Origin of the sequence: Rhodopirellula europaea 6C, from assembly GCF_000338295.1 — a bacterium.
Classification (GTDB): domain Bacteria; phylum Planctomycetota; class Planctomycetia; order Pirellulales; family Pirellulaceae; genus Rhodopirellula; species Rhodopirellula europaea.
In genome coordinates, this window is sequence record NZ_ANMO01000120.1 from 115343 (window position 1) to 173013 (window position 57671).

The window sequence follows — 57671 nt, forward strand, 5'->3', positions numbered from 1 at the left end:
GTGACGCGTCGCAATCCCCGACTCCAGGCGTTTCTTTTTGGCGACTGCCTTGACATGCTTACTCTGTTGGTTGGGGTGGTTTGTGACCCGTCTTGGCTTCGTAAGTCGCTGCAAACTTGTCGAAACGTTTGGGGCTGCAAATGAAACACTGCGACTCGGGGCGGTCGTGTTCATCACACCAGTCGCCATCCTCTTTGAACTTCGACACCAGCGTTTTGTCACACAGGGCACAATCGCCTTCGGGAACACCATGCTCGACGCACCACCAACCGCCGTGGCTGTGATCCACATTGGTTGCCGCGACCGGTTCGGAACTACCGGGTTCAGTGACGACATCGCTCTTGCTGCAACCGGCAAACACCACGGCGGCAGCGGCCAATCCGGCCAGCGATAGCCCACGAAAGTCTTTCATCCAATTCATTTTCACAATCAATCTCCTTCGGCTTGGCCGAATCAAGGGTTAGACCGTCAGCCGTTCGGGCAACTTCTCTGATTCAAGAACTTCGTTTGAATCCGATGACTGCTCCGACTCTGGGTCGGTCGGGTCGTTGGGTTCGAGTTGATGACCATCATCATCTCCACCATCTCCGTCAAACTTTTCAACCGGCAGGTTGAAGACCACATAGAGCACTCGCAAAACGAGCAAGCTCATAATCATTGCGCTACACACGCCGCCGATCACAACCGTTGCCAACGGTCGCTGCACCTCGGCACCCATGCCGGTACTGAACGCCATCGGCACGAAACCAAGGCTGGCGACGAGCGTCGTCATTAGGATCGGACGTAATCGCGTCATCGCGGCTTCTTCGACAGCTTCATCGAGCGAACGACCACGCCGTCGCAGTTGCCGGATCGTTGAAACCAGCAACATGTCGTCCAGCACCGCAACGCCTGACAAAGCGATGAATCCAACGGCAGCCGAAATGGAAAACGGCATGTCGCGAACCCATAGTGCCAGCACTCCCCCGATCCAAGCGAACGGAACGCCGGTGAACACTCGTAACGAGTCCACCCAGTTGCGATAGGTCGCGTAGAGCAACGACAGGATCATCAACAACGCGATGGGAACGACGATCATCAACCGCAGTTGGGCACGTTGCAGGTTTTCAAATTGGCCACCCCATTCGACACGGTAGCGTCCCGGTGGCAGTTGGACCTTTTCGTCAATTGTGCGTTGGGCTTCAGCGACAAAACTACCCAGATCGCGTCCACGGACATTCGCTTCGATCGTGATTCGCCGTTGATACCAATCACGCTTGATTGTGTTCGGCCCCTCGACCTTCTCGATCGTGGCTAAGCGAGACAAAGGGATGCGTTCACCCGAAGGCGTCGCCACCAAGATTTGACGAATCGCGTCGGGATTGGCTCTCGCCTTTTCCGGCAAGCGAATGATCAGCGGGAAACGCAATTGCCCTTCGTACACTTCGCCGACGTGATGGCTGCCTAACGAACGCACAAGATTCATGATCGTGCTGGCCGACACCCCGTAGCGTGCGATCTCGTCTTGTTTGACACGAATCTGCAAAACGGGTTGGCCAGACACCTGTTCGACCTTGACGTCTTCGCTGCCGGGAATGGCATTGAGCGCCCGTTCGATCTCGCTCGCCTTCTCGACCATCAGATCGAGGTCATCGCCATAGAGGATTGCCGCGACATCCGACCGAACGCCCGAAATCATTTCATTCATTCGCATCTCAATCGGCTGTGACATCGCCAATCGAGGGCCGGGCAAGTCTCGAAGTTCTTCCTGAACCTTGATGACCAATTCTTCCTGCGTCTCCGCCCTCGTCCATTGTTCGCGTGGATGCAGCGTCAGAAACAAGTCGGTCAGTTCAGTTCCCATCGGATCGGTCGCGACTTCCGCCGTACCGATGCGGCTCCAGACCTGCGATACCTCATCAGGAAACTTATCCAGCAGAACCTGCTCCATTTGCGTGTTGTATCGCATGGATTCTTCCAGCGTTGTCCCCGCCAGACGCACGACGTTGATCGTGATCGCACCTTCGGAAAGTCGCGGTACGAACTCGCTGCCAAGGTTCGGTGCAACCAAACCAAACACGCTGACCAACAACAATAGTGCTGCACCAATCACAAAGGTCTTATGGTGCATCGTGAACCGAAGGACCGGTGCATAGAGTCGCTTGAGCACACGGATCAACAGCGGCTCTTTCTCTTGAACGTTCTTGGGCAAGAACAGACTGGCCAAGACCGGCATCAGGGTGAGTGATAGGACCATCGAACCGGCCAGCGCCATGATGACAGTGATCGCCATCGGTCGAAACAGTTTGCCTTCGATCCCTTCGAGCGTCAAAATCGGCAGATAGACGATCATGATGATTAATTCGCCAAACATCGTCGGCTTGCGAACCTCGATGGCCGCCTCGCGAATGATCTCCAGTCGACTTTTGCCGTCCCGGTTGTGTGCCAAATGCCGCACGCAGTTCTCGATCATCACGACGCTGCTATCGACGACCAACCCAAAGTCGATCGCACCCAGGCTCAGCAGACTGGCGGCGATGCCGAACTTCAGCATCCCCGAAAATGCAAACAGCATCGACAACGGAATCGCTGCCGCGACGATCAAACCCGCTCGCAGATTCCCCAGGAAAATGAACAGCACTGCGATTACCAGCAGGCCACCTTCAAAGAGATTCTTTTGAACGGTGTGAATCACGTGGTCGATCAATTCGGTGCGGTCGTAAACCGTTTGAATCCGAACGCCTGCTGGCAACGTTTCTTGAATGCTGGCGATCTTTTCCTTGATGGACCAAGTCACGTCGTGACTGTTCTCGCCCATCAGCATGAACCCCAGCCCCAAGACCGCCTCCCCTCGTCCGTTCGCCGTGACCGCCCCGCGTCGGATTTCGTGTCCGATTTCCACCTCCGCTACGTCACGAATGCGAACTGGAACGCCCTCTTTGGCGGTGATGACAACATCCTTGATCTCTTCCAGATTGACCGTTCGACCAACGCCGTGGACCAACAACATTTCGCTGCCGTCGGTAACCGTTCCGCCGCCGACGTTCTCGTTGTTCGCTTCGATGGCTTCACTAACTTGCTCGAACGTCAGTCCATACTTCACCAACAAATCCGGTTGCAGTCGAACCTGATATTGCTTCTCGTACCCACCCCAACTGTTCACTTCGGCCACACCTCGAACCGATCGCAATTGTGGCTTGACCACCCAGTCGTGAATCGTTCGCAACTCGGTCATGCGTTTGACACGCTCGGCCTGAGAGGCTTCCGAGAAGTCAACACCGTCGTAAACCAGAACGTAGTGAAAAACTTCGCCCAAACCGGTCGAGACCGGACCCATCTGCGGTCGGCTGATACCGTCGGGTAGCTCGACTGTGGATAACCGTTCGTTAATCAACTGACGAGCAAAATAGATGTCGATGCCATCATCAAAAATGACCACGACCTGTGACAGACCGAACTTGGAGATCGAACGTAGTTCGTGGAGTCCCGGCAATCCGCTGATTGCCTGCTCGACGGGAAAGGTGATCTGCCGTTCGATTTCCTCAGACGCCAATGACGGGGCGACCGTGTTGATCTGAATTTGAACCGGAGTGGTGTCCGGGAATGCGTCGATATCGAGCCGCTGGAGCGAGAGTACTCCAACGCCAGCGAACAACAACGCGGCCAAGATGACCAAGGCGCGGTGCTTGAGCGAGAAATCAATGAGGTAGTTAAGCATCCGTGCAATCCTTTATTCGGCGACGCAGTCGCAGCCTGCACCAAGGTTGTTCTTGAGAAGTTGTGCCCGCAGCACGTCGCTGCCGTCGGTCGCGATCACTTCGCCCGGTAACACACCCGAAATGATTTCTGTCACATCGCCATTGACCGCTCCCAATCGAACCGAGCGGACATGGAAAACCTTGTAGCTGTCGGGGCTGGCGAAGTAGTCCTTGTCGCGGACGAAGACGACTTGGCAACAACCTTCCCAGTGAGAGGAGCCGGTTGGGATCACGATCGCTTCGGACTCTTGTCGCAGGATCACTTCGCCCATCCCAAAGGTTTCGTTGCGAAGACGTCCGTCCGAGTTATCCAACACGGCTCGAACCTGCAACATCCGCGTCGTGTTGTCTGCCGAAGTGCTAATCCAATCCAAGGTTCCGCTGACGACTTCGCGGCTCCCGTCGGCGCGAAACTCGACAGGCTGACCGATCGCCAACTGCTCGGAGCTTTCCAGCGGAATGTTCAACGTCAACCACATTTGTCGAACGTCGGCGACCTGAAAAAGAATCCGCGTCGGATCAACGACCTCGCCCGCGGAAACACTCCGCTGAACCACGACACCTTGGATCGGCGATCGAATCGGCAGCAGGTTTGACGTGACGGTTCGACTGTTCAACTGCGCCCGAAGTTCGTCCGGAATCCCCAGCAATCGCAAGCGATCGAGCACCTGTTGTTCCGACAGGCCCTGCAACTCACCGACTTCTGCGGGCAGTCCCAAATTCCGCAGCGATTGCTCCGCCGCCAAGACGTCCGCCTGAGCTTTCGCCAACGCCGCGTTCGCATCCAAGATTCGGGAACCGGCAATCGCGGCGCGAGCGCTGCTCAATCGCGAAACGTTTTGCTGTTGAAGTTTTTGTTCCGCCAACGCCCGCAGTAAGTCCGTTTTGATGTCACCAACTCCCGCCGCGTCAATCACCGCCAGAACTTCACCAACCTCCACCGGATCGCCCACATTCTTGGTGACCTTCCAAACGCTTCCCGGCACCCGCGACGCCATGCTCGCCTGTCGCGTTGGATCGTAGATAATTTCTCCGTTACCAACGATCGACTCGGTGATCGGGGCACGCTCGACCAGTTCAACATCGACGCCAGCCTGTTGAACCGACTCGATCGAAGCGAACTGAATTCGTGACTGGTAGACCTCGCAAGCACTGTTGTTTTCTTTGCGAGGCGCAATCGCCAACGCACGAGCGGCACGTTCCAAATCTTCGACCGGAACCGTTGGCGTTTCCTTGAGCTGAGCAACATCGGGATGGTCGAGCGTGCAATTGTGAACACCATGAACGCTGCACCAACCGTAGTCAGGCCCCTTGGCCATCAACGTCGGATCACACTCGACGCAAATGGACTCCGGAACCGCATGTTCTTCACACCAATCATCGACAACCGGCTCGACATCACCGGTCAACGCGGCGAACTTAGGAATCCGCCAATCGTTGTGATGCCCATACCAAAACACGGCAGCGAACCCAGCCAATACGAGTGTCGGCCCGATACTTCCTAGCACCAACGAGATGCCGCGGCGAATGGGACCACGAGGTTTTGATTCGGCGTCCTGAGTAATTTTAGTTTCGGCGGCGGGAACCTTGTGTCCGTTGACGGACGGCTTCACGGGTTCTTGCCGAGGACTTTTTCTCGGCGCATCGGCAATCGGATGACTCATTGGAAAACCTTGCTGGCTAGAGACGGTGCAAGCAGCGCACGCAACCACTGCGAACGCATACCAAGATCAAAATCGCAGCCGACCAGAAGGGAGAAACCAAGCGTGCACATCCGTAGCCGGAGTTACAAACCGAGTTCGCCAGTCAGCAAACGAAGAGACCTAGTCGCGGCTTAGAGCAGCCAAGAAGAGTGCGCAACGCGCACCGAGCGACCCGTCAAGAGATCCAGTGGACGCGGCTGATGCTCGAATCGAGAAACCAAGACCTCTGAGAGATTAAGTGTTTCCAAACTCAGCGGAGCTAGCTCCACGGCGAGCTGAAAATCAACAATCGTCCGATGGTTCAGCTCAGGCGTGACCTGACACTCGCATCCCGTTTCGCAGGGGCAAGGTGAATCGGCCGGTGGAACGCCATCGTCATCGCAAGGCGAGTTCTGTTCACCAGAACAGCCGCAAGAATGACGCACAACTGCCACATCGCTTGCAAAACGATCGTCAAACGCACCCAGGCAAAACACCGGGCACGCGACAACTCGCAATGCGATAAACGATAATAAAAGCAGCCGAAACATTGTGTCAGTTGGTTTTTCTTAATCTGGAAGAAATCAAATATATTGTAGGCTAGAGTTAGCCTGACGACCAGTCCAGTTTATCGACATATGCTTAACGCATTGTCCTGTCATTCTTGCATAGCCAGCCGCAAAACAGGCAATTAGCATACCAACACGCCCACGACTTGACGATCCGCTCGTCAAACGAGTGTGAAAGTCGGCTGCTAGATCAGCAGCGTGCAGAGAGTCGCCAATCGCTCGCCAGTCGTCGTCGGCCACTGACTAACATCGAGCCGAGCAGACGCCCGGTGCAAAGAGGCAAGCGTCAGAAGCCGGCGTTATGCATTCCGTAGCTCTCGACGTTGAGGTTGCCGTAAGTATCAAACGGTTAATTGCGTAGGCCCCCTGCGACAGTCACTTTCAAGCTGCCATCAAAGGGTACTTACGCTTGGCTTTCAATTCCTCCTTGGCACAACTCGCATTGGGCCGACGACGTAGTTCGGATTTTGATGCTTTGCGATTTGGGCAGCTTGAATGTTGTTGCGAGCCGGAACGACGACACTCAGTGTCATGCCGTAGACGCCCGGCGGTGGCTCCATGGTGACTTCCCAGAGATCGAACACGCCCGCGTCGTAGGCTTGCAGGTTGAGTTGCAACTGCTGTATTTGCCCTGCTCGCATTTGTTGGCGTTGATAGGCTTCGGCCTGGGCGTGCGCGAGGAATGATTCCTGCTCTTTCGCTTCATAGTCCTCTTTGGCCGCCAGCCAACGCTCCCAGCCTGGCTTGAGCACGCTGACGACCTTATCAGTGAACAGGAAGAACGGCGCGCAATACAAATCGCCATCCTCTAGCTCAATCATCACTCCGGCACATTCAAACGTGCGAGGCTCGCCTTTGAGTTTCTTCGCCCATTGCTCAAGCTCTTTCTCACCAGCGATTTCTTCGCCTGTGAAGTGCTCCACTATCTTGGGGATAATGGCTCGGTAAACACCAGGCATCTTGTCGAACCGGCGGTTGTTGACGTAGACGCGCCCGAGTCGTCGTTGGATCACGACCGGATGCTTGTCAAAGCCAACGATTCGGCCCGGCATTTTCAAGCCAGACTTCAGCGTCCAAACTTGCGTGCTTCCGGTCGATTGGCCTAGCTTTGATGCTTCCGTATCAACGTATTCCTGGTCCTGCTTTGACAGCTTTTCCAAGGGCACGGCCACCAGATCGCTGTTGGCCTTCTTAAGCACCACAGTCGAGTCACTAAAAGCGATCATTTCACCGGTGATGCTGTAATGTCCGGTCGAGTCGGACCAATCTTTTGCGGCGGCATTGGTTGCAGACGCGACAACCATTGTCAGCCAAAGTAGATAAGTTTTCATCGTTGTGTATCTCCTGTGTGTGACGTGAATTGCTGCAAGACAACGACGCTGCGTGGATTGACGCGGTAGGCGTGCTGGTTGAGGACCGGGCTGGATTCTTCGCACTGGATATCGAGTGGACTGGGCAGCGAAGTGTCGATCACCCTTTGCCAATCGCGATCTCGTGGATGCACAACAAAGTGACGTGAATCTTTCGAGCCGTTGACCATCACGTAAAGATCGCAGCCCGAGTTCCGTGAATCTCGCAAGTGATATGCCAACCCATGCGACTGAGCCGACATGTCGATGTTCGGATCTTCGGCACCAAACCATCGGATATCTTCTCGCCAAAACGTCGATCGTCCGATGGACGGATGCTTTTTCCGGAAGGCGATCATCTGCTTGAAGAAGCGAAACACTTCTTGGTTGGATTCGAGTCGATGCCAGTCAAGCCAACTCGTTTCGTTGTCTTGGTTGTAGGGATTGTTGTTGCCGCCCTGCGTTTGCATGAATTCGTCGCCCATGCGGAACATCGGCGTCCCAGCCGAAAGCATTAACAGACAACAGAAGTTCTTGACTTGACGTTTGCGTAAGTCTCGCACGGATTGGGGAGCGTCAGCGTCGCCTTCCCAGCCGTTGTTGGAGCTGTATTCATTCGGACCATCGTGGTTGTTTTGGCCATTGGCTTCGTTGTGCTTGTCGTTGTAGGCGACGACGTCATAAAGCGTGAAGCCATCGTGCGATGTGACGTAGTTGATGCTCTGGAATGGCCGGAATGACTGTGAAGGGTGATCAGGAAATAAGTCACTGCTTCCATACAACCTGGTCATCAGGTCCGGCACCATGCCATCATCGCCTCGAACGAAGCGTTGCAACGTGTCACAATAGCGACCGTTCCACTGCATCCAAGTCTGACCGGGGAACGAGCTGCCCAATTGGTACAGCCCGGCGGCATCCCAGGGTTCAGCAATCAGGCGGACGTTGGCCAAATCGGGATCACTCGCAATCTGATCGAAAAGTGGTGGCTGTTGCAGATTGATGTTGCCTTCCGAGTCCCTTGAAAAGACCGACGCGAGATCGAAACGAAATCCGTCGACATGCATTTCCTTTGCCCAGTATCGCAGGCTATCGACGATGAGCGACCGGACGGTGGGATGCGACGTGTCGAGGGTGTTGCCGGTGCCGCTGAAATTTGCATAGGGCGAGGCGGGATCACTTGAGGCTACGTAATAGACGTCGTTGTCGATTCCACGGTAACTGTAGGTCGGCCCGCGATGATCGCCTTCGCATGTGTGGTTGTAGACGACGTCCAAGATGACTTCGATTTTGGCCGCGTGCAGCTCACGAACCATCTCGCGAAACTGGCTGTGTTGCTCGCAAGACGAGTGGTGAGACGAGTAGGCGTGATGGGGCGAGAAGAAGTTGAGCGGCATGTAGCCCCAATAGTTGTTGTCTTCCGGATCGAATTGAAAGACCGGCATCAGTTCAACCGCGGTGACGCCAAGCTCCTTGAGGTACGGAATTTTTTCCACGACGCCAGCGAACGTGCCGCGGTTGCTCGGATCAACATCTGAAGAGGGATCGCGTGTGAATCCACGCACGTGCATCTCGTAGATCACCAAATCCGAACCATGCCGAATCCTCGGCTCATCACCCCAGTCAAACGGACAACGGCACACATCCAGCCGCCCCAGCGGAGAACGCCCCGCATTGGAACCGGGCGAGCGAGCTGCTTCGCGGTTGAAGCAATCCGGGAAGAAAATGCTGCGTGAGTACGGGTCGAGCAAAACCTTTTCAGGGTCAAAGGCGTGCCAGGGCAGAGCGGAATCCTCGACGGGGCCATCGACTTGGTAAGCGTAGTATTCCGCATCGCCCGCTTCAGAGATGGGGACACGGCAGTGCCAAATCGGCCCCGACTTGTTCTTCAGCGGATCAAGTTCGACGGAGTGCCATGGAACGCGCAATTCGTCTTTGAGGTACATCAACAGCGTGACGCTGCGAGCATTGCCTGCATGGATGGCGAAGTTGTACGCTTGTTCCGGCTCCAGCCATGCAACGCCTAGCGGCCGTGGCTTGCCATCGTCCTGCTCCCAACTTGGTCCCTGCAATGGGCGTCCGCGCGGTATTGACCTCACATCCGTACCACAGTGACGGCAATGCGACTGGATTGTCTTCTGTATCATTGGATTGCCAGTTTCTAGTGTCCCGACCGTGTGCGTTCAAACTCGACCTGCAAGCTCAGCAATTCAGATCGCAATCGGTCGATCTGCCATTGCAAGTGCTGCATCGGATCGGCTGTGATTTCGGGCTGTTCAGCCCTTTCCAACGCCAGTCTCGCGAACTGGGCGTTGAGTTCCAACCGCTTCAGTTCGTCTTCACGAAGATAGCCCGTTACCTTCTTTGCCCAAGCGAGTTGTTGCTCGGCGAGGACAACGTCATTTTTGACTGATTGCAAATGACTCTTGTGCAGGTCGTGATCCGTCTGCTTTCCCGCCTGCTGAAGCAACTTCGTCGCGTAGGCCACCTGGTTCTCAAGCCTTAGCATCGACAGCTTTGAGTTCATATTGGGGATACGGCGGTTGGCTTTCAGCGCCGTATCCAGATCGTGTTTCGCCAGCTCCAGCTTCTTTTGAAAGTACCGCACATCAACGTCATCGGTTGCGGCATTCGGTTCCTGGGTCATCGCTATGGAGGTCAGTGGCAAACCAATGAGAACCGCGATCACGACGCGGACGAGTCGGTTTCGTTGGTAGTTCATCGTATTCTCGATCGTAAATGTGGTGAGACTTGATCAGGCGACTTCGCAAACGCGATTCATGGTTCCAAAGTCATTGGGTACACATTGCGGGCATTCTCCGCTCGCATGGCAGTTGGCTTCGCAGCACCAATCGCCATCGACGACAAACTTGAATTCGTAGTGTCCCGGCTCCAGTTTGAGCTTGGCCGTCCATTTCCCGTTGTTGGTCTTGTCCATCGGTGTCGCCTCGGGATTCCACTCATTGAAGGAACCAGCCAAAAAGACCTTTTGAGCCTCGGGGGCATGGCATTCAAATTCTGTCGCCCGCTCCGTGTCCGCTTTGGGTGGAGTCTTTTGTTCAGACATTGGTTTTTCCGGGAGTTTGAGATTGGTTGTTGAACTACGAATTGGATGCTAAATCACGTCCAGGTATTCAGCCGGTTTGGAATGTTTTGCGAATAAACCAGGTAAACACTGCGTTCACTATGGATGGAGATTTGGTTCTTACTCCCCATGCCATTCCACGGGGACCGCAAGGATCGGGCATGATGCTTTCTGCACGACTTGGTCTGACGTGCTACCGCGAAGGGCATCGAGAAAGCCGTGGTGACCTTGTGTCGATAACGCAATCAAATCGGCCCCGCGTTCATCGGCCGTTTTAAGAATCTGAGTTGCCGGATCGCCGTCTTCCTTGATAAGCTCCCATGTCCAACCGTCGATGTCTGGAATCGTCACGTTCCTAAGCGCGTTCTCGTTCTCGCCGACATGAACAAGAGTTGCCGAGACGGACTTGCATTCAAGCGAATTGGCTAGCGCCCAAGACTGGGCAATGGCTTCGGCAGCGTCGGGCGTCGATGCGACTGGAACAACGATGTTTCGCAGTTCGACGTGGGCGTCATGACCGTTAACGAAACCGTCGGCACCGTGTGGGACGAACAGACAACTCGTATGGGATGAGCGTGCGATCTTTTTTGACATGTCTTGGTGCAGCCATCGGTCAATTCCCTCACGATGATGCGTTGCGATGACAATCAAGTCTGGGCGATGAACATTCAAATGCTTCAGTATTTCGCTGACGGGATCATTGCCAGCCAACAACACCTTGTGAACGCCAATCCCCAAGCGGCCAACGTCTTCAGGTAGTGCCCAATCGGGCAACAGGCCCCACTGCGAAAGTGTTTCGCGCACTCGGGGAAAATCGTCCCATGTCACCTGTTCCGGATGCCGATCCACATGCAGCACTTCGAGCAAAGCGTTGGCATTGACTGCCAGCTTCAACGCATGAACAAAAGCCGACTCTCCGCCGCAAGAAAAATCGGTTGGGTGAAAGATGCGTTGCATGATAAGTCTCCTTGGATGATTTTCTTCATGGTCGCTCGCGATCCTTACGACTTGTAATAAGCCTTCAGCACATACTGTTGGACCATCCGCTGAGTGTTGAAATGTGAGCCGTTCAACGCGATCGCGTGCGACATGATTCGCACCCATCCATCGCGGTTGCGGTAATACATCGGGGCAACAACTTCGTCGAGCTTTCCGTACAGGGCGGCAGCGTCATCGTGAAATCGCTGGGCATCGCCCGGTTTGGCTGGCGATGCATCGCCAAACGACCAACCAGTTACGCCATCGACGCACCCTTCGATCCACCAGCCATCCAGGATGCTCAGGCTGGGAACGCCGTTGATCGCCGCCTTCATTCCGCTCGTCCCAGACGCTTCCAGTGGAGGCTGGGGCGTGTTGAGCCAAACATCGACGCCAGCAACCAGCAGGCGAGCCAGCTCCCAGTCGTAGTTTTCGAGATAGACGATTTTGATTTCTGGAGTGAGGGTGTCTTTCATGCGTACGATTTGCTGTATCAATCGCTTGCCCTCTTCGTCGCGGGGATGCGCCTTGCCCGCAAAGACCAATTGCAGCGGTCCGTGTTCCTCCGCGATTTGGCGAAGCCTGCCGGGATCGCTCACCATTAAATTCGCCCGCTTGTACGCCGTTGCACGACGGGCAAACCCAATCGTTAGCGTTTCTGGATCAAACGCGATTGATTGGCGTGAGTTGATCTCGTCAATCAAATCAAGCTTGGCCGCCTGGTGGGCCTGCCATACTTCGTTCTCGGGAATGGCAACCGCTCCGCGAAGGCTTGCACTGTCCTCACGCCAACCCGGTAGCCACTGGTCAAACAGATTGGCAAACGATCGAGCTGCCCAAGTTCGCGCGTGAACTCCATTGGTGATGTGGTCGATCTGATAGTGATGATCAGCGTCCTTCGGCGTCAGCATTTGCCGCGAGACTTCGCCATGCTTTTTTGCAACACCGTTGACGTAGTGGCTGAGGTTGAGTGCGAGGTACGTCATGTTTAGCTCACCGCTGCAGCAAAACACTTCATGCATGTCGAATAGGTCGGTTCGACCGAGAACTCGCCCCACGAGATTCAGGTCGAATCGGTCGTGACCGGCGGGCACAGGTGTATGAGTTGTGAAGACGCATTGGCGACGCACCGCCTTCACATCGTCGCTCGTGAAAACGTCCCTTTCAAAACTCTTGGCTCGCTCGTCCAACAGTTCAAGGCCAAGCAGCGCGGCGTGACCCTCGTTCATGTGATACTGGACAACCTGGTGATAGCCCAACGCACGCAGCATACGAATACCACCGATACCGAGCACAACTTCCTGGCACAGCCGATGACTCTCGTCGCCTCCGTAAAGACGGTGCGTAAGGGTTCGATCTTCCGCCGAGTTTTCGTCTAGGTCGGTATCTAGCAACAGGACTGGAATGACGTGCCCACCGCCGTCATGGACATCGTATTGCCATGCCCGCACATGGACGGTGCGGTCCTCGATCGCAACCTGAACACGCTCGGAATGTTCTGTGCAAAACTCCGTAGGCACCCACTCCACAGACGATTCGTGCTGCCAACCGTCACCGTCGATGGATTGTGACAAATACCCGTGGCGATGCAGCAGCGAGACGGCGACCATCGGGACGCTCAGGTCCGCAGCGGCTCGCAACGTGTCACCCGCCAACACACCCAGTCCGCCGCTGTACGTCGGCATTGCCGGATCAATCGCGATTTCCATCGAGAAATAGGCAACGGTCGCCGATGTCGCCATTGATCCGTCGACTTCAATCTTCTCGCTTGTCATGCTCATTCATACTTGTGTTGCAAAGGGGCGATACTTCTAGTTCGTTGACGATGTGCTTGACTCCATCAACGCAACGGGCCAATTCCTGAGCCATTTGCTTGTGGTAAAAGCTGGTCACTGTGCCGCGAATCAATAGGACGCCGTCCTCGCAGCGACACTCCACCCGCTTCAGAGCCGTGTAGCCGCTGGATGACCAACGGCTGCGAACCGCAGCGGCGATACAGCAGTTGCAGGGCTGCTCTGCCGATATGTCGGGTTTGAGAAGATCGACTTCACGGGGCAGTCCTGAATCGTCGGCCGTCTCGTGTGGCGACTCTTCGTTAGGAGCTTGGATCGCGCCGTGCTTTTGCGATCCTCGTCGTTTGCGCGAGCCTCGTCGAGTCGCGGTGATTGTGCCCGTGTTCATTGGATGCTCCCCCGAACAAAAGGAACTGGAATACGACGATCGCCAGCAGTCTATCGACGACGCTGGCGATCTCTTCAGGTCACCCGATCACGCTCAATTGTCGTTTTCGACGACCGCTGAACTTCCGCAGCAACTTCGTTTGATAGTGCAGCAGTAAGCTCGTTTTGCACAGCAAGTGTTGCCAGCCAATTCGGTCGAGGAATCAACCGCTTCGACCTGTGACACCGCCGCCGGAGTCGCCGTTGGCGAGACATCCGCTGCCGGCAAACCAAGTGCGGCTGCACCAAAGAGACCAAGCGACAAAACACCAGCAGCTACCGATTTCAATAACATGACTTCCACCTCTAGTCGTCAGGGATTGGGGAAACAAACGGCTCAGGCAGACTTAACCGCCTTTGCTCGCTTTACTGGTAGTTGGATGCAACGAGTCGCTTGCTTCTTCACGGATTTTTCTCAGGCTTGTTCTCATTGCGATTGTTTTCTTGTTCACCGTTTTCCCGTGAAGAAGTGGCGGACGAACGGCATCAAAAACCATGGACCGACACTTGATCGGTCGAATTCGATTCTCCGATGGAGCAATCAGATGGATTGCCAACAAGTGGAGCAATTGCTCTCGCACTATTTCGATCATGAGTTACGACGCGACGAGCGGGCTGAAGTCGAATCCCACTTAGAAAACTGTCCGCCATGTTCGGACCAATTGGCCGACATTCGCATGCTTTCGGACGCGGCTCGAAGCCTCTCTTCTGATCGTCCGCCTCACGACCTTTGGGATCGGATTGCGGCTCAATTGAAAGAGCCAAGGTTGCCTGAATCAGCCAACAATCACGAAACCGTCGACCTAGAATCGAATTCTAGGTTTGATCAGAGACGATTATGGAGCGTGTTTGCGGTGGCGGCCGTGTTGCTGATTGGCGTCGGAATGGCCTGGATGTTCCAACCGTCCAGCCATCCGCATGATCCGCTGGTGAGTTACGCTCAACTGTTAGATTCAAGCCCACTGGTGGCGCAGGAGCTTCTTGTCTCCCAATACTCGGGCCAGACCGTTTCGGTGGATGAAGCGGTACAACTTGTCGGATATCGACCTCGCAATGTTGATCCGCCTCCCAGTGGATACTCGTGCGACAAGCTGGTGGTGTTGGACATGCCGTGTTGCAAATGTGTCCAGGCGGTTTGGCAGCGTGATGATCAAACGCAAGTCGCGATTTTTGAACACAAGTCCAAGATGGATGATTGGTTCGAGGGCGAGCCGAGCGTCAGCATCAAGTGCCAAGAAAAAGTCTGCCGGGTCACGCAACTCGACGGTCAACTCGCCGCAACCTGGCAAGTCGGCTCTCGGCTGGTCACCGCGATCGGAGTGAGGGATACCGATGAATTAGCGACGTTCGTAGCCGCGCTCTGATGACTGACGCAGGCTCCCGAGTTCGCAGAGGAGATTGATCAAATCTGCAAAAGAGGAAGTGCACCCCGAATTGCGTTGGTGCGCCGAGAACACCTCCATTAAATACTACCGGACGACTCTTTTGACGAGCAACAAACGACGAAGCCGTATCGCGTCGTCGGCGTAAAGGAGGGCTTGCGGCACAAATGAGAACTGCCCACATTGGATTTCTAGGTCGGAAATACTGCCTGCCCAACTCTTGCTATTTCGCTCTTAGTCCCGTAACGATTTGGCAACAATCCGTTTGCTCTTGATCCCGACATTGAGACAGCGCCAACTTCAAAACCTTGCGAACATGCCGCAAATCTTTGAGTCGGTCCTCAACATCAGTCAATCGAGCTTCGATCAGTACTCGAACGTTGCCGCATGTTGGTGCGTTTCCTTCGCCATCGGCAAGCAGTGACTTGACGTCTTCGAGTGTGAAACCAATGGCTTGCGCGGCTCGAATGAACTTCAGTTTCTTGAGCGATTGATCGCTGTAGAGTCGGTAGTTCCCGCAACTGCGATCTTCCGGTTCAACGAGACGGATTCGCTCGTAGTAGCGCAGAGTCGTTACTGGGATGCCAGCGGCTTTCGCCAATTCGCTGATTGTCAGTCGCTTGCTCATTTCTATTCTCCACGGGCCGGTTCCGAACCGGCGAAACGCTGGCTTTCGCGAGGGAAGAGCAAGAAATCGCAAATCCCGCTTGACCTTGCACCTAGGTGCAACCCCGATAATACAGGAAGACCACCCATGCGACAAACGCGATTGAGAACCAACACGGAGCAACGATGTGATGAGCAAGCAGAGAGAGACAACGAAAAGGGTTCAGTGTCCGTCCTGTGGATACAAGGCCAAACGAGTGAGCGCATCAACTATCGGCGCTTTGCTCGATGACGACTTGGCCGAACAGTTCACAGCAGACAGTCGATCCTGTTGTGCTACGGAAGGCGAAGGCTGCGCATCCATCAAAGAAGACACCGGCTGGCGGTTTTGCCCATCGCAGGATTGCGACGTCGTGTACTTCACCGAGCAAGGAGACACCCGGTTCACAAAGTCACAACTGAAAGTTCCGGTCGGTGTGAAGGAATCCAGCGGGGAGCGCCCACTGTGCTACTGCTTCGGCCATTCGGTTGGCAGCATCAAAGAAGAACTTGGCACGAAGGGGCGCTCCGACGCTCTGGAAGACATTCGGACAAAGATGAAAGACCCCGGCTGTCACTGTGAGACCTCCAATCCGAGCGGTTCATGCTGTCTGGGGAGTGTGACGAACGGTATCCAAATCGCTCAAGAGGAAATGCAGATGAATGACTCGACGGTGACGCTTGCATCAACGGCGAAGTCCTCGACAGGCCGAGGTGAGACGATCGCAAAGATTGGCACACTCGTTTCCGCAATCATGGCCTCGGCGTGCTGCTGGCTGCCGCTGCTTCTGCTGGCAGTTGGTGTTTCAGGGGCCGGGATTGCCACCATGCTGGAAACGTATCGCCCGCTGTTCATGGTTGTCACGTTTGGATTTCTCGGAGCAGCTTTCTACTTCACCTACCGCCCGAAGAAGGCGGCTGCCAACGTGGGATACGACTGTTGTCCCACAGGAAGCGCGAAGGCGAAAGATTGCTGTGCTCCGGCGGGCATACACCGCTTTAGCGTGATGGCCTTGAACAAAGTCATGCTATGGGGTGTGACGGTGCTGGCGGTCGCCTTTCTCTTCTTCCCAAGCTATGTCGGCTTGTTTCTGGGAACGGCAGCCGATGCAACTCTGTCCGGGAATATGAATCAAGCCGTATTCAAAATCGAAGGCATGACGTGTGAAGGATGTGCCTCCATCCTCGCCGAATCGATCAAAACGGCTCCAAGAGTACTGGCCGTCCACGTCGACTATGAAGCTGGGGAAGCCGTGGTTGGGACTGAAATCTGCTGTCCTGTGCCTGAAGAAGAAGTCCTCCTAGCCATTGAGCAGGCTGGCTTCAAAGGTAAGCAGCTTTCTTCTGGATCGTCGAGCAACCAATAGCTTTCCTGGGTGCGAGCGATAGCAGGTTTACGCGCTCTCACAGATTTTGAGTCAGCAAGCCAATTATACTTCGCTCTCGCGATCCGAAAGCATTAAACGGATGCTCGCCAGGAACTGTTGGTAGTCTGATGATTCCGTTTCGGCGTAGTTCAGGTTGCGGAAAGCATTAGTGATCCGAACAAAGAAATCGCGGGCCTCTTCTTTGTCGTCGAACAGAAATTCTCGTTCGGTGATGTCTCGAATCAACCGCAGCATCGACTGCTGTCGCTCCAAAGGTGTCGCGACATCCACCGGATCGAAGGCATCCTGCTGCAAGTAGACCGTGTCGAGAAACTGTGCTTTTTGGTAAATGACGAAGTCGGCCAGCGAAATCCCTTCCTCGCCCGTCACTTGCATCATCTGATAGATTGCATCAGCTTGCCGAAGTAGATCGAGCAATGATTCGACGGTTGCGGTCCAGCCGGGAGCCAATCGGCGATCGAAATGCTCCTGCAGTTGCTCGCGATAGCGTGACCACGAAAGCAGCGGGTCGATGGCTGGGTAGAATCGCTTGTAGGCGCGGTCATACGAAAGGCCGAGGAAGGTCTTTACTGTACTGAGCGTAGACTGTGTGACCGGCTCTTCAAAATTCCCGCCTGCAGGTGATACGGTTCCGATCATCGTCAGACTGCCCGAGGAACCGTCGCAAGTCGCGAGCACTCCCGCTCGTTCGTAGACGCCTCTGATCGCCGAATCAAGGTACGCCGGGAAGGCTTCTTCGCCAGGAATTTCCTCCAGTCGGCCCGAGGTTTCTCGCATCGCTTGAGCCCATCGCGATGTGGAGTCGGCCAACAGCAAAACATCAAGTCCCATCTGCCGGTAATATTCGCCCAGCGTAATGCCCATATAGATCGACGCTTCTCGGGCGGCGACCGGCATCGACGATGTATTGCAGATAATGACGGTTCGATCCATCAGCGAGCCGCCGCCTCGTGGGTCTTGTGCCTGTGAGAACTCGTTGATGGTATCGACGACTTCACCCGCTCGCTCGCCACAGGCCACCACAATCACGACATCGACGGCAGAGTGGCGTGCAATCAAGGTCTGCAACACGGTCTTGCCCGCACCGAATGGGCCAGGGATGCACGCCGTTCCCCCACGAGCAATTGGAAAGAAGGTATCAATGGTCCGAATGGTGGTGACCAACGGTTCAGACGGATACTTTCGTTCGACCAAGTGTTGTTGCAGGAGGTCTGCTGGCAATGGAACTCGGACGGGCCATTCCTGTCGCATCGTCAACGGACGCTCACCTTGACCATCACGAATGCGGGCGATCGGCTCGTCAATCATAAAGCTACCTCCCTGAATCCACGTCAGCTCAGCTTGGCCACTCAGGTCAAAGGGAACCATGATTTTGTGTTCGACGCCGCGTTCCTGAACCGTGCCCAGAACGTCGCCTGCACGAAGTCGCTCGCCAGTACGTCGTAGCGGCACGAACGACCATTTTTGCGTGCGGTCGAGCGAGTCGGCATAGTGCCCACGCTTGAGAAAGAACCCGTCGCGATTGGCGAGTGTTTCCAAAGGGTTTTGTAAGCCGTCGAACACGGTTCCCAGCAGGCCGGGACCAAGTGACGCGGATAGCATCTGATGCGTCAACTCAACACCATCACCAACCTTCACGCCTTCCGTGTCCTCAAACACCTGCAAATCCGCTTCCGTCCCATAGATTCGCAGCACTTCGGACTTCAACCGCTTGTCACCGAGACAGACATACGCGACTTCGTTCTTGACGATCTGTCCCTCGGGGACTTCAATCGAAACGATATTGCCGTTGACAGCCGTGACTTGAGCGCCGGTTGCTACCTGCGTGTTCATACGACGTTCTCCTCAAGGTTCAACGTTTGCGTCAAGAGTTCATCGAACTTCTTCCGCCCCGCCGTTTCATCGAGCCGTGTCCAGCGATCCACGATCTCCCAACGAGCGAGATATAGCAGTACCGTCTCGAACGAGAAGTAGAACCGGTCAGCAAGTTGCACCCAACGATTCCAAGTGGCACTCAAGAGTTGCCGTTCAACCTGCAAAGGTTCGCCTGAGTCCAATGCCTCGCGGACATGTGGAATCCAAGGATGCTCTCGAACCAATCGGAAATCGGGATGTTGCCAGTTCTTGCGAATGTGGTCTGTGTGCTGGCCGACGGCGGTTGGCGGCTCAAGTCCAAGACGACGTCTCCGTAACGCGCAAGTTATCGTACGAATGTCCATCCGATGATTGATGATGTCGCGAACGAGCGAGTTAGAAATCGACTTCATCAAGCGATCGTATTCCATTTCAACTTCGTCATCTGTGCGTTCTGGCAGTTGCCGATCCCACAGCAAAAAACTCTGCACTTGCTCAACAATGTTCTTGTCGCGATCGCCGAGCAACTTGAGCCGCTGCTGAAGTTGAATTCGTGAGATCGGTACTCGTTCAATTTCAAACGAGCGGGGCATATGCGGCAGGCTTGCGACGAGGGAGTAGTAATTGGTGGTAGCGGTCACTGGATGATTCCTTCCATAATGGCTCGAAATCGCGGTACCAAATGTCGTAGCAACAGCTCCGCAATGGCTTCGTCGGTTAATTCAATCTCGATATCCTCTTCGAGCAGTTGGATGCGGATGCCTGCCGAGGCGTCGTTTCGTGTTCCAATCTCCAGTCCGTCTCGCAGCATTTCCTTCGTGATTGAAGCAACGAAGTGGCTAAGATTGCCTTCTTTAACTTCCTCGGGGTGCTGCGCAGGTGCTCCAAGCCGACGGCATTCTCAGGCAGCAGAAGCTTGGCGGATTGAGCGGGAGAGGGAGCTGACCGGCCACCGACTTCAAGAATCAACTGCTTGAGGAAGTCGCCGTCATCCAATTCACGCCTTACCAGCCGTCGAACTCGGTCGGCGAACTGTTCCACCAAATTGGATTTGAGTCTCAGCATCGCATCACGCACCGCTAATTGCACAGCTTCTTCACCTGCCCGCTTGGTTTGCTCGGCCTCCTCGCGTGCATTCCGCAGTAACGCATCGGCTTCCTGTCTCGCATCGTCAAGACGTTGCTCGGCTTTCCGTCGTGTTTGCTCCATGAGGGCATCCGCCTGCGCTCTGCCTTCCTCGACGCCCTGCTCGCGCAAGCGACCAATCAGTTCTTCAACGCCGGACGATTCCTTCGAGTTTTTCATAATGCCAATTTCCTTAGCCTGCCGTGCTGCCGGGAATGTTACCACCGACGATCATCGCGAAGATGAAAGCGAAGACTGCGAAACCCTCCACGATGGCTGCTGGTGCAATCGCCAGTCCAAAAACTTCGGGTTTGGACTTTGTTGTATTGATTGCCGATGCACAGCAAGAGCCTTGCACCATCGCACTGAACAGCAACGCCAGTCCGACCAACAGGCCGATGGAAAACAATCCCGGTGCGGAGTCTAACGAAACGGTTCGATTGAACTGCATGGTCACCACGATTCCGTAGATGGTTTGTGAGGAGGGCAACGCTGAGACGCCAACCAATCGTCCGTATCCACTGTCAACGTCCAACAACGCTCCCGATGCTGCTTGCCCCGCGCGTCCGCAGCCGATGATACTGCCGATGGCTCCGAGTGCGGTGGGTAGGAAAACTCCTGCCCAGCCCAATAGAAGTATGTAACTATCCATTTCTAGGTTGCCTTCTTGTTGAATGGTTCAAATGCGTATCCTTCGTCTGGAAGACTCCAGCTAAAGAACTCGATGCAATTCAGCCGCAATCCATGCACGACACCGCTCATGATTGCCAAGATGAAATTCAGGCCATGTCCGAAAACCACGGCCACTACCGCCAGCAGACTGCCAATCCCCACGCAGCAGCTAGCTTTGTAAGTCAGGTCGTTGAACGTCCCCGCCAGTTGAGCACTAGCAAGGCCGAGTGCGAACAGTCGCAAGTAACTCAACACGTCCCCAAATGCACGAGAGACGCCAGTTAGCGAAACGACCCCGTCGATCAATCGCTTGCCGTGTTCTTTGAAGCTGAAAGTCGTCAGTGGTCGTTCGCTACTGAAAAGCAAAACAGAGGCAATCCCGATTCCGAGCATCCAGCTTCCGAATTGAATCAGCGGTTGCTCCGGCTGCGTCCCGCTTTTGCCGAACCCCAGGGCCAAGCCACCAAATAGTGCCGCGACCCAACCGAAAGACGCCAGCATCATGGGCGACCAACGACGACTCCAAGCCAAAGCTAGATTCGCAATCGCAAGATGCACCACGCCGATCGCAATAGAAATCTGCATCATCAGCGTCGTATTGGTCGCGTCGATGACGTGCATTCTGGCTAGCACTGAACCGGCTGGCGGTGAAAATCCAAAGTAGCTGCCAACCGCGATGCCATAGGCAACGGACGCGACGGCAATGGCGACGAACAATGTTCGCATTCGCCGTATATTTTCGGACCTTCCAAAACGTCGCCAGAACAGCAACAGGAAAAACGCCAGCAACATCGCGTAACCCGCATCCGCCATGATCATGGCAAAGAAAACGCTGAACGAAAAAAACACGATGCCTGACGGGTCATACGCTCGATAGGCGGGTGTCGTATAGAACGTGACAGCGTTTTCCCCACCTGCGGCCAGCCCGCGATTGGACAGCAAAGTCGGCGGCGAATCCTCCGCAGTCGGAATTTCGATGGTCAGTCCTAAATCGTGGCTTCTCGCGAAGGAAGCGATTTGTTCACGTTGCGATTGAGGTGCCCAACCTCGAACAGCGAACATGCGCGGATCATCGAAGGTTCGTCCTGCTGCTCGCTCGCGTGCAACTAGGTCTTCTGCAAGTCCAAGCATTCGAGACAGTGGGTCGATCCAGCGAGTCAATCGGACTCGCTGCCAATGCAACTCCTCCAACTCGGTTTCGACAGTTTCAAGCCGATCCTGCAATTCGCTCAGAGGACGCTCGTCCAATTGCGTTTGCGGAACAGGCATGTCCATCGGTTTGGTATCACTGATCACGACAACGTAAGCGAAGCGGTGTTCTCTGGCGACGACTTGCCAATCGTCCGTCAACGATTCCAGCGAGCTCAATTTGTAGTGAGGGACAGCGTAGAACCAGAAACGTAAGCCACCAAGTTCGTCTTTCGATGGAAGCTGGAAATCACCCCAAGGAAAGAGCGTTGCAATCGCTTGCTTCAATTCGTCCAATTCGGCCTGCAATTGCTGTCGTTGCTGCTGGATGGACAACACTTGGCCAACTACGTCATCCGATTGAAACTCGGAATTGTCCTTGACGGCGCGGCGGTGAATCGGACAAGCTCGCAGGTACTTCAGTGCTTGTGCGGCATCGGGTGAGCACGGGCTGCTTTGCGATTGGTGGTCACGACTGTCGTTCAAGTCGAGAAGATGCAGGCAGCCCAGTTCCTGTAGGCCATCGAGCACGACGTGTTTCTGGTCGGCCGTACCATAGAGAGTCACTTTGGCGACGGGAACGATTGCCATTACACCGTCCTCATTGTCAGTTCACCGCGATTTTGCTTTGCTTTGGCGATCTTGGAACGCACAACGGCGGCCCGTTCCGTGTCAGCCAAATGAATTTTGATACGGTGGATATCTTTTTCCGCTTGCGGAATCAGCACCTTGTCAAAAAGGTTGACTCGCTGCGTGATCCGGCGCACCGCATCATTCAGGCGACTCACTCGCGTCCGCTCATTCTGTAAGCGTAGCTGCAACAAGGCCATCTTCTGCAACAGCTCGACCAAGAAATCGACCCAGAACGGCTTGGCCAGCATCGAGTATTCCTTGACCCGAAAACGAACTTCGCCCAGCAGAGGTAACCGCACCCCAAGTACGTTTTCCTCGGTGACCGTCCGTTCCTCGATGGTTACTAAATCGCTCAAGTCCTGCTCGCTCGCACCCAGGAGCGAAAACAGTCCTCGCTGGGAATCCAGTAGCGTTTCAATCTCGTTCTCTGTTTCAGACTGGATGCGTTTGGATCGTTGCAAGTCGGCGATCAACTGTTGCCGTTTCAAGTCCAGCGATGGCAGGAATCGCTCAAACATCGCAAGTTGATCGCGGCGTTGCTTCAGTGACGTTTTGTTGAGTGCCAATGCCATTGCTCAACTCTCCGCTTGCTTGAAGTATTTCTCAACCAAAGCCTGTTTCATCAGCAATTCTTCCGCCTGGAAACACTCGGCCAGAGTCTGCCAACTCAGATCGAGCGCGTCGTTCAAAGGCATCGCAATCCGAATGTCCATGAAACGTTTCGCAAACAGATCACCAAACTTCAACAGCTTCTGGTCAAACGGCGAAAGATCGAACGCCATCGCTTGCTTTTTTTCGGCTTCCTTGGCTCCCGCGTAAAATCGAATCATCGTGTTCATGATCTGCGAATGGTCTTCCCGAGTGACCTTGCCGATGACTTGCTGCTTGAGCCGCGAAAGTGAACCGAACGGGTCAATAACGCCATTGTGTAAATACAATTGCCCTTCAGTGATGTAGCCCGTGTTGTCAGGAACCGGATGCGTTACATCATCACCTGGCATCGTCGTCACGGTCAGGATGGTGACGGAACCAGCGCCTTTGTAGTCGCAAGCTCGTTCGTAGCGTTGTGCAAGCTGCGTGTAGAGATCACCCATGTAGCCGCGATTCGATGGAACTCGCTCCATCGCGATGCCGATCTCTTTCAGGGCATCTGCATAGGCCGTCATATCGGTCAAGAGCACAAGCACCCGTTTGCCTTCCTCGACCGCAAATCGCTCCGCGACCTTCAACGCCATGTCGGGAACCAGCAGTCGCTCCACGATCGGGTCCGACGCTTGATTCACGAACATCACCGTGCGACCAAGAATTCCTTCGCTTTCAAACGTCGAGCGGAAGAAGTGGTAGTCGTCAAAGATCAGCCCCAGCCCGCCGAAAATGATGATGTCCGCATCGGCTTGAATCCCGATGCGAGCAAGCAACTGGTTGTACGGCTCACCTGCGACCGAAAAGATGGGAATCTTTTGGCTCTCGACCAAGCAATTGAACACGTCAATCATCGGAACTTTGGTGTGAATCATGTTCTTGGGCACGATTCGCATCTTAGGATTGACTGATGGCCCGCCGATTGGAATCGAAGGTTCGTTGGACAAATCAGGCCCGCCATCCAAAGGAATCCCCGATCCACGAAAGACGCGCCCCAAAATGTTTGGCGAGTAGGTGACCTGTGTTGGATGCCCCAGAAACCGGACCTTCGCTTGCGTGGAAAGTCCTTTGCCACCGGAAAACACCTGCAATGAGACCACGCCGCGTTCCAACTCGATAACCTGTCCCAGTGAACGACGCCGATCCCAATTCTCAACGACGGCCAAGTCACCGAATCCAACTCCGGTGGCACGCACCTTGAGGATATCACCGACAATCGCGACCACGCTTGTGTGTCTGACAAGATCAGGGATCATTCTGTGGTGGACTCCAGATAGCGACGTGGCCGCTCATCGAATTTCTCTGCACAGCGCAGAGAACAGAATACGTATTCAACCTCTTCCCGTTTACGTCTTGCCGCTGCCTGACCCGGCGGAACGGTCATGCCACAAACCGCGTCTCGTTTTCCCTCGGCACCGCTGAGCATTGGTTCGTGCTCGTTGCCACGACAAAACACCGACGGATGGCGAAAATGTTCGGTCCGATAGACTTCAAGCAAGTCGGTCACCAACTGCTGTGGATCGTCGCTGTAGAGGACACGCGCGCCGGTCGCTTTTTGACACGTCTCCAGAATGGTCTTGACCATATCGCTAATGCCGCCGGTTCCCGTCAGCACGCCGATCAGTTTGCCCTCGTCGTAAGCGATCGCCAATTCACCGAGCGTGCCGCTGCTCCCGCCGACGATGATGACGATGTCGCTGCTGCGAATGTTGACGACTTCTCGCCCCATCAACCCGCTACCAGTAAAGATCAGAACATCGTGGGCTAGTGTCGGCGAACCATAGTGATAGGCGTGTTCGTCCAAACTCAAGGCTGGAGAAATTCCAATGACCATGCCGCCTCGTTCGCTGGCACCACGGGCTGCCGCGAGAGGCAATCCAGGACACGCCCCAGTTACCAGGATGCAGTCCGCTTCGGCAATCCGTTCGCCCAGCAAAGCCGCAAGCCGAAGAAAGTTGTCTGGGACGTCATTTCCGGCACCACCCATCACGCCGATTTTGAGCTGCATCTTTTCCTCCAGTCTTGCTACGTGCATCACGAGTCAGATAGCCGTGACGCTCGTTTCGCAAACATGCTCAAACGACACACGAGCTATGTCTTGGATGCAATGGCCGCTGGATTTCTTCACGGAATAGACAATGTATTTTTGTAAGTTTCCTGCATCAGCGAGCCTTGATGTACCGGCTGACTTCACGATTGGGGACGGCATCCGAGGCTGGGCGTTTAGCGGGCAATGGACGACATTGCCAATTCAAGAGCTTGAATTAAGACGCAACAAACATCAAAGATGGCGGGCGGAGGATTTCTCCTTCGATTCTGTCTTAGAAGGCATTCACAAACAGAATCGCCGACCGGCAAGTTTACCGATCGCCGCCCACCGTATTCATTGTCGATTTTCACTTCAAGAACTGAAAAACACGTGACGTTTGATGCGAGCACCATCAGTCGGCAATCTTCATTCGACAATCACTCATGTCCGTGTGCTTCTTCTGAAAAATCGCCAGAGTAGGGTGTGCCGTCGATGACGCCGGTCATGGTGCCAGCGTATTCTTGGACCACACCCAACTTTTCGTGCGTACCAATGAAGCGTGACGACTTGCCTGGCGGGTCCGACTCTTCGGGAACCGCTTCCAGCATGATAGACATCTGAGGATCGGTGATTGCCAAGTCGATCGTCTCCGCGTCGATTGGAGTCGCTGTCTTTTCGTCGGCTCCCAACACGTAAACAGTTGCTTGTGTCTTGTCGTGATCGACCGTGAACTCGACGTGGTACTTTCCGCCGCCCCAATCGGCGATCGTTCCGTCGTGTGGCCCAGCACCGTGGCCGTGACCGGCGACGGTGTGGTCGTCGCCCTCTTCGCCATCAGCGTGTTCGTGGCCGTGGTCGTCAGTTTCGACGGTTGGCGTTGGTGTTGTTGACGCGGTTTCTTGTTTGCAGCCGACGAAGCCAAAAAGGCAAGCGAGAACGACTGCAGATCGGAGGTTGTCGATTGCAGGTTTTTGAATTGCGGTTTTCAGGACCATCATTTTGTTTCTTTCGGAAGAGAGATATTGAGTGGGAGCTAGTTGGTTGCAGAGTTTCAATCTGCAATTTTCAATCGTCATTCTTCATTTACATCAGTTCGTCCTCCTCATTTTCGAGTTTTGCAAGTCGGGCGGCGTCTTTACCGCTAAACTGCCAGAACAGCCCTGGGTGAATCAAAAACTCACAGAACGTCGATGTGATCAGGCCACCAAGAATGACCGTCGCAACGGGGTAAAGAATTTCACGACCCGGTTCTTGTCCGCCCAGCACAAGTGGAATCAACCCGATGCCAGCAGTCAGAGCCGTCATCAACACTGGTGCGAGTCGCTCCAGGCTGCCACGCAGTACCATCTCTTGAGTGAAGTCCTCGCCTTCCTCTTTCATCAGGTGGAAGTAGTGTGTGACCAACAAGATGCCGTTACGAACCGCTATTCCACCGAGCGAGATGAATCCGACAAGACTGGCAACGGTGAGACTTTGCTGCGTGATGACCAGTGCCATCACGCCGCCGATAAACGCGGTCGGAAGCGCGTTGAGGATTTGCAGAGCGATGCGGATCGACGGAAACAACACCAACAAGACCACGAACATTCCGATCACGGAAATTCCGGCCAGCACGATGATCAGTTGCGTCGCCCGCTGTTGACTCTCGAATTGTCCGCCATATTCAATGAAGTATCCAACTGGCATTTCAACTTGATCGCCGATGCGCTGCTCGATGTCACCCACTGCTCCGGCCAAATCGCGTCCTTCGGTATTGCAGCGAATGACAATCCGGCGGCGGGCGTTCTCGCGGTTGATGGAGTTCGGTCCGGTGCCGACGCCCACGTCCGCGACCTCACGGAGTTCGATCTGCCCGCGGTCGGGTTGCCCCTCACGATCAGGCAGGTCGATGCGGAGTCGATCGAGGTTGGCATAGTCGGTGCGGCATTCCTCTTCGAGACGCACAAGCAAATCGAAACGTCGTTGACCTTCGAGAACTTGTGAAACGACTTCACCCTGCAATGCCGTTTGCAATACATCAGCAACATATTCGCGAGTCAGTCCATGCAATGCCAAATCATCGGCTCGCAGTTCGATATGCAACTCCGCCGTCTCTTGAATCGGCTCGACCACAGGCGGTGTGATTCCAGGCACGTCTTGAATGGTTGCCTTCACCTGCTCGGCTACTCGCTGCAACGTGTCCAATTCGTCGCCGTGAATCTTGATCGCGATTTGAGCGTAAACGCCCGAGATCATGTGGCTAATCAAATGCGCAAGCGGTTGCTCGACTTCGATATCTACGCCGGGAGCTTCATTGCTGATCCGTTCCCGTAATCGAGCCAAGATTTTCTCTCGTTCTGTCGGCGATTCCGGATTCATGCTCAGGATGTATTCGCCGAAATTGACTGGCGAAGCGTGCTCGTCCATCTCCGCACGTCCCGTTCTGCGAACAAAATGCAAGATTTCGCCATCAGGGTTTTCGTCGTTCTTTCGCATCGACAGAAACACGGAATCAATCGAACGAGAAACCTGGTTTGATGCGTCAAGCGACGAACCCGGCGGCAACGTCACGTTCACTTGAATACTGCCTTCGTCGAACGGAGGCAGGAAGTTACGTCCCAACATTGACATCTGCCATGCGGCGACGGCGACAGCAAGCCACGTCAAAATCAGTAGCGTGCGCGGCATCGCCATGCTCAGACGAATCAAGTAGGTCACGAGCTTCTTCAATCCGTGCAGCAGAAACCCGTCGCCTTCGTGGTGAGTTGCTCGCGAGTTCGGAAGGAGGTAGTAGGACAGCACTGGCGTCACAGTCATGGATACGACGAACGACGAAAGTATCGACACGATGTACGCGAAACCGAGTGGCGTGAACAACCGACCTTCGACACCCGACAACGCAAACAGCGGCATGAAGGACAGAATCACGACCGCCGTTCCGAATACGATCGAGCTGCGAATCTCCTTGCTCGCCTCAAAAGTGATGAGGATGGAGGGTTTCTGCTGTTCGATGGGCAACAGATTGTTCTGCTTCAAACGCCGAAAGATGTTTTCGACATCGACGATGGCGTCATCGACAAGCTCTCCCATGGCGACGGCAATCCCGCCCAGCGTCATCACGTTGATGGAAAGCTCGGTGCCGCTAAGCCATCCCATAATGCGAAACGTCAGCGTCGTAAGCACTAGTGAAAGCGGGATCGCAGTGAGTGTGATGAATGTCGTGCGAAAATTCAGTAGGAATAGAAACAGGACGATGATGACTAGCACCGCACCGATCACGAGTGCTTCAGCGACATTGAAGATGCCACGATCGATGAAGTTCCGCAGTCGAAACAATTCTGAATTGACAATGATGTCCGCTGGCAAGGATGCTTCGACTTCGACAAACGCCTCCGCGACCGCGTCGCTCAGATCGCGAGTGTCAACGTGAGGTTGTTTGACGGTCGTGAATACGATCCCCGGTTTGCCATTGACGCTGCCGTCGCCGCGTTTGAACTGTGGTCCTTCGGTCACGCGAGCGACTTGCTCCAGTAAAACGGCGCGTTTGGCGTGATTTCCAACGGGAACCTTTTTCAAATCCTCGATCACGACACGCGACTCTGGTCCCAACCGGCCAAGAACACGGATGGGTCGCTCCGTTTCCCCGGTCACAGCAAACCCGCCACTGGTATTGATGTTGCTTGCCCGCAGCGCTTGTTCAACGTCTTGAACGGTGACGCCGTATTCGAGTAGCGCCGTGGGGTCAATCAGAATTTGATATTGCTTGCGATCGCCGCCGAGCATGAAGACTTCCGCAACACCAGTCACTTTCAACAGTCGTGGACGAATGATCCAGTCGGCGACCGTTCGTAGTTCGAGTTGCTGCTTTTCAACCGTAAAGAAGTTTGCGTCGTATGACTTACCGCCAATTTGAATTGTGGCGGTGCCGACAGAAATGCTCTGCAGATGCGAGTCAGAATCCGGGTCATCTTGCCACTGAGTTTTCTCTGGACTAATTTTCTCCCACGTTGAAAAGTCATGCCGATCACCCGGCCGCCAAACACCAATTTGAAAGTTTCCGTTTGGCCCGACAACCATCTCGGCCATCATTTCCGTATTACCGACCTGGGCTAGTCGTCCTCCGCTGGGGCCGTTTTGGCGATAGATGCCTGCGACGATGATTTGACCCATGATCGACGATGGCGGCGTCATCTGCGGCCGAATCCCGTCGGGTAAAATTCCTTCGAGCGTCGACAGACGCTCTTGCACGGTTTGTCTCGCAGCCCGAATTTCTGTTGACCAATCGAATTCGATGTAAATGACGTTCAGCCCGGCGGTCGACTGACTACGAACGGCTTGAACTCCGTTGGCCCCCATCAGGGCAATTTCGATCGGCTGAGTCACCAGCGTCTCGACTTCTTCGGTCGCCAGCCCAGGAGCTTCGGTGATGATGACGACTCGAGGTCGGTCGAGGTCGGGAAAGACGTCGATCGACATCTGTGCGGCCAAGTACGAACCGTAGACCAGCACAAACAGGCTGACGACGACGACCAGCATTCGGTATCGAAGCGAGAACTTTATTATTGAATCGAGCATGTTGAGTCTTTTAGTGGGCCGCGTGAGTAGTGCCGTCGGCATGGACATGGACGCCTGGTTGCTTGCCGCTAGCCGATTGCGACTTCAAGACTCGATTGAGCGATGCCGCTGAACCTTGCGCCAAGAAGGCTCCCGCTGTGATGTTGCCGTCGTTTGCGATGACAACTGATCTTCGATCCTCGTGAAGCACGTGAACCGGAATCTGCTTGAACAAGTCGCCGTTTTGCCGAAACACGTAGGCTTCGGGGCCTTCCCGAACGACCGCTTCGGATGGCAATACAAACACATCATCAAACTTTTCAACCGGGACGTGGATGCGCGCACGTTGCCCTGGTCGGAAACGCCATACAAGGAAGGCACGCCCTTGCTCGCCATACAATCGCGACTGGTTGGTCAGCGGAACAAAGAAATCAAACGTACGGCTGTTCGTGTCGATGGAATTCGCCAGATGGCGAATGTTGAAAGTCTGATTCAGCTCCGGCCAACGACCTTCTTCGTCCTCGGCGAACTCGACCTCGATGGGACGCTTTTCCTGAGCTGCCTGCTCAAGATACGCGGCCTCTCGTTTGAAGGCGTGGCCGACAACGTACAGCATTTGATGATTCGACAGATTCGCGAGCAACTGCCCCGCTTGAACTTGTTGCCCAAGTTCCACCGACAGTTCTTGTACCTCATAAGCAAGACCTTGGTCCTGTCCCGCTTCGTTGATGTAGGTGACCTGCTGAACCTCCTGTGGCGGTGCCCGTCTCGAAACGGATGACAAATCGCGAACCGGCGGAGCGACGACATCGACAGTCGAAACGAACGTCCCCGATTCAATCTGCTGCACTTGATCAGGCATTAACCCGCGAGTGAGCAATTCCTGTCGCGCCGCTTGGATTAACGTGTTTTGACGGCTAACCTCACTCTGCAATTCGATCATCTTGGAACGCGAAACCGCACCGGTGTTGACGGCACCTGAAAGTCGATCAATCTCCGCTTGTACGATCGCCGTTTCTTGCCGGGCCTTGAACAATGATGTTTGAGTCGCTTGCAGGTATTCACTGAAAAGCCGCAGCGTGAATAACGTTTCGCCGGGACGCATGGTGTCGCCGGGAAACGCATGAATTGCGGTAACAACACCGACGGCCGGTGATGTGACACCCCGGTCGGACAACCCTGGACGGTCGGCGACTTCACCGGGAATCACAACGGTTCGCCAATACGACTGTGGCCGAGCCGCCTTGGACGTGAGCGACAAGTTCTTACGAGCTTGCTCGCTGATCTCCAGTACTGTTTGCTTCTCGGCGGACTCCGCTGACGGTTTGTCGTCGGAAGCGGCAGCCGTCTCCTGTTGCGGAAACAACTGCTTGCGGAACGTCCAACCCGCAAACAACACGGCTACCAAGATCGCAGGACCAGCCAGCGACCTAGCAATCGAAACCAATCGGTTCATAGAAGTATCTCGTTAAAAATCCACAGAGCAGCACCGAGCGCAGCAACTTTCCGAGCGCGCACGCGCAAGCAAATAGGCTGTCGCAATCAAAAGAAAAAGATGGCTAAATCACCGAGGAAGAAGTCTGGCGTACAAGACGCCGAGATTCGGTGATGTGCGTCCGCTACAGCCGAAGCGAAGCGATAAGAAGATAGATCGGAAGCTCCGCAGGTCGATCAGGCAACGGTTTCGCAAAACCGAATGCTGTCCGATTCGGACAATCACCACAAAACTCAACAAGACCGCAGGAGATGGGAGTGTCGATCTGCTTGGCCGCTGAAAGTCGGTTCAGCGAAGCATCCGCATGGGTCAGGTAGACCGCGTCCGAATCGTGATCGTCGGGTGTCGACAGAACGTCGCCCCCGTCCGAATCGACGTCACCTTCATGGTCATGACCGTGACACTCTTTATCGTGATCGCAGTGATCCGATGAGTGTCCGCCAAACAGATGCCAATGCGGACGTGCCGCGTGATCGTCCGGCTCCGCCATGCCGCTACCCGCGTGCGAATGAGGCAACGCATGCCCCAGCACAAACAGCGGAATTAGCAGAATGGAAAGAAGTCGGTTCAAATGAATCGTCCTGTCACGTTGAAATACCCGGTGTAAGTATAGGTAGCCGGTCGAAATCCGCCTAGCCCAATCTCAGCCCGCTCGCCCTATCAGTCCGCCGCTCGAAACCAATCGAAGACGTGATCGTGGCCTTCCATTCCCACGACGCGGTGGCGTGCCGGGAGGATACCGAACTCTTTGTGTTCAAAGCGGGCGAGGATCGTTTCGTTCTCCAATGGGTCGGGAGTTGCATCCGCGTCCCAACCCAGCATCATGTATCCGCCGGGAACCAGAGAGCGATGCACGACTTCGACCATGCGTTTGATATCGTCGTCTGTGTCGATTCCGAAACCAAGCAGCCCGTTGATGTGAACAACATCAAACCGTATGCCGCTGAAGACACGATCTATCTCGCGGATGTCGCAAGTTCGGTGAAGGTGCCCGTTTCCGAATCGGGCTGCCCGCGGATCAAAATCGAGTGTCCATACCGCAGTGGTTTGCTGATCAAAAAGCTTCGGGTAGCCGGTATTGTAGCGACGAGTCCCCGCCAGCATCACGTTGGACGGCTCCGCCTCTGCCATCGCAGGAAGCATGACCTCACGGAGGTACTTACGGTCGGCGAAGCCATGGACCCGCAAATTGAAGGCGACGGAATCAGCGAATCGTTTCGTTTTGGCGACGATATTCATTTGGTAGGATCAGGGTGCATGTCAAGTGATGAGATTGGAAGTAATGATTTAAGCGTTCGCTGCAAATTTCTCGTCCTTGATTCCAAGTTTGAGTTTCCATTCCATGGCGGCGCAATACAGCACCGGGACGACTAGCATCGTCATGATCTCGATTGTCATTCCACCGAAACTGGGGATCGCCATCGGAACCATGATGTCGCTGCCGCGTCCCGTGGATGTCAGCACCGGAATGAGCGCCAACAGTGTGGTTGCCGTCGTCATCAAGCATGGGCGGCAACGTCGCATGCCCGCCGTCACGGTTGCTTCACGAGCATGTTTCGCATTCGTAATCTTGTCTTTGCGGAAACTCTCGTCTAGGTAAGACGCGATCACCACACCGTCGTCGCTGGCGATCCCAAAGAGCGCCAGAAAACCAACCCAGACGGCAACACTAAGGTTGATCGTGTGGACCTGGAACAGCTCACGCATATTCGTCCCGAGCAAGTTGAAGTCCAGGAACCAATCGGTCCCGTAGAGCCACAGCATGATGAACCCACCCGACCATGCGATCATGATTCCACTGAACACGAGCGACGTGGTGATGACCGACTTGAATTGCATGTACAGAATCAGAAAGATGATTCCTAGTGCTAAGGGCAAGACGACCATCAACGTCTTTTGTGAACGAATCTGATTTTCATAGTTGCCAGCGAAGGTATAGCTAACACCTGCCGGGAGCACGAATTCACCAGTGTCGATCTTCTCCTGCAAGAATGCTTGGGCATCTTCGACAACGTCGACTTCGGCGTTGCCAGCCTTCATATCAAACAGAACGTAGCCAAGCAAAAACGTATCTTCGCTCTTGATCACTTGCGGCCCGCGAACGTACTTGATCGTCGCAAGTTGGGTGAGGGGGATTTGTTGCCCCATCGCCGTCGGAACCAAGATCTTCTCCAGCGACTCAGCTTCGTCTCGAAGCTCCCGTGCATATCGCACACGCACCGGATATCGCTCGCGTCCCTCGACGGTCGTTGTGATCTTTCGGCCGCCAATGGCGACTTCGATCACGTCCTGCACGGTTCGTATGTGCAAGCCGTATCGTTTGATGGCGTCGCGGTCGATGTCGATTTCGAGATACGGCTTTCCGACAATTCGGTCCGCGATCACAGCAGACGCCTGAATGGTCGGCACCTGTTTCAAGAGACCTTCGATTTGCAACGCAACCCTTTCGATGGTTTCTAGGTCTGGGCCTTTCACCTTCATGCCCATCGGGGCACGCATCCCACTTTGCAGCATGACGATACGAGCGGCAATCGGCTGCAGCTTCGGTGCCGATGTTGTTCCGGGTATATCCGCGGCCTCGGTGATCTTCTCCCAGATGTCGTTGGGTGATTTGATTTCGTCACGCCACTGTCGAAACGGTTTGCCATGAGCCTCTTCGATCAAATCTCCATTCTCATCGCGGACAAAATCACCGGTTTCATCGTCATAGCGAAACTTCAGACGGTTACCGTTGGCGTCCGTTTTGTACTCAGATTTGTACGAAATGAAGGTTTCGATCATGGAAATGGGAGCCGGATCGAGGGGGCTTTCCGCACGCCCGATCTTCCCGACGACGGAGTCGACTTCAGGAATCGAAATCAAAAACTTGTTCTGCAGTTGCAGGACGTCCATCGCTTCGCCGATCGAAGCGTGAGGCATCGTTGTCGGCATGTACAGGAACGATCCTTCATCCAGCGGCGGCATGAACTCTTTGCCAAGGCCGGGCAGGGTGGCTGTCGCAGCAGCCCAGGGTTTCGATTCACGAACGGTTGATTCATCCACGCCAACGACAGAGGCTGTTCGAGGAATAAACGAAAAGACTTTGTCGAACCCGAGCCAAGCACACGCACCGAACAGCAGTAGTGTGACAGGCAGCGAAAGAAACATCAGCTTGTGGTTCAGGCACCACCTCAGCAGAGGCTCGTACAGAAAACGCTGAAAGATCGTAAAGAAGCCGAGCAGTCCGCCGATCAAAAGACCGACGAACGTCAAGTTGCGGATCATTCCCTTCTCCGGCCCAAGCGGAAGCCAATGCTCGGTCAATAAGAAGGCGACAACAAGCACGGCGATCGCACTGGCTGCGTAGGGTCCATGCTTTTGCCACTTCTCGGGAATTCGTGTCTCAACGAGCTTGTATGCTCCAAGACCGATCAAGATTGTCCCAACCCACCAGGAGATCATGAACATCGCGAGCACGCCGGCGGCGATCAGCGATAGCATCGTGATTCGTCTCAACGAACCGGCTTTCATCCGACCACCCATCAACACGTGTGCAGCCGGTGGGATGATCGTGAGAGCCACGATCACTGAGGCGACCAATGCAAACGTTTTGGTGAACGCCAAAGGCCGAAACAACTTTCCTTCCGCAGCAATCATCGTGAACACGGGCAGAAAGCTGACGACCGTGGTCGATACTGCGGTGAGAACTGCACTCGCGACTTCGTGGGATGCACGAAATATCACATGCGCCCGATTCTCTGACGGATCAGCCTCGTCCAAATGTTTCAATATGTTTTCACAGAGGATGATCCCCATATCGACCATCGTCCCAATTGCGATCGCAATGCCCGACAACGCAACGATGTTTGCGTCAACGCCAAAGGTTTTCATGGCGATAAAACACATCAGTACTGCCAGCGGCAGCAATGCGCTAATGAGAAACGAACTTCTCAGGTGCAGCACCATGACGAGGATCACGATGATCGTGACCAGAATTTCCTCGGAGAGCGCCGTGTTGAGCGTTCCGAGCGTTTCGTAAATCACGCCCGTTCGGTCGTAAAACGGCACAACTCGAACTTGGCTAGTCGTGATCCATGTCGGCCATTGCTCGCGTGGTTTGCTTCGTAAATGCTGTACCCAAGGATCGAAGTCGGGCTTGGCACCGCTGATTTCGCCAAGGTCGTACCGATCAGCATAGGCGTCGACTTGTTCTTTAGTCGTCCGCGTGTAGTCGACCACGACCTTCGTCGGTAGCCCGGGAGAAATCTCGGTGATTTTCTGTTTGACGTTCTTGATGGACTCAAGAGGATTGAATCCGTATCGAACGGTAACCACTCCGCCCACTGCCTCAGCGCCAGCTTTGTCGAGTGCTCCACGTCTCAACGCGGGACCAAGCCGCACCTCGGCGACATCCTTGATCGTGATCGGGACGTTGTCGGAGACTTTGACGACTGTACTTTCGATGTCTTCGACTTGTTCGATGAATCCCAAGCCACGGATCACGTACTCAGCTTTATTCAGCTCGATCGTTCTCGCCCCAACATCAACATTGGTCATACGAACCGACTGAAACACGTCGGCCAACGACACATTCGCGGCCCGCATCGCGTCTGGGTCCACGTCGATCTGGTATTCCTGGACAAAACCACCAATGGACGCGACTTCACTGACGCCTTCTGCCGACGTCAACGCATAGCGAACGTACCAATCTTGAAGAGTCCTTAGTTCATCGAGGTCCCATCCGCCGGTCGGGTTGCCATCGGGATCATGACCTTCGAGTGTGTACCAGAGAATCTGCCCCAGCGCAGTTGCGTCTGGCCCCAATGCGGGCTGGACTCCTTCGGGCAGCGTTCCCGCAGGCAGACTGTTGAGTTTTTCCAACACCCGCGAACGTGACCAATAGAATTCGGCGTTCTCGTTGAAAATGATGTAAATGCTGGAGAAACCAAACATCGAGTAGCTGCGGATCGTCTTCACTTCAGGGATGCCGAGCAGCGCAACCGTCAGAGGATATCCGATCTGGTCTTCAACATCTTCCGGACTGCGCCCCATCCACTCGGTAAAGACGATCTGCTGGTTTTCGCCAATGTCTGGAATCGCATCAACTGGAACCGGATTGCGCGGAAGGTCACCAACCTTCCAATCGAAAGGAGCAACCATGACACCCCAAGTCATGATCGCCAACACAAGCAGGGTCACCACCAGCTTGTTGTGGATGCAGAACCAAATGATGCCACCGAGAAGCGTTCGACGGTTCGTGTCTACATCTGGAGCAATCGCGTTGAGCGAATCGGATTCCGTCTCGGAGGCGACGGTATTATCAGGGGTTCGTGACATTCGCTGTGCAGTGTCTTCTAGTTGACGTTTCTACCCCGATACCTCCATGCAAATTCGGTTGGCTCGGGCCGGGTTGCTGTTGCTTCGTTCATCATCAAGTTGAAAACTCGAAGACCGACATTAGCCGTGGTTGTGTTTGTCGTGTTCGCCGCCACGGGGCGGTGGAGCAGTAATCAACGGCGCGACTTTGTCGGCGCATTTGAGCATCGACCCTCCGTAATAGGGATTACGAACAGTGTCATTGCTCTGCAGCCAGGTCGCTCCGCGCCCATCAAACGCCATCGGGCAATGCAGCTCAAACAACTGACTGCCGCTATGGAATCCAAACATGCGTTGGATAGTGATCAACTCATCAGATAGCAGTGCAAACGCGGAACGCATTGCTTCCAAATCAGTCGCCTTTGCTAACCGAGCAGTGATGGACGAAAGGCTTCGCGTCTCCGATGCCCATCGCTTTGCGACCACGTCATCAAGACCGCTTGTGTCGATCGAATTGAGGCTCTGATGCAGTTGATCGACACCACTGGCAGCCGTAGCGACTTTGTCCGATGCCAACCCATCGCCGATCGCCAAATACGCGGGCAACAAACGGTCTAGCTGTTGTCGAAAAGCCATCGGCACATCCAGAGTCTCTTCGGGCATCTCATGCCCAGCATGTGAAATCCCGAACATTTTCTGTAGCCGCATCGCATGCTCCTTGGTCACCAAAGTGACGCGATCCGCATCTTGCAAGCTCTGAATGTCTTGCCCCTCGACCGAGTCGTTTCTCAGCAACATGGCAAACTCTCGCCATTGGGCTCCCATATCACCCGATAACGCGTTTCCGTCCACGGCTGCAACTCGCTGCCCCACCATTGCAAAGGCGTCACGGATCTTGCTCAGCTCTGCCTCCTCGATGGCGGCTTCGACTGACTTAACGGATTCAAGAACTGCCAGCATCTGTTGGCTCACCTTGGGCGGCAGCGACATTTGCGAGTGGTCGGTCATTGCGTCGCCATCACCCTTCGGCATCGCGTCGCCGCCATGGTTGTGACCGCCGCCACCTCCACCGCCTGAGGGCGTCATCATGGATGGTTTGGCGGAGATTTGCAGAGCGCTGTCGAGCTTGAAGTTGCCATTGGTCACGACCAATTCACCTTCCTTCAAACCGGATTTGACAAGGTAGTAATCTCCGGCGCGAGGGCCTAAAACGATCTCGCGCCCTTCGTAGGTTGGTTCTTCCGCGTCAGGAACCTGGACGTAAACAATCGCACGAGTCCCGGTCAAAAGGGCGGCCGACACGGGAATCACAAGCGGCTTCGCCGTATCGCTTGGTTCTGCAGTCACGTATCCAAGCGATTCTGCACGCACCAACGGCATCCCGCAAATATCGCAATCTCCCGGTTCGTCTTTGACAATTTCCGGGTGCATTGGGCTGATCCACTTGCCAGCCAACGATGCATCCAACACGCGGCCACCGGCTGCAATTTTGGATCGAACAATCGCCCGCACGAACATTTCTGGCTTCAGTCTTCCATCCTCGTTCGACACGTTCACGCGAACCTTAACGGTTCGGGTGTCCTTGTTCAAAACTGGATCGATAAACGCGATCTGTCCCTTAAAGACTTCACCCGGGTAAGCCTCTGTCGTGAATTCAACTTCCTGCCCATATCGAAGCCAAGCGAGGTCTGACTCGTACGCATCCATTTGCACCCACAGATGACTTAAATCTGCAACGGTATAGATGCGATCGCCCGTACGAACGCGGTCACCTTCCTGGCGAAGTTTCTCTACGACGATTCCGCTAGCTGGTGAGTAGATCGTTAGGTGCTCAGTTGGCTTGCCACGTTGTTCGATTCCCTGGATTTGCCCTTCGGTAATTCCAAGCAGCCGCAGTTTCTCGCGCGCGGATTCTGCTAGGTCGATCGGTTTGACGAAACGAGACGACGAACGGCCCGCGTTCGACTCTAGCGCCGCGATCAATTCCTGTTGGGCCGTGTACAACTCTTCGCTGTAGATGTACGCCATGTGATCACCCTTGTTGACTTCAACCCCCGTAAAGTCGACATAGAGACGATCCAATCGTCCGGAAACCCATGCAGTGATGTGCGCCAATCGCGTTTCGTCATATTCAATCTTTCCGACCATCCGCACATCAGCAGTCACATACCGACGTCCTACCGGAACCGTCTGAATGTTCATCAGCTTCTTAACGTCCGCGTTGATCGAAACAGTACGAACGCCGCTCGCCGACTTCTTCACAGGCACCAAATCCATGCCGCAAATGGGACAGCTACCGGGGCCGTCGCGTCGAATTTGAGGATGCATCGAGCAAGTCCAGATTGCCGGCGCATTCGAGGCGTGCTCAGCCACAACGCCTTGGGAACCCGCTGACGAGTCCGACGCCGATGGTCCTCGCAGCCACCAAGCAAACGCAAAGCCGATCGCAAGAAATGCGATCGCTTGCAGGAACCAGGCCTGTGAGAACAGTCGTTTTAGATGTTGTTTCATTGTTTTCTTTGTGAGTCTTATTCTGGGTCTGGGAGACGGGAGTTGAAGCAGTCAACCTCCTTCACTCCCCATCAGCTCCTCTTAAACCAATCGACCAGTGCCGTGACTTCTTCTTGGTCCCTTACACCGACAGCCGTCACACTCCGCGAGCCCTCTCGCCATGTCGCTGCGATGCTTGAATCGAGATCGACTAGACAGCACTCCTTATCGCCGCACATCGCCATGCTGGAGGCTCGGTCCCCAAACCAGTCAACCTCTTCGTCGTCGTGTTCAAACAGTACCAACGTCGAACCATCCTGACGTTTGCACACCGCCTTCACACAAGTGCAGCACGGCATCTTCAAAACACTTGTCGATGCGAGGGAATAGCCCTGTGGCAAGCCGTCAGCAACGGCCGGCCGATAACCGACCAGGTGGACAGCCTCTTCCGGAGCGACCACTTTGCCGTCGTATTTGTCCAGCAAGAATTGTTCCGCTTCATCAGGGTTGTCCGGAAGCGCCCGCAGGTAGTGATCCATCGTCGCGACGAATTCTTTACTGTGCCCATGATCAATTTCGGATATCGAATCGTGACGCGATATCCAAACGCTTAAGCCGAGCACCAGGAGCATCGAAGCGGCGATCGCGAGACGCTGATACGTCGCCCGACCCCAACGTCGATTCGGCGAGCGATTTGCATTTGCACCGGAGGCCAACTCATCAGCAGGGGCAACAATTGACAAGGGCTTTACCTTGCCAACGCTCTCTGTCGCGTTGTCCGCGTCGAGCTCTCGAACAATTTGCCCCCAAACGTTCGGCGGAACCAGTGGGGCGGCGGCACCTGAGAAAGCACCACTAAGCTGCTCGTACTCGGTCAAAGCCCTCGCGCATGACTGACAGCCCTGCAAATGTTCCGCAACAGCAGCGCGCACATCAACCGACAGCTCGTCGTCGTAAAACGCCGAGAGCAAATCTTGAGTTTCGTTACAGTTCATAAACCATGCCTGCGACCTTTCGTGGTCCGTGCGTGAAAACGAGTTCCGCGCGGTCTGCCGTGTTGCATCGAGAACTCGTCAAGTGTTGGATACCTCTAAACTGCGGTTCCTTCACGATTTTCAGCGATTTCGCACGAAACGTCGATGCTGGCCCCATCTTTTTCAGAATTCCGCTGGAAATCGTGAAGAATGGCACGACGCAAAGCATCTGAATCGGCATAAGCATCTTTCCGACGCCTTTTTCGACGAGGAACCCAGAGTCATGACTTTTCTGAAGTGGATGTTACCCATCGCAGCAGTCGCCATGCTCACAATCGGATTCGCAGGCTGTGATTCGTCGCAGGTTCAACCAGCCGACGATGCCGCACCCGCAATCGAGATGGAGGGCGGAATGGACCACGATTCCTTGGACCATGACGCGATGGACCACGACGTGATGGACCACGACGAGCACGCGATGCACGACCACACATCCCACGCGGGGGGAGACGCAACTGAAGAGATTCCGGCTCCCGAGGCGAAGTCCGACATGGACAAGATGTTGGAAACGCTGGCCAGTTTCTCGGAAGAGGACAAAGCTTCGGCGATGAAGCAGCACTTCTGCCCCGTGAGCGGAGAAATGCTTGGCGTGATGGGCAAGCCTGAAAAGATGGAAGTCGAAGGCCAAACCGTCTGGATCTGCTGCGATGGCTGCAAAGACAAACTCCTCGCCGACCCCGAAAAATACATCGCCAAAATCAGCAAGTAGATTCACGCACTCGAAGACCTTCTTTAGGAGTCTCCGTTTTGGACTTAAAGAACACTGGTTATGACGTCGCATACGACCATATTGGAATTCCAACTATCCATCCCAGCGAAGGCGAGGTTTATCAAGCCGACATTTCTGCGCATGTCTACCGAGTCGGAACGGATGGGTTGCGGATCGAAAAGATTCGATTCGATACCGACGCACCGTTTCCCCAGGACGTCAAGACACGCCCCCACATTGCTTTCAAGGTAGACGATTTAGCTGAAGCAATTTTCGGAAAGCAAATCGTAATGCCGCCAACGGAATTCAAGCCCGGAATCCAGTTTGCTTTTGTCGATATCGAGGGAACACTGATCGAGTTTTTCAAGATCGGCTAGCAAACGAACGTATGTCCGTGCACGTTGCTTCAAATCACTTCGTTTGTTTTCTCCAGATCAGTTGGCTCGCAGCCGTGAGCCCTCAAGGGCGATGTGGAGCATCGGAAACGACTGAACTTCGTGGTCAATTCTAAGTTCCACATCGCCCTTGTCGCTTGCGAAGCCGTTTCCATGGAACCATTTCCAATATCAATCGAAAAACGCATAAGCCGCGGACTGCAGCGTTTGAATTTCCACGGCATCTACGCGACGCATCTCGGTGCCGGCAAGATTACGCTAGTTTGCACCAACAAGGATGCAAACGAACGTGCTCTAGCGGTTGCTGCGGCGAAGACAGTTCCAGGTGTCACCGAAGTAAGTATGCAGAACGGGAAGCCTTCCTGACGAGCAAGATACTGTGCCTGAATGCGACACAGCAGAACTTTTTGTTCGAGTCCCTTTCGATGCCGATCAAGAAACTCATCCATTTTTTGTAGAAAAACTTCCGAGACTTCGGGTCAAATGCGGCACAAGAATCGAGGCTGGTGAGCGATCGAATCGTGTTCTGAAACTTTCGTCGTGGATTGACGCCTAGCAGCAAATACTTACAGTGCAACTCTGGATGATGGTTGAGCGCGACGTTCAAGATGCATTCCATGCAACCTTGCGACTGTTCATTGACGACGTGCGTGCTGAGCCCTGGACGCCACCATACGACGTTCGAGGGTGCTGTTTCAACATTAACGGACAATACGACATCGCGATTGAGTCGGCTTCTACACAGAGATTCGTTCCACGATGTTGCGGGTGACTTTACGATTCCGTCTGTCGTAAAGCCTCGTGGTCCGTGGATCGGCGTGACCTGCAAGGTTTTGAACGTCTTCAAGGGGGACGCCCTGACTGAGTAAATCGGTAATGGTTGCAACTCTGAATGAGTGCGGGGACAGGCGTGCCGGTAGGCAAGCGTCTCGCATTCGTCGTTTTACCATTCGTGTTATGTCGCCCGCGGTCATCCCATTATGCGTGAGCTTTTTGGTCTTTCCGATCGTCGTACGAAACAGCGGATTAGATTTGTTGGCGTATTCCATCTCGCCTGCGGAGAGATAGGCTCGGACGAACTGCTGCAGGTCGTGGCGAACGGGGATTTCTCGCGACTTGCCGCCTTTCTCGGCGAATCGCAGGCAATACTGATCGCCGACATCGTAAAGGTCACCGCGCCGAAGTGAGGCAACTGCTCCAACCCTAGCCGCCGTGTAAATCATGATGGCGATAATGGCACGATCTCGTAGGCCGACAGCGTGGCTTGAATCGAGCGATTGCATCAGCCTACGAGCCTGCGGAATGGTTATTTCTGGAGTCTTTCCTTCCATGACTTGCAGTCGATCACCGCGAACTGAGTGGGCTGGGTTCAGCATCGTGACGTGTCGCGTCACAAGCGTGTCGAAGAAGTGACGGATGGCAGAAAGATGTAGCTTCTTCGTCGCCGGTGCATAGTCTAACCCATCAAGGTAGGTTCCCACGTCGCGGGGCGAAATAGACGGAAGCGGCGTGCTTAGGCCTTGACAGTGATCAAGGAATCGCCGAATTGCTCTTTCATAGGCCGCTCGCGTGTGTGGATTGCGAATCTTTCCGTAGATGAACTCTTCCCATGCAAACTGGGCCGCTGATCCGGCTCTCTCGACGAGAACGGGCAGTGTGCTTTCCCGTTTTGTTGCAGTTTTCGGGGCCGATATTCGTGCAGGTAGATACTCGGTGCTAAAAGCATCTGCTTTGTCAACTATTTTCTTCAATGTCTTTTCATGCCGATGGTCGCTATATCTAACAACCCGTTGGCTCATGATTCTCGTCAGTAGTTCAGTCGTTGGTGAGTAGTCACCGGCTTCCAACTTAGCGCACAATAACGTCCTTTGTCACGCACTAAACGTTGTCGGCATATCAGCGAAGGAAGTGGGCTAGGCAACACACTGAAAGGCTTGCTCCATCACATTCGTCGCGTGATTGGACGCGAGCGATTTCGGTGTCGATATTCGGATGACTCCTTGGGGGTAGCTGCTGAACGCAACGCCGTGCTTCCGGAACCGATCTCCGAGCGATTGACCATCCGATTCTCGGTGCAGCGGGTTTTGCGACTGGAGCAACAGAATCCCGCTGCGCAGTGATTCATCAATGTCCAGCACGTTCCAAGGCGTGCCGTCGACGCATTGCTCTAAGGTATTGAGGTTCTTTTGTTGACGCTCGAGTTGTTCTTGCAGATGCTTGCTTTTCGTTCGCTGTTCTTGGATTGCCGCATTCACATTGAAGAGTGGAGTGATATTCACGGTCTCCAAGTACCGACTCACGGAGTTTCCGCCGATCTGTTGGCTGAATCTAAGCAAGGGATCTTCGAGTTCAGGAAAATGCCCTGATTCAAGAATTCGGCGAAGCTGCTCAGCCACGATAGGACGTCCGCAGATCGCTACGCCAAGTGGATTCCCGCCTCCGAGCCACTTATGGCATCCCGTAATCGTCACATCAACGTGTTTCGTTGGTGATGGTTCAGGGAGCTGGCAAAAGCTTTGAGCTGCATCAACGAGAACGAAACGAAGTCGACCGCTCGGTTGTAATCGTGAAAGAAGCTCCGAAATTGGCAGGCGAATTCCTAGATTGGTCACTGCCGGCAGAAAGATACCGTCGCAGTCTCGATCAAGAAATTCGACGGCGAGCGTTTCTACTAGTGATTCAGCCGTAAGCCCTTTATCGAAAACCGCCGAATGGACTTCCGCGACAGACACTCTCTGCCCACTCCGGGCAGCTTCGTCGGCGACGACATGTTGCCAGTGAGGCCAATTCATGTCGCAGGTCAGCACGTTACGGCACGCTCGAAACATGATGCGAGAAGCAATCCTTACGAGCTGAACTGATCGGCTCGCAAGAAAGACGTTCTCCGGGTCGGAGATCGAAAAGTGTTTGGCGAATTCACGCTGAAGCGACTGGATCCCATGCCAATGCTGAAACGAGGGATACTGCGTAAGGCGTTCCTCCGGCCAGGCATCAGCGCCATTTCTGAAGAGATTCTCGCAGTACAGCGACGGATCGTCGACCAGAAGCCGATTTACGTCGAGCTGAGCCTGAGATGCGGCCGCACACGTCCTGCCCAGCCTCGCGGTGTCTAAGTAAAGAACTGACACAGAGAGTACCTTTGAGTTGCGGTCTTTAGATCCTACTCTCCCAGGCTGAATCGATCCAGTATTTCCGCGTAAGGGGTCGCGTAGACGTTTAACCTGTTCCAGTTCGACTCCGCAGCGCGAACAGAATCAAAATCGAAGTCGAGCGTGAACTTGCTTGTTCGACGATCGGAATCGTCGAATTCCTGGGTTCCTGTGGCCGTGAAACCATAGATACCGATGTCGCGCAGTAACTCCGGCTCGTCTAGCAAATCAGACTTGCGCACCAATCGAATATAGACTCCGTTGACCGATTGCTCGTGAATCCATTGCCTGAGCATTTCCGTAGGCAGATCATCATCAGGTGGCCAAAGCTCATTCGTCACGATGACTGTTCGCTCGATCGTGACAACGGAACGAGCAATGAGGTCGAAGTTCAGTTGCATGCTCTGCAATCCAGCTCCGTCTTGCCAGTACGACGTATTCTTTACCAGAGCAACCGACCGATAGACGAGCACGCTCGGATCACGCAGCAATTGCTCGTAAACAAGCCGCCACGCCTCAGTACCCTGGAAAACGATTTTACCGTCTCCTATCTCAGTGAGTTTTTCCACAGCGACATCCAATTCTCGCAGCGCCGACTTTCGGTAGTTGGGCTCGACCCGTCCGCTGACACGAAGCATCTGACGCGATATCGCCCGATAACGCTTAAACACTTCTGCGTCATGCGCAAGGAAAAACGGAGTCTCAAGCAGTGTGGGATCACGAGATCTGTTCTCTCGCCACCGCATCAGCAGCAGGCCCAAACAGAGACTTGCAATTGTTCCGAAAAATGTCAGCGTTAGCACCCGTGAGTTCAGCCATGCAACGCCCACCGACACCAGGCAGCCTGCAATGGCCACACTGGCGGGCAACCACCATTGAGAAGGGCTGATTTGAGCGGGTTTTTCCATGTGGCCAACCGTACGACAGTTTGGCACCGATGACAAGCGTCGAAAGTAGCTGTGATCAGGTGCCGACCTATGATCATCGTTGCCTGAACCAGTCCATCACCAACTGATTACATTTCTTGACGTGAATTTGATCTTGTTCACGATCAGGCTGTCGTTGCTCCCATTCGCCTGGCGTTTTGGTGCTACGCACCCAGCGGAAGTAGCTTGTTCTGGTCCAGCGAAAACCGATTTCGGGGCCGTGTACGGTTGCGCGAACCGGGCCGCTCTTACATTGAAAAAGTAGAATTGGTTTTCCTGAACTTGTATTTGCCACGAGATCCTTCACAGGCGATTGATTTGCAAGTCAAACAGAGTGTCACAGTTCCACATAGACCGGAAGCGATGCGATATGACAAACCTTGGCTGATGATGCCGGAGTGCAGGGTGATCGCGACCGGACAACCAGTCTGAAACCGTTCGATTCTATTCAGCAGTCGAATAGCCTCAAACTGCCAGGAGTGTCTGTAGACACACTATTCTCCGATGACCGTCTCGTCCGCCGAACTTTTAAACCAGACCAGCACGGACCATCTTTGAGAGCATCTGTTTGGCAGCACAGATTCTGATCGGCAAAGCATGAAACCGATTGTTGATTACGTTATCGACTCTCCGTATGGAACAGCGAGGGCGTCCCAATATGCTACTTGCGAACTTTACGCAAATCCCAAAGCATCGTTTTGCCGTCACGACTGGCCGAGGCGAGAATTGATGCCTTGGGGTAAAAGTCCAGCGACTCGACAGAACCTTGGTGACCTTTCAGGTTGACTAGTAGCCGGTGGTTGTTGGCGTCCCAGACTCGAATGATCCCGTCTCTGCAACCAGCAGCAAGCAAAGATCCATCTTTGCTCAATCCGAGACTCGCTACCGGGCTCTCCGTGCGCAATTCGGATAGTTCAAGGGTTTGCAGATCCCAACGTTGGATGCGAGTGCGCAAATATCTCGCCGAAAATGCACATTGGCCATTGCCAACAAAGCAATCCGGGATCGTATCTGGCCCCTGAACTAAGAGCTTCAATGGGTTAGCATTCCAAATCGAGAAACCCGAAAGCACTTCACTCTTGCTAAGAACCGTTAATGCTGCGCCAAAGTCTCCTTTCACAACGCCGGTGCGCATCCCGGTCTGCGCATCATACAAATGGCAGCGCCTTTTGGCCGATAGAACGAGGGTCTTTCCACTCTTGGAAAAAGCGAAATCGGATGGATATGGCCAGTCGGGCTGCGTTTCATCCGAGATGGTGACAAGTCGCTTTTCTTTGTCATCCCAGAGTGCGAATATGTTCTCGCCCTTGATTAGGATCCCCAGCTTGCTTCCGTCACCATTGAAAAGCAGTTTGTCGGCGTGATCATCGCGAAGTGCTGGCAAAGCCTCGACTGAAATTGTTTGGGTTCTCTTTGCGGTCTTAGGGTCAATCATCACAACCCGATACTCGTAGCGAACGTACTTTTGGGTTCGCTGGTCACTGCGGTTGACAGTGCCGACAACACTGTCTCTCGTGCTGCCTGTAATTCCCATCGCAAGAGAATTTCCCTGAGCGGTCGCCTCCGAAGTTATCGGTTGTCGGAAAGCCATTGCCAATTGGGAACCGTCAGGCTTCCAGACGAGGTGTAGATGTCGCTTAGTTTCCGAAGACTCTTTGTCGTCGTACTCCGGATGCGTCGTATGCTCAGTCCGTGGACCGAGAAACCTGGTAGTCGCCGCCCCGTCCCAGATCTTCGGGCCTCCCTTGTAATGAGTCGTGCCAATCAAACCTCCACCAATGTCAAAAACCTTGTGGGCATAGATTTTAGGAACGACAACATGGAAATCAAAAGTTGCTGGATCAACGAACTGGATGTCCTCACCTAACAACACCAAATGGCCACCATCCGTTGACCAGAAGACGTGTTTCGCATAGTCGCGTGCGAACATCTTTCGCTGGATTGGCAGCAACGTATCCGCATTGAAGACCCCAACTCCTTCACGTCCAAGCACGCTTCCTACGATCGCCAAGCGTTCTTCATCGGGCGAGAACGCTGCGCTCTCTACATGTGATACGTGTGCTCCCGATCTGGCGACACGCTTTCCCGTCGCAACGCTCCATGTCTCAACATTGCCATTTCGGATAAAAGCAACGAAGTTGCCCTGAGGTGAAAAGACGACTTCGTTTGCTCGTTTATCAACGACAATTCGCGACTTCAGTAACGCTGTCATCTTCGGATACTGAAAGATTTGGTACCCACCGTCAGCGTGTTCGCAAAGGAGTCGCTTTCCGTTAGTTGAAAACTGGATTGGTTTCCAACTGAATGCAATTTCAGTTTGCTTTAGTGTCTGACTTCCGATATCGAACCGTTCTAGTACGTTGAGACCGTTTCGGTTGTTGTTCCTAAGAAGTATGTGGGCATCAGCGGTGTTAATCGCCAAGTTATCAGCTGAATAATCGAGGCGTTCCGCTACTTCTCCGGTTGAGGTATCCCAAACGTAGATCTCGTCGTATCTAGCGCCGACAATCCACTTACCGTCGGATGTCGCGGCCAACGTCCGAAGCTCATCTTCTTCATCCTCAATGCGAAGCTTGTGGTGCAATTGAGCCTGAACCAGATTAACTGCAAAGACAACAATCAAGAAAACGCGTAACCAAACTGCCATTAGTGTTTCCCTCAGTGAGTAGTCTATCGATGAAGATAAGCTTGAGCGGTCGCATCGTGCAAACAGAGCCAGCATAGATTGCGAAAGAATAACAGATGGTAACGGTGAAGGCTCTTTCTGTGAGGTTGGAACTCTGGTGAATTGGCAATCATCGACAATCGGCGGAAGCGGGGCTAAACGTTTGTTACGGAAAAAGCCGCACGGTTCGCATCAAGATTGCGTTTGTCCAGCGAAGTCGCGGGGATTTCATTTCATTCCGTTGTATTTGCTTGACTCACTTGGGGAGTCATGGGGTTGACCGGAAGCGATGCGGTATGACGAACCTTGGCTGATGATGCCGGGTTGCAAGGTGATCGCGACCGGACAACATGTTTCAACCCGTTCGTTAGATTTCAGTGGGTGAATCGGCTCACACTGTCAAGAATGTCTGTAGGCCCACTATTCCCCGTCGGCCGTACGGGCCGTCTTGTCCGCCGCTCTCTAAAGCCAAAGCAGGACAGTCAGGTTCGCACGGCGAAGCAGGATGGTAACTCGATAAAACCTTTTTCGATCGCATCGCTTCCGTGTGGCATAGAAAGCCAAACGAAACCGTCGATGGTTCGTAACTCTCGCAAATAGGAAGGATCATCGTTGTGAAATTGTGGTGGCCGGCGGTCTTGAACCTGAGTAAGAACCGTGGTCACCATCCGTTCTGTTCAGCGAGAGCTGTTGGAACGCGGTTTTCATTCACCTTTGAGTGCAAACGAATTTTCTAGAAGGACGCTTTATCGTTGCTTCCTTCATCGGACTCAGTGTTGCCGCTCTCGGAAAAGATCCAAGTGTGGCACTGGTCAAGGACCTTGGCGACAAGCGGTAGGTCGTCTCGTCCAAACGAACTGGAGTCCTTCCAATTCTCACCGTCCTTGTACAAGCGACTGACGGTCACGTTGAATCGTGTTCCATTAGCCGTTTCGTTTTCCCAGATGGCGGATCGAATTCGTCCCAGACGAATCTCGTGGACCGGACGTACGGGCGACTTCTTCGACTGATTTCGTTGTGTGGCAGTAGCCATAACAAACTTCTCCAAACAGGAACAAAAGAAACTTTGCTGACGAACATCGTCAGGCAGGTCACGAATCCAAATCTCTCTTGCGACAGACTGGACAGTAACCAAGAAAATTTTCAGACATCCCCGCGGGAACATATTGAAAATGAGACCAGCCCTCTTCGAGAGCATCGCAGACAGTTAACGGTCCTTCGTTGTTGCAATTCGCGCAAGTGAGCGTGAACGGGACCGAATCGGGAATACCGGCCGGGTTGTCCAGGACCTCGTTGGCTCGTTTGAGTGCAAACTTCGCAGCAGCAAGGCCAATCATTTGATTCCAGTCGGCTCCGAGTCGAAGTGTTCCCATCGTTTCCGGCGGGAATCCGTCGTTCGACAGCCACTCAAGCAGTGCCTCGGCAAGCTCGAAAACATCAAGCCAGTTGCCATCAGACCACTCTCGTATCAAAGCGTTCCAGGTCACTTGCGGGTCCATGATCGAGCCATCGCTCTTTCCTTTTGTTAGTGCGTGAAAATAGCGCCGAGTACAACGCTCACGAGAGCGAAATTGCACTTGGCTCAAGAAGGGGAATGCCAGCATCAAGTCGGCATTGTTGACAATCGTCGCTACCCGCTTCGTAGACCACGCAAGCCGAAGGACGCGTCGTGTAGATACCGCACCGATTATCGTCGCGAAGAAAAACGCACCCGCCATTGCTCACGCAATTCAGGTAGCCGACTTCGCCATCGAAACCTGGTTCACGCAGCGGATTCATTTGCTCCGCAATGCGAGGGTTCCTAAGTGTGTCGACCTCGTAGATGTCGACCAGCTTGCTGCGACAACACGCACCGCAGCCATCGCACTCATACACTTCAGTTAATGTCGCCATCGTTCAAGCCGCCAGTGCGAGAAGTTGACCGATCTTGGAATCCAGCTCCACACGGTCGCCCGCATAGTTGACTCGTTGGCTCACCTTCGTGAGTGCATCGACCAAAGCAAAGATTGTGAAGGCACCGCGTTTGCTGGCGATCTCCATCGCTTCGCCAATCAGGCCGCGGGGGATGTTTTCCGCCGAAAGCACTTTGGAAACTTCATCTGCGTCATTCCCAAGTCGCTCGCTCATTGCCTTCTTCATCACGGTTGCGAACGAATCTCGACGCTCATCACGACGAGCGACCAACCGTTCCAGAATCGACCGAATCTCGTTGAGACCTTCACGAACATTCGCCGTGTGCTTGCGGCTGAAATCTACGACTTCGGTTGCATCCCACACAATGTGGTTCTGGCAAATTCGCTGAAACCAGAACGTCTGAATTCCGAGTGAACGTTTGCCGACTTCGCTATTCCAGACGAAGAATCCAGGCGCGAACGCCTCTCCATCAATTTCCGCCCATCCAGTCGGATCGATGAGGAACGCGAACATGTCCTGCTCTCCGCAATACAGTCCGCTCCCGGCACCGTCCATCGCCGTCTGCGGTGGAGTGAAATCCGAAGCGAATTCGTTGACTACGTCAAGCAGTTCCGAATTCCAAAGTCGCGTGTATGCCGCACCGTGAATGGAGCGTACCATCTCACCCGTTTTGAGGAACTGAAGTGGCTTGCCGGATGAAGGAAGAGTCTCTTCCAACGCTCGGCTCGCTGTTTTGCGACTCAGTCGGTTAATCGTGTCTTTACTCACACTTGCCATGCGACAAAGCTGCGAGAAGGACCAATCAACCATGGAAAGTTCACCGCCGTCATCGCCCTTCAGGATCGTCAAATCATGAGACAGCGAAAATTCACCGGGTCTTTTCCAAAGCTCGGTTGATTGCTGTCGCTGCTGGTTGCAGTGAGCGTAGAGTTCTTCATAAGTCGCAAAGACTTCGTCTGGACCTCGCCGGAACAGTTCATTGTGGGCCGTGTTAAGTGTGGCCATTGCTAAGCACCTCTGACGTGAGAGAAAATATCGCCGGGCTACAGTGGCCCAGCATTGGGAACGCCCCATCGAGCGATCGCTGGACCGGTAACCACGCGGTTACTCAGCAGAATTTCAAAAACCTTTTTGACCACCGACCTCTCTTAACGAACGGATTGCATGAACAACCTTCGTCAAGTGAGAAGCGGTAACGCACACCCCGTGCAGTTGAGTTGAGAGAACAGCTAGATCAACTATTCGATTCAATATCACGTTCGTCAGGAATTGTCACGTACTCGTAGATCCAATCTGGATGGCAAACTTCAGGGTGCGAGATTCGTCCAAGATCGGAAGCCAGCCGGTCGAGCCAAGCAAGTGCTTCAACTTGGTCGCCTTCGCGAAGCTTTTGCTGAATGAAGCGTGCATGGTGTGGGGCAAGAACCGCCCAGAAACAAAGGGCATTTTCGCGACCAGCTCGTCGATGCATGAAAGGCAGTGCATGCTTTTCCTCTAGCACGAGTGCCTTCAATCCTGATAAATTTGCAAGTGCGATCCATGAATCATTCATTCAAGAGTCGTACCACGATTCGACTACGCGATGCAAAAAAAGTTTCTGCACAAACTGCGAGTTGAGATGATGGCTTGTTTCGACAAGCAGAAAAACTACGTTTCGTGCTGTCAATTTGAGGCTGCTTTCCTCGGAGCCGGTCATCGTTGGGTTCACCCGCTCCGCGCCCGACGATGACGGGCGCAGAGGACAGCAGCTATCGCGCCGAGTAATCCGGAACTCGATCAAGGTTCGTTGCTTTCCTTGGTGAGCGTTGGAAGCTTGGGTTTGGCACCTATTGGGGAAGAGTCTATTTGGCAGCGAGAGCGAAGCCGCACAGGACTGCGATTCTGATGACGGGTGATTCATGCGACTCCGCCCAAGATTGTAGTTGCTCGTGGGACGAGCTCGCTTTTCGTCGGGCACGGGCAACGGCCTCCCATGCATCGGCACGATAGATGGGAAATTTCACTGGAATCTGCTGGGCTTGCTTCATCGCTTGTTCCCACTGTCCATCGTTCGCTAAGGCTCTGGCAAGCTCAGTTCGGGGCCGGCTCGCATCACCAAACCATTGCACGCTTCCCGTAGCTAGGCTTGACTCTGCGAGTGCCAACTCTCCGGCTTTGGCGTCCGCAAGTGCGAGCATCAGCTTAATTGCGTTGGGCGCTCTGCCCGAATTGATCTCACTAACCGCCGTTCGCCGAGCAGTTCGATAATCGTCGATGCTTGCTCGTTCCGCGTACAGGATCGCCAGCTCACCGTAGGCGCGAGCGATATGCCATGATTGAGTGCGATCAACTATCCTTCCTCTTTCGCCGAGCTTGATGATCTCCGCTTTCAATCCTGGAATATCGTCACTCCATGCGGCAATGACAGAGCGAGCGAATGCTTTTGGCGCGTCATGAGACGGCTTGAACGAATCTGCTCCAACCCCCGTGCGGTCGCGAAGTCGATTGGCAGTCGCCTCGAGGTGAAGGAAATTCAAGTTTAGATAGGTGGAATTGCCGCCGCTAAATCCTGCTGCGTTCGCAAGGTAGAGCGACGTATCCATTGCTCCCGTTGCGTCACCAAGGTCCGCTTGCAATTCTGACAAATGACGTAGGCAGGCAACAATCCTCCCAACGAGATAGGTTTCTTGCTTTCGGTGGTTGCTAGAGGACGAATAGTAGTACGTTCCGTCGTATGACCGTTTTGCAGCGGGCCTAGCGTCCCAAATCCTAGTCCAGGTTTGAAAGCAGCGGTTGTGAATCTGCTTCACCGCGTTGCGATAGTTCGCTGTCTGACCAAGATAGTGCGATGTGCGAGCTATTTGAAGCCACGCAAATGCCGCCTCCGCTGAGTCTTCGATTCGCGAAGCGACTTTCTCCGCAGCCTGTACAAGTTCATCAGATGATTCCAGATTTGGTCGTTCCGTTTTGAGTTGATCTCCCTCGTCCTTAACAACGTTCGTTGGAGCGACTAACGCGCGAGCAATCCCTGCCATTGCCGAGGCACGCTGAGACGCATGAGGCAACTCGTGAATCCAATTCAATAAATCCAACAGACTTTCACCCAAACGCAATTGATGTTCGACGTAGCCAGCAACCGCTGTGACGCCATAACGAACTTGACCACCAGCGGCCAATACTGACCGTACGTTTGCCGCGGGCACATCTTGTGGCGAATTTGAAAGCACGCGAAAGAGGATTGGTGCCCGGATTTTAGGATCAGGGATATTGTTTCCCACGATTAACGCCGCGCGGTATCGTCGTCGAAGAATGTTGGCGGTCGCGAGGTGTCCGGTGTAACGATAATTGGGTGAGCTTTGGTGATCGACGGACGCAAGAATCGTTTCCGCTTCAAACATGGCGTTGAGAAATGCGCGTTCGTCGGCGTGTCTCGCGGCAGCCATTGCGGCGTGCATGTAGCCCAAACAAATCGTGAGTTTGTTGTTTCGATTGTATCCAATTCGTTCCATTTGTTCGCACATCGCGATGATCTGAGCAGGTGGAGCTGTCCAGGCTGCTGCACGACACCGCTGAACCAATATGTATCGCTCGCGGTCTTTGGAGTTGTCGTTAACAATCAGGGAAGTGGACTGGTCAATCAAGGTCGACGCCAGCGATTCACTTCCCAGCTGTCTGGCAAGCCCCGACAGATTCGCGAGGTACGAACTACGTGACCAAGGGTGGGAGACTTGACCGCAAAGCTGTTGGGCTTCAGTGATTAGCCGCTGAGAATCATCAGAAGCAAAGCTCTCATGCTGGCAAACGTCAATCGTTGACTCGATCGCTCGTTCGACCGTTGTCATTCGAGCAATCGAGTCCTTGGCCTGGCGAATCGCTTCTCGTGCCTCGGCATCGTTGCCTGTGAGTTGCCATGCTCCGGCAATTGGTAGCCAGCCTTCGGTGAAACCCGATTCATCTGGCGATGCAGACCTCATTTTCTCAGCAGCTAGGTTAAGCCATTTCTCTTGTGGAAGCTTCCGGAGCGATTCTTCCAACTTCGATAATTCCGTATGATCGGGATTCTTCCGACGGAAAGCGATAAGCGAATCCAATTGATCGCTCAGGCTTCGACCTTTCGCAGTTTGCCGGAACTTCTGATACCGAATATCGGGTATCTGCTTTTGCAAGAGCGACTCGGCTTCGCTGGTCGTTGCAATAATGGCTTGCGGGTCATCTGTGGCACGTGCGGACTCAAGAAGCGATTGAAATTCTGTCCACTGCGGACTGCTGTATCCCGCTGGGAAATCGGTTTCCACTAACACTTTGAGTTTGCGTTCCAGAGACTCCAACACCCTCTTTGCTTGTAACGATACTTCGGCGGATGGTTCCTCAATCTCTTCCGGGAGTGGAGCGGGTGTGCCTTTTGGCATCGCCGGAGCCATCCCCATGATGGCTTTGACTTGCTCGCGAACTTCGGTGTACTCGCCGCCTGACGCGACGTCTTCTTCCTCGACTTCGACGACGTCTTCGAGAAGTTTTTCATTCGCCGCGTTAGATGAGTCATTCTTGACTCCCGGCTCGAGCTTCTGCACTGGACGTTCCGTTTCGGAAGAGTCCGAGTGCGAATCGTCAGCAGTCGCGTGAAGATCGATTGGTGGGGGCGCATCGTCACGCTTCAACATTCCATAGGTATGGAAAATGAACCAAGCAATCGCGATGCAAGTTACCGCTTTTGCAATTGTACGTTTGCGCCGGTTCTTCGTCTGTTTTTCAACCCAGTCCCAAGAGTCCGACATTGTTGAAAGCCGCCGATAACGTGAAGAGTGATATTGAGCCGCATGTGGTTTCGGCTATGGGCTGAGCAACTTGGCTTCGACAAGTGCTTCGCCATGGTCGCGAATGAGCGATTGGGCACGCTTGACCGTATTGAGAACGTCCGGCGTCGCCAGCGCGTTCCAGTTTTTGTATGCAGGGAATGAACCAAGGGGTCGCCTGTTCGCATGAACGGGGCCTCTGCCACCACCAAAAACAAGCAAACACTTTAAGCCTTCCATGGTCCGTTCCAATGCACCAAGCTTTCGTAGCGCGTCAAGCGAGACAGGTTTTGCATCGACTGTTCGCTCGATGTTGTGCGAAATGGAGTTGCCGGCAGGTTGCACATAACCAGGTGTCGTGAATGGTGTCAGGTAGCGCTGAACATCATTCATGTGCGGCTTCAATGCAGCGGCACGTTCCTCCTTTTGCCTTATCTGTTCCTGCTCACTCTGAAGTGTTGCGATGCGTTTTCGGAGCATGGTTACTTCGTCCTGCCGCTGTCGCAACGCGAGCTTAACGGGACGCATCATTCGCTCGGATATTTGACGTTTTTCGTCAAGTGCGGATTTCACGGCAAGTGCGATCGTAGTTGACTCAAAACTCGTTAACTTGGTGGCCTCATCGGAAATTCGTCGAAAGGACTCTGCTTGGCTGGACACGACTTTAGGAATCTCCGGTGACGCAAGTTCCTCAGCTTGCAGGTTGAGATCGTGCAAAAGATCAGAAAAAGTTGGCGCGAAGTGTGAATCAACTGCGAGCTTAGGCTCTAATTCGGCTAGCTCGCTTGCAGCCTGGTCAAATTGCGCATCGATATCAGGAACAAATGCAAACCGCCGATTCTGAATTGTGCGCTTTATCGAATTGAGTTGCGGGACGAGTTTTGCGATGTGCGATGTAGCTGTTTCGGCTGACCTATTGGATGTGGTGGCCGATTCATAATCAGTCGTCTTCTTGTTGTCATCAACCTCGTTGCTGCGCGTCGAGCCACCGAATAGCCAAATCGCACTACCAACGAATGCTGCCATAACCAAAACCATGGCTATGTTCGCAATTCGGTGATTGCCGCGTTCTTTCAGGGAGCGTTGAGCTGGTGAGATTCTGGTCATGTGCGATTCCTAAGGGGCAAGTAATCCATTATCTACCAATCTTTGTCCATGAATCTGAAGCAGAAGCTGGGCTTCGGAGACGCGGGCGGAAATATCTTCAGAGTTACTCAATTCGGTAATTGCGTTCATCCTTGGGAAACCTCCAAGCGGTCGATCATTGTTCTGCGTTGCCGACTTCGACCCTCCGATGAAAAACAGGGTTATCAATCCTTGCGGCTCCGCGGCGAGGGCACCAGACCGCGTTAAGGCTGAATGTGACATTGGTGTCTTGTTGATTGCGTAGGCGAATTCATCAGCGGACTTGGGCTGCATGTAGCCAGGCGTAATGAAGGGCTGAAGAAGCGAGCGAATTTTTGGGAGATCTCGCTGATACTCTTCGAGCGATGCCTGATGTGGAGCATCTGACTGGGCGGGTGAATTCGTCGGTTGCCCACCACTTTCCAGGCTGCGAATCTGCTGCCTTAGACGGGCGACCGCCTTGTCCTGATTTTTCAACTCGTCTTCCACCAATGTGCGATCTTCGCTCAAACGCTGACTCTCAGCGTTCAACGCCTCCTGAATTTGCCGATTCTTTTTTTCGACGAGACTTTGTGAGCGGGATTGGAGGGCCTCTGCAAGAGTGATCGAGGCCGGAGCGTTTGATATGGATCGTCGGATCAGTTCATCCAGCGTTTGACGACGCTTGACGTATTCGACGGTCCAATGGTGTGCCTGCTCGCATGCATTCGCCAATTCGATAATTATAGAATTGACAACCATTTGATCGCTCTCTGTGCGGTTGTCGGCGACAGCCTGACGGAGCACCGATTGGAGTTCCTCGGGCGTTACTCCCTTGTCCAGTAATTGCAGGACATAAAACTGCGCAAGGTGCTGTTCATTCGCAGCAATTCTCCGGCCTGATTCATCCTTCAGTGTCGAGGATCGTAAGTCGCGAAGAGCGTCAAACGAAGCCTTCAACTCAGGGATTTTCGTTTCCAGCGTTGCGGCTTCGAGCGAGACCGAGACCTTGGCCAGGCTTAGCACAGCGCGCTGAATTTCGGCCGTGGGAACCGGTCCCAGCTCGTCATCGATCGGCGGGAGGACAATGGGAGGTGTCGGGAGTGGCTTGGGCGGTGGCTTCGGTTGATGCAAGTAGAGCGAAAGGAGCAGGCCACCGAAAAAGATCAACGCAAACAATGAGAGAACGAACATATTGGACCAAAGCCATGCTCTCTTAGCGGCTTTTGCTCGTTGCTCGGCGGAAAATTCTGGTGCAGTTTCACCATCTCGAATTGAGCCCAAATCAGTCGACACGGTTTCCGCCAAGCTCCTTGTCACTACTCTTCATCGAAAACGCAAGCCAAACGACAACCGCGCAGAAAGCGGCAACAATTAGAGCCGGTATCGACCAGCGTACGGCTGCAAAAACGATGGCTTGAGTTGCGAATACAATTCCCCCGATCAGCGTGCTGTGCATGAGAACTCGCTGAGTCGTCAAAAGTCCGCTGGCAAAATACTCGTTCTTGGCTGCGAGCGAAGCGAGGTACATCGCGCTCAGTCCCAGTGCGATCGCAACCAACGTCAACAATGCGGGAGACCAGGCTACAGAGCCAATCATTGCAATCGAAAGCACTGCAAGTGCCATTGAGCCGGCATGAAATCTTTTTGCAACCGAAGAAGCGATTGCTTTAGACCGTTCAATGTCGCCGTCTCGTGCGCGGCTTTCCTCTCCGACGATCACATCTTCGCCCCATCCAGCCAACACGAAATCGCCGAACACGATTGCCGGATCGCGCTGCCAGCGAATCGACACCGTTTCTTCCTGCGGACGAATCTCCACCATCGTGTCCCACTCCACGCATTCCTCGCGAAATAGCTCACCTTCCAGCACGCGAATAGACGGACTTAGCCAGTCGGGAAGACTGCTAACAAATCGCTGATACTTTTCGGGAAGCGGGTGTACGTTGTCGCCGAGTTCGCTAAGCATGGGCCCACGAACATGGTGGACGTGCATTGCATTGCGGTGCTGGATGT

46 protein-coding genes (1 of these 46 cut by a window edge) are annotated in these 57671 nt (G+C 54.1%); 5 read left to right on the plus strand and 41 right to left on the minus strand.

The genetic code is table 11. From position 1 onward, the window contains the following. Window positions 1–58 precede the first annotated feature (58 nt). From RE6C_RS13240 to RE6C_RS31640, 11 genes are all read right to left on the minus strand, one after another. Entirely contained in the window at window positions 59–427 is a 369-nt protein-coding gene (locus RE6C_RS13240) for a hypothetical protein (protein WP_007325969.1), read from the minus strand. 33 nt (window positions 428–460) lie between these two features. Continuing rightward, on the minus strand, window positions 461–3697 hold the full coding sequence (locus tag RE6C_RS13245) for an efflux RND transporter permease subunit (protein ID WP_008657269.1): 3237 nt from the start codon (window positions 3695–3697) through the stop codon (window positions 461–463). Between the two features lie 12 nt (window positions 3698–3709). After that, window positions 3710–5401 carry an efflux RND transporter periplasmic adaptor subunit gene (locus RE6C_RS13250; RefSeq protein WP_008657270.1) on the minus strand — a complete coding sequence of 564 codons (1692 nt, stop codon included), beginning with the start codon at window positions 5399–5401 and terminating at the stop codon, window positions 3710–3712. 1003 nt (window positions 5402–6404) lie between these two features. Continuing rightward, entirely contained in the window at window positions 6405–7319 is a 915-nt protein-coding gene (locus tag RE6C_RS13260) for an SHD1 domain-containing protein (RefSeq protein ID WP_039961963.1), read from the minus strand. Next, the gene (locus tag RE6C_RS13265; RefSeq protein ID WP_008657275.1) at window positions 7316–9406 is read right to left on the minus strand and encodes a glycogen debranching protein; all 2091 of its coding nucleotides are present in this window, start codon (window positions 9404–9406) and stop codon (window positions 7316–7318) included. The genes RE6C_RS13260 and RE6C_RS13265 overlap by 4 nt, the downstream gene beginning before the upstream one ends. A gap of 89 nt (window positions 9407–9495) precedes the next feature. After that, on the minus strand, window positions 9496–10056 hold the full coding sequence (locus RE6C_RS13270; RefSeq protein ID WP_008657277.1) for a hypothetical protein: 561 nt from the start codon (window positions 10054–10056) through the stop codon (window positions 9496–9498). A 33-nt stretch (window positions 10057–10089) separates the two neighbouring features. Then, window positions 10090–10401 (minus strand): glycogen-binding domain-containing protein, encoded by a 312-nt coding sequence (locus RE6C_RS13275; RefSeq protein ID WP_008657278.1) that lies wholly within the window; start codon window positions 10399–10401, stop codon window positions 10090–10092. A 138-nt stretch (window positions 10402–10539) separates the two neighbouring features. Beyond that, on the minus strand, window positions 10540–11376 hold the full coding sequence (locus RE6C_RS13280) for a universal stress protein (RefSeq protein WP_081605640.1): 837 nt from the start codon (window positions 11374–11376) through the stop codon (window positions 10540–10542). Between the two features lie 44 nt (window positions 11377–11420). Continuing rightward, window positions 11421–13178 carry an alpha-glucan family phosphorylase gene (glgP, locus tag RE6C_RS13285; RefSeq protein WP_236618186.1) on the minus strand — a complete coding sequence of 586 codons (1758 nt, stop codon included), beginning with the start codon at window positions 13176–13178 and terminating at the stop codon, window positions 11421–11423. After that, window positions 13153–13578 carry a BON domain-containing protein gene (locus tag RE6C_RS13290; RefSeq protein ID WP_008657287.1) on the minus strand — a complete coding sequence of 142 codons (426 nt, stop codon included), beginning with the start codon at window positions 13576–13578 and terminating at the stop codon, window positions 13153–13155. The genes glgP and RE6C_RS13290 overlap by 26 nt, the downstream gene beginning before the upstream one ends. A gap of 93 nt (window positions 13579–13671) precedes the next feature. After that, a complete protein-coding gene (locus RE6C_RS31640; RefSeq protein ID WP_144054745.1) occupies window positions 13672–13911 on the minus strand; it encodes a hypothetical protein in 240 nt (79 codons plus the stop codon). A 250-nt stretch (window positions 13912–14161) separates the two neighbouring features. Between RE6C_RS31640 and RE6C_RS13295 the strand changes: the two genes are divergently transcribed. Further along, a complete protein-coding gene (locus RE6C_RS13295) occupies window positions 14162–14980 on the plus strand; it encodes an anti-sigma factor (RefSeq protein ID WP_160167204.1) in 819 nt (272 codons plus the stop codon). Window positions 14981–15221: 241 nt separating this feature from the next. Here the strand turns inward: RE6C_RS13295 and RE6C_RS13300 are convergent, their stop codons facing one another. Continuing rightward, on the minus strand, window positions 15222–15626 hold the full coding sequence (locus RE6C_RS13300) for a MerR family transcriptional regulator (protein ID WP_008657291.1): 405 nt from the start codon (window positions 15624–15626) through the stop codon (window positions 15222–15224). Between the two features lie 169 nt (window positions 15627–15795). On the opposite strand from RE6C_RS13300, the gene RE6C_RS13305 reads away from it, so the two are divergent. Further along, entirely contained in the window at window positions 15796–17010 is a 1215-nt protein-coding gene (locus RE6C_RS13305) for a mercuric transporter MerT family protein (protein WP_081605641.1), read from the plus strand. Between the two features lie 63 nt (window positions 17011–17073). Here RE6C_RS13305 and RE6C_RS13310 read toward each other — a convergent pair whose 3' ends face one another. From RE6C_RS13310 to RE6C_RS13345, 8 genes are all read right to left on the minus strand, one after another. Beyond that, window positions 17074–18864, minus strand: a complete 1791-nt coding sequence (locus RE6C_RS13310; RefSeq protein WP_008657294.1) for a V-type ATP synthase subunit A — start codon at window positions 18862–18864, stop codon at window positions 17074–17076. Next, window positions 18861–19526 (minus strand): DUF2764 family protein, encoded by a 666-nt coding sequence (locus RE6C_RS13315; RefSeq protein ID WP_236618187.1) that lies wholly within the window; start codon window positions 19524–19526, stop codon window positions 18861–18863. Before RE6C_RS13315 ends, RE6C_RS13310 begins: the two co-directional genes overlap by 4 nt. Window positions 19527–19602: 76 nt before the next feature. Continuing rightward, window positions 19603–20190 carry a hypothetical protein gene (locus RE6C_RS13320; protein WP_144054748.1) on the minus strand — a complete coding sequence of 196 codons (588 nt, stop codon included), beginning with the start codon at window positions 20188–20190 and terminating at the stop codon, window positions 19603–19605. Window positions 20191–20203: 13 nt separating this feature from the next. Beyond that, window positions 20204–20662 carry an ATP synthase subunit C gene (locus tag RE6C_RS13325; RefSeq protein WP_039961964.1) on the minus strand — a complete coding sequence of 153 codons (459 nt, stop codon included), beginning with the start codon at window positions 20660–20662 and terminating at the stop codon, window positions 20204–20206. A gap of 2 nt (window positions 20663–20664) precedes the next feature. After that, window positions 20665–22461: a V-type ATP synthase subunit I gene (locus RE6C_RS13330; protein WP_008657298.1), complete on the minus strand. Its 1797-nt coding sequence runs from the start codon at window positions 22459–22461 to the stop codon at window positions 20665–20667. Next, entirely contained in the window at window positions 22461–23075 is a 615-nt protein-coding gene (locus RE6C_RS13335) for a V-type ATP synthase subunit D (protein ID WP_008657299.1), read from the minus strand. Before RE6C_RS13335 ends, RE6C_RS13330 begins: the two co-directional genes overlap by 1 nt. A gap of 3 nt (window positions 23076–23078) precedes the next feature. After that, window positions 23079–24401, minus strand: a complete 1323-nt coding sequence (locus RE6C_RS13340; RefSeq protein ID WP_039961966.1) for a V-type ATP synthase subunit B — start codon at window positions 24399–24401, stop codon at window positions 23079–23081. Further along, complete coding sequence (locus RE6C_RS13345) at window positions 24398–25153, minus strand: SLOG cluster 4 domain-containing protein (protein WP_008657301.1); 756 nt, start codon at window positions 25151–25153, stop codon at window positions 24398–24400. Before RE6C_RS13345 ends, RE6C_RS13340 begins: the two co-directional genes overlap by 4 nt. A 130-nt stretch (window positions 25154–25283) precedes the next feature. Between RE6C_RS13345 and RE6C_RS31645 the strand changes: the two genes are divergently transcribed. Then, entirely contained in the window at window positions 25284–25568 is a 285-nt protein-coding gene (locus RE6C_RS31645; protein WP_144054750.1) for a hypothetical protein, read from the plus strand. A gap of 43 nt (window positions 25569–25611) precedes the next feature. Here the strand turns inward: RE6C_RS31645 and RE6C_RS13350 are convergent, their stop codons facing one another. The 8 genes from RE6C_RS13350 to RE6C_RS30370 all read right to left on the minus strand — a co-directional run bounded on the left by RE6C_RS13350 (window position 25612) and on the right by RE6C_RS30370 (window position 39982). Beyond that, a complete protein-coding gene (locus RE6C_RS13350) occupies window positions 25612–26172 on the minus strand; it encodes a hypothetical protein (protein WP_008657304.1) in 561 nt (186 codons plus the stop codon). 85 nt (window positions 26173–26257) lie between these two features. Beyond that, complete coding sequence (locus RE6C_RS13355; protein ID WP_039961967.1) at window positions 26258–29728, minus strand: efflux RND transporter permease subunit; 3471 nt, start codon at window positions 29726–29728, stop codon at window positions 26258–26260. A gap of 10 nt (window positions 29729–29738) precedes the next feature. Next, window positions 29739–31163: an efflux RND transporter periplasmic adaptor subunit gene (locus RE6C_RS13360; protein WP_008657306.1), complete on the minus strand. Its 1425-nt coding sequence runs from the start codon at window positions 31161–31163 to the stop codon at window positions 29739–29741. Window positions 31164–31326: 163 nt separating this feature from the next. Beyond that, the gene (locus tag RE6C_RS13365; protein WP_008657307.1) at window positions 31327–31773 is read right to left on the minus strand and encodes a hypothetical protein; all 447 of its coding nucleotides are present in this window, start codon (window positions 31771–31773) and stop codon (window positions 31327–31329) included. 89 nt (window positions 31774–31862) lie between these two features. Continuing rightward, window positions 31863–32441 (minus strand): class I SAM-dependent methyltransferase, encoded by a 579-nt coding sequence (locus tag RE6C_RS13370; RefSeq protein ID WP_008657308.1) that lies wholly within the window; start codon window positions 32439–32441, stop codon window positions 31863–31865. 48 nt (window positions 32442–32489) lie between these two features. Next, entirely contained in the window at window positions 32490–36518 is a 4029-nt protein-coding gene (locus RE6C_RS13375) for an efflux RND transporter permease subunit (protein WP_008657309.1), read from the minus strand. A gap of 120 nt (window positions 36519–36638) precedes the next feature. Next, window positions 36639–39008 (minus strand): heavy metal-binding domain-containing protein, encoded by a 2370-nt coding sequence (locus RE6C_RS13380; protein WP_008657310.1) that lies wholly within the window; start codon window positions 39006–39008, stop codon window positions 36639–36641. 71 nt (window positions 39009–39079) lie between these two features. Then, window positions 39080–39982 (minus strand): anti-sigma factor, encoded by a 903-nt coding sequence (locus tag RE6C_RS30370; RefSeq protein WP_008657311.1) that lies wholly within the window; start codon window positions 39980–39982, stop codon window positions 39080–39082. Between the two features lie 262 nt (window positions 39983–40244). Between RE6C_RS30370 and RE6C_RS13395 the strand changes: the two genes are divergently transcribed. Then, window positions 40245–40730, plus strand: a complete 486-nt coding sequence (locus RE6C_RS13395; RefSeq protein ID WP_008657314.1) for a secreted protein — start codon at window positions 40245–40247, stop codon at window positions 40728–40730. A 38-nt stretch (window positions 40731–40768) separates the two neighbouring features. Continuing rightward, window positions 40769–41107: a VOC family protein gene (locus RE6C_RS13400; RefSeq protein ID WP_008657315.1), complete on the plus strand. Its 339-nt coding sequence runs from the start codon at window positions 40769–40771 to the stop codon at window positions 41105–41107. A 755-nt stretch (window positions 41108–41862) separates the two neighbouring features. On the opposite strand, the gene RE6C_RS13410 is transcribed toward RE6C_RS13400, so the two are convergent. The 13 genes from RE6C_RS13410 to RE6C_RS13485 all read right to left on the minus strand — a co-directional run. Continuing rightward, window positions 41863–42924 (minus strand): tyrosine-type recombinase/integrase, encoded by a 1062-nt coding sequence (locus tag RE6C_RS13410; RefSeq protein WP_236618188.1) that lies wholly within the window; start codon window positions 42922–42924, stop codon window positions 41863–41865. A gap of 114 nt (window positions 42925–43038) precedes the next feature. Next, complete coding sequence (locus RE6C_RS33505) at window positions 43039–43404, minus strand: hypothetical protein (protein WP_236618198.1); 366 nt, start codon at window positions 43402–43404, stop codon at window positions 43039–43041. Window positions 43405–44285: 881 nt separating this feature from the next. Next, complete coding sequence (locus RE6C_RS13425) at window positions 44286–45182, minus strand: hypothetical protein (RefSeq protein ID WP_039961971.1); 897 nt, start codon at window positions 45180–45182, stop codon at window positions 44286–44288. A gap of 679 nt (window positions 45183–45861) precedes the next feature. Next, window positions 45862–47847, minus strand: a complete 1986-nt coding sequence (locus RE6C_RS13435) for a WD40 repeat domain-containing protein (RefSeq protein ID WP_039961974.1) — start codon at window positions 47845–47847, stop codon at window positions 45862–45864. A 751-nt stretch (window positions 47848–48598) separates the two neighbouring features. Beyond that, entirely contained in the window at window positions 48599–48898 is a 300-nt protein-coding gene (locus RE6C_RS29485; RefSeq protein WP_052034959.1) for a hypothetical protein, read from the minus strand. 58 nt (window positions 48899–48956) lie between these two features. Next, window positions 48957–49364, minus strand: a complete 408-nt coding sequence (locus tag RE6C_RS13450) for a hypothetical protein (RefSeq protein ID WP_008657325.1) — start codon at window positions 49362–49364, stop codon at window positions 48957–48959. Window positions 49365–49422: 58 nt separating this feature from the next. Then, window positions 49423–49758 carry a YkgJ family cysteine cluster protein gene (locus tag RE6C_RS13455; protein WP_039961975.1) on the minus strand — a complete coding sequence of 112 codons (336 nt, stop codon included), beginning with the start codon at window positions 49756–49758 and terminating at the stop codon, window positions 49423–49425. 3 nt (window positions 49759–49761) lie between these two features. After that, window positions 49762–50784, minus strand: coding sequence for a DUF932 domain-containing protein (locus RE6C_RS13460; RefSeq protein WP_008657327.1), 1023 nt, complete (start codon window positions 50782–50784; stop codon window positions 49762–49764). Window positions 50785–51013: 229 nt separating this feature from the next. Beyond that, on the minus strand, window positions 51014–51331 hold the full coding sequence (locus RE6C_RS13465) for a hypothetical protein (protein ID WP_008657328.1): 318 nt from the start codon (window positions 51329–51331) through the stop codon (window positions 51014–51016). A gap of 289 nt (window positions 51332–51620) precedes the next feature. Next, the gene (locus RE6C_RS13470) at window positions 51621–54329 is read right to left on the minus strand and encodes a hypothetical protein (RefSeq protein WP_236618189.1); all 2709 of its coding nucleotides are present in this window, start codon (window positions 54327–54329) and stop codon (window positions 51621–51623) included. A 258-nt stretch (window positions 54330–54587) separates the two neighbouring features. Further along, entirely contained in the window at window positions 54588–55658 is a 1071-nt protein-coding gene (locus tag RE6C_RS13475) for a hypothetical protein (RefSeq protein WP_008657331.1), read from the minus strand. A gap of 9 nt (window positions 55659–55667) precedes the next feature. After that, window positions 55668–56963, minus strand: coding sequence for a hypothetical protein (locus RE6C_RS13480; RefSeq protein ID WP_236618190.1), 1296 nt, complete (start codon window positions 56961–56963; stop codon window positions 55668–55670). Beyond that, a protein-coding gene (locus tag RE6C_RS13485; RefSeq protein WP_236618191.1) for an MFS transporter crosses the window boundary here: on the minus strand, window positions 56941–57671 show its 3' portion. Its footprint extends 550 nt past the window's final position; only the last 731 of its 1281 coding nucleotides appear in the window; the start codon falls outside the window, past its right edge; the stop codon is at window positions 56941–56943. The genes RE6C_RS13480 and RE6C_RS13485 overlap by 23 nt, the downstream gene beginning before the upstream one ends.

What these genes read in the sequence shown, in the direction of transcription:
- RE6C_RS13290 (WP_008657287.1), bottom strand. Translation starts at nt 13,578, where the DNA reads ATGAACACGGGCACAATCACCGCGACTCGACGAGGCTCGCGCAAACGA.
- RE6C_RS13370 (WP_008657308.1), bottom strand. Translation starts at nt 32,441, where the DNA reads ATGAATATCGTCGCCAAAACGAAACGATTCGCTGATTCCGTCGCCTTC.
- RE6C_RS13250 (WP_008657270.1), bottom strand. Translation starts at nt 5,401, where the DNA reads ATGAGTCATCCGATTGCCGATGCGCCGAGAAAAAGTCCTCGGCAAGAA.
- RE6C_RS13260 (WP_039961963.1), bottom strand. Translation starts at nt 7,319, where the DNA reads ATGAAAACTTATCTACTTTGGCTGACAATGGTTGTCGCGTCTGCAACC.
- RE6C_RS29485 (WP_052034959.1), bottom strand. Translation starts at nt 48,898, where the DNA reads ATGGCTACTGCCACACAACGAAATCAGTCGAAGAAGTCGCCCGTACGT.
- RE6C_RS13395 (WP_008657314.1), top strand. Translation starts at nt 40,245, where the DNA reads ATGACTTTTCTGAAGTGGATGTTACCCATCGCAGCAGTCGCCATGCTC.
- RE6C_RS13310 (WP_008657294.1), bottom strand. Translation starts at nt 18,864, where the DNA reads ATGAACACGCAGGTAGCAACCGGCGCTCAAGTCACGGCTGTCAACGGC.
- RE6C_RS13455 (WP_039961975.1), bottom strand. Translation starts at nt 49,758, where the DNA reads ATGGCGACATTAACTGAAGTGTATGAGTGCGATGGCTGCGGTGCGTGT.
- RE6C_RS13270 (WP_008657277.1), bottom strand. Translation starts at nt 10,056, where the DNA reads ATGAACTACCAACGAAACCGACTCGTCCGCGTCGTGATCGCGGTTCTC.
- RE6C_RS13300 (WP_008657291.1), bottom strand. Translation starts at nt 15,626, where the DNA reads ATGAGCAAGCGACTGACAATCAGCGAATTGGCGAAAGCCGCTGGCATC.
- RE6C_RS13460 (WP_008657327.1), bottom strand. Translation starts at nt 50,784, where the DNA reads ATGGCCACACTTAACACGGCCCACAATGAACTGTTCCGGCGAGGTCCA.
- RE6C_RS13465 (WP_008657328.1), bottom strand. Translation starts at nt 51,331, where the DNA reads ATGAATGATTCATGGATCGCACTTGCAAATTTATCAGGATTGAAGGCA.
- glgP (WP_236618186.1), bottom strand. Translation starts at nt 13,178, where the DNA reads ATGAGCATGACAAGCGAGAAGATTGAAGTCGACGGATCAATGGCGACA.
- RE6C_RS13350 (WP_008657304.1), bottom strand. Translation starts at nt 26,172, where the DNA reads ATGATGGTCCTGAAAACCGCAATTCAAAAACCTGCAATCGACAACCTC.
- RE6C_RS13280 (WP_081605640.1), bottom strand. Translation starts at nt 11,376, where the DNA reads ATGCAACGCATCTTTCACCCAACCGATTTTTCTTGCGGCGGAGAGTCG.
- RE6C_RS13360 (WP_008657306.1), bottom strand. Translation starts at nt 31,163, where the DNA reads ATGAACCGATTGGTTTCGATTGCTAGGTCGCTGGCTGGTCCTGCGATC.
- RE6C_RS13325 (WP_039961964.1), bottom strand. Translation starts at nt 20,662, where the DNA reads ATGGATAGTTACATACTTCTATTGGGCTGGGCAGGAGTTTTCCTACCC.
- RE6C_RS13335 (WP_008657299.1), bottom strand. Translation starts at nt 23,075, where the DNA reads ATGGCATTGGCACTCAACAAAACGTCACTGAAGCAACGCCGCGATCAA.
- RE6C_RS13295 (WP_160167204.1), top strand. Translation starts at nt 14,162, where the DNA reads ATGGATTGCCAACAAGTGGAGCAATTGCTCTCGCACTATTTCGATCAT.
- RE6C_RS31640 (WP_144054745.1), bottom strand. Translation starts at nt 13,911, where the DNA reads ATGTTATTGAAATCGGTAGCTGCTGGTGTTTTGTCGCTTGGTCTCTTT.
- RE6C_RS13380 (WP_008657310.1), bottom strand. Translation starts at nt 39,008, where the DNA reads ATGAAACAACATCTAAAACGACTGTTCTCACAGGCCTGGTTCCTGCAA.
- RE6C_RS31645 (WP_144054750.1), top strand. Translation starts at nt 25,284, where the DNA reads ATGTATTTTTGTAAGTTTCCTGCATCAGCGAGCCTTGATGTACCGGCT.
- RE6C_RS13435 (WP_039961974.1), bottom strand. Translation starts at nt 47,847, where the DNA reads ATGGCAGTTTGGTTACGCGTTTTCTTGATTGTTGTCTTTGCAGTTAAT.
- RE6C_RS13330 (WP_008657298.1), bottom strand. Translation starts at nt 22,461, where the DNA reads ATGGCAATCGTTCCCGTCGCCAAAGTGACTCTCTATGGTACGGCCGAC.
- RE6C_RS13320 (WP_144054748.1), bottom strand. Translation starts at nt 20,190, where the DNA reads ATGAAAAACTCGAAGGAATCGTCCGGCGTTGAAGAACTGATTGGTCGC.
- RE6C_RS13410 (WP_236618188.1), bottom strand. Translation starts at nt 42,924, where the DNA reads ATGAGCCAACGGGTTGTTAGATATAGCGACCATCGGCATGAAAAGACA.
- RE6C_RS13305 (WP_081605641.1), top strand. Translation starts at nt 15,796, where the DNA reads ATGAGCAAGCAGAGAGAGACAACGAAAAGGGTTCAGTGTCCGTCCTGT.
- RE6C_RS13475 (WP_008657331.1), bottom strand. Translation starts at nt 55,658, where the DNA reads ATGACCAGAATCTCACCAGCTCAACGCTCCCTGAAAGAACGCGGCAAT.
- RE6C_RS13425 (WP_039961971.1), bottom strand. Translation starts at nt 45,182, where the DNA reads ATGGAAAAACCCGCTCAAATCAGCCCTTCTCAATGGTGGTTGCCCGCC.
- RE6C_RS13375 (WP_008657309.1), bottom strand. Translation starts at nt 36,518, where the DNA reads ATGTCACGAACCCCTGATAATACCGTCGCCTCCGAGACGGAATCCGAT.
- RE6C_RS13450 (WP_008657325.1), bottom strand. Translation starts at nt 49,364, where the DNA reads ATGGACCCGCAAGTGACCTGGAACGCTTTGATACGAGAGTGGTCTGAT.
- RE6C_RS13355 (WP_039961967.1), bottom strand. Translation starts at nt 29,728, where the DNA reads ATGCTCGATTCAATAATAAAGTTCTCGCTTCGATACCGAATGCTGGTC.
- RE6C_RS13340 (WP_039961966.1), bottom strand. Translation starts at nt 24,401, where the DNA reads ATGATCCCTGATCTTGTCAGACACACAAGCGTGGTCGCGATTGTCGGT.
- RE6C_RS13245 (WP_008657269.1), bottom strand. Translation starts at nt 3,697, where the DNA reads ATGCTTAACTACCTCATTGATTTCTCGCTCAAGCACCGCGCCTTGGTC.
- RE6C_RS13345 (WP_008657301.1), bottom strand. Translation starts at nt 25,153, where the DNA reads ATGCAGCTCAAAATCGGCGTGATGGGTGGTGCCGGAAATGACGTCCCA.
- RE6C_RS30370 (WP_008657311.1), bottom strand. Translation starts at nt 39,982, where the DNA reads ATGAACTGTAACGAAACTCAAGATTTGCTCTCGGCGTTTTACGACGAC.
- RE6C_RS13275 (WP_008657278.1), bottom strand. Translation starts at nt 10,401, where the DNA reads ATGTCTGAACAAAAGACTCCACCCAAAGCGGACACGGAGCGGGCGACA.